Origin of the sequence: Chitinophaga silvisoli, assembly GCF_003412465.1 — a bacterium.
Taxonomy (GTDB): Bacteria; Bacteroidota; Bacteroidia; order Chitinophagales; family Chitinophagaceae; genus Chitinophaga; species Chitinophaga silvisoli.
This window is the reverse complement of record NZ_QTJV01000014.1, coordinates 57,672-115,342: the sequence shown is the minus strand read 5'-3', so window position 1 is coordinate 115,342 and position 57,671 is coordinate 57,672. Positions and strand designations below refer to the sequence as shown.

Below are 57,671 nucleotides of genomic sequence, written 5' to 3'. Positions count from 1 at the left end.
GATATCTTTCTCGGTAAAGATGACGGGCGCAGAATTTGTCGTTCATTAAAAGACAATCCTTCATTTGACCAACTCTCTGTTGTATTATTTTCTGCACAGACCTATACACCTGAATCAGTAGAGGCAAGTGGTGCTGATGCTATATTAGATAAACCCTTTTCTGTAAAAACATTGTATAAAATCATCGATCAGCTGGCTATATCGCCAGGGATGGTGAAATAAAAGGTAGAACCTTTGCCGGGAGTGCTTTCTACCCGGATTTGTCCATGATGTCGATGAATGATTTGAGCAGTTAAATACAAGCCTAAGCCCAAACCAGGATTTTTTTCCGAAGTAGGAGCGTTGCCTCTGAAAAATCTTTCAAATATTTGATCTTGCTTCTCATGTGTAATGCCAAAGCCTTCGTCGCGGATGCTGATCTCAACGCCGTTGGGAGTAGATCTGCCATTGATAGTGATGGCTGAGCCCCCGGGGGAATACCTGATGGCGTTGGTAAACAGGTTCATGAGCACCTGGCTGATGCGCTCACGGTCTATCATAACGTGCGGCAGGGAGCTTGTTTCCAGTAAGAGTTGGTGTGTGGTGGTGACTTGTATTTCATTAATTTTCTCTCGCAGCAGGTCAGTAAGATCAGTTTTTTCCAGGTTCAGTTGCAGTTCTCCGCCTGCAATCCGGTTGGTGTCCAGCAGGTGATTGATGAGGGTAGTGAGCTTGTCGATTTGCTTATTCAGTCTTTGCATCAAAGATGCTTCCTCTTTATAGCCGAGTTCTTCCAGTTGCCCATGTATCATTTCAGCATATACTTTCATACCGGTCACGGGTGTTTTCAATTCATGACTGGCAATGCCGATAAAGATTTCTTTTTGCCGCAGCAGCTCTTTCAGTTGCATTTCATTCCTATGCAATGCCTGTTCTGCGCGGGCACGTTCAACTGCCGCCCAGATTCTTTCCCCGGCTTCCTTTACCAGTGCTGTTTCGGTGCCGGTCCATATGCGGGTAGATTGTTCTGCTACGCAAAAGGCACCCAGCAGTGCACCATTTTTGATGAGGGGCACGGCAATGAGAGCCTTTACCGGCATGGCATGATCTGAGCTGTCGTTCAGGATGAGGGGGGCACCTTTTTCCAGCAGGTGCAGGAGCCAGGCATATTCTGTAGTACTATAATCCCCGATCAGGGAAGGAGCACCTGTTTTGAGATATTCGGTCTCAATGCTAAGTACCCCGTCGTAGGCTATATAAAAAGCATGAGCAGTGTGCAGTATTGCTGCGATTTTCTCAGTGGCTGCCGTCTGAATTGAAAGGGAATCGGAAAGTGGGTGAAGGGAGTCGGAGAGGGCCAGCAGGAAGGCCTGCTGCAATTTTCCAGTGATATTGTGAGCGGTAATGCTCACCCCGTCTTCAAGCTTAACAAAGGACTGGTGATAATAATCAGTTAATTCATAAATTTCCCGTTGAACAGGCTCACCAGTTTCCACAACATGTTTACAGATTTCAAAATCTTTTTGACGGCTTTGTCCCGTCTGGTCTCCATATATTTTTTCTGCTGCCCGGTTATTTAACACATATACGAAGTCTGTAATTGTACCCTCCTCATTTCGTACTACTTTAAGTACCTGGATCAGATCGTTTGCACTGTCCAGCGTAGCCTTCAGCAGATGAAGAAAGTTGAAACTTGTTTTCTCTTGCATTGGTGGAAATTAATAAAATTACTAATTTTGCGGCGCCCTAATAGCCGGGGGACGTACACTTATGTGCAAAGACCAGATTACCATTTTACTGGTAGATGATGATATAGAAGACCAGACACTACTTTCTGAAGCCATTCATAAAATAGCACCAGCTATTTGCGTAAAATTATTCAACACCGGATCAGAAGTTTTACATTACCTGTCATCGAGAGAGGGGGATGAGCCTTGTCTTATCGTATTGGATTACAACATGCCTGGTATTACTGGACTCCAGGTGCTGGAGCGCATTGGCCAGATCCACAGGCTCATCAGCATTCCTAAAATAGTTTGGAGTACTTCCAATTCCCATCACTTCAGGACACAATGTTTAAACGCCGGAGCACTCAAATACATTGTGAAACCGCAAAATTTGCAGGACCTGAACCAAATTGCGGCAGACATCATTGCGGCGTGCAATAAGGCAGCCTAAGTATTGTGGAATTCGATTATATGACTTGGATTATAAAAAAAGAGCGGGGTGTTGTGCCCCGCTCTTTTTTAATTATTTACCTGCTTGTTTCAGCAGCTCGTTGTTAAGATTTACATATTCCTGGATTTTTTCTTTCTTCGCCAGTTCCAGGCTTTCTTTTGCATTGGCAACTGCCCCCGCCTTATCACCTGCTTTCAGCAGGATCTTAGCTTTCCAGTACTTGATATAAAATACATCCGGCTGTGCCTTATCAGCTTCATTGATGTATTCTACTGCTTTTTTAATGTCGATATTATTATCGTAATAGTATTGTGCTGCCTGCATGTAAGGCTTCTTCTCAGTGGCCATAGCAGCATCAATGCTTGCAGTGATTTCAGCTTTCTGGTCTACAGTCAGGTGCAGCTGTACCTGTGTATGATCCCATTCGATGCTCAGCACCGCAGCAGCAGGTGTTACATTGTCAAAAGACATGGTATAGGTTTCCACCGCATAAGGCAATGTAGCCGGCTTAACGGTGAAACGCAAGAGGTCATCTGCTTCGCTGTAGGAGTAAGAACCCCACTGGTTAGCTTTTTTGCTGACGATGATGGTCCATTTATCTTTTTCAGGAATAGCGAACAGGCCATAAGTACCTGCTTCAATTTTGTGGCCTTCAATGCTCACCGCATCTTCAAAGGTAATAGCAGGAATACCGTTTGCACCCAGTCTCCATACGGAACCGAAAGGAACAAGTCCGCCGAAGATCTTACGCCCATTCATATTCGGACGATTGTATTTCAGGGTAACATCGTGAATACCTAGTTTCTGTGTGATACTGGTGCCGCTGCTTGCAGCCGGTACTTTCAAGGTTTGCGCATATATCCCGGTTGATAGGGTAAGGGATATAAGGGTGGTAATTACAGTTTTCATGGCGCAAATGTAGTGCTTTATCATAATAGATGAATCGCAGAAGCGATTCTGCAGGCAGCCATGCTGTTGTTGACATGGAGTTTTTGCAGGATGTTCTGCCGGTGCCGGTTCACCGTATATACACTGATGGAAAACCTGGCTGCTATCTCCTTACTGCTACTACCGCCCCTGATCATACGCAGCACCTCTTTTTCCCGCTCTGATAAAATGGAATTGATCTGCTGCTGGTCCGGCACCAGGAGCTGCCCTGTCCTGGAATTGACAATCCTGCCAAAGTAGGCAGTACCCTCCACCTGCTGTGGGGGAAAATTATACAGGCACAATGCCATCCACACACTCCCATTATCCGCACTCCTGATATAAAACATGCGGTGCTGTACAGGAACATATTCCTCCTGTGCATTCCGCATATGAAGAATACTGTTTACATAGTAATCATACCGTTCCTGGTTGGGCAGGTCTTTGAGCATATGAAAGAACTGGAGTTCCATGGCATGCTTGGCCTGCAGGTCATCCGGCCGGATCCTGTTAAATAATCCCTCTTCCCAGATGGAATCGATCTCTGTTTCTATCTGTAATCCCAATGCCGCTCCCGCAGCCCCGGCGTAGATATAACTTTTGTTCGCCTTGAGGTCACTAAGCACACATACGGCATTTTCTATCCCTGCATAGACTTTGGCCACCAGCTGGCATTGCGCCAATGGCGAATCCTGTTGTGAAAAAGTCTGTGTGAGCAGCGTATCATTCAGTATATTTTGGTTATTATTAACCATTGCACCTTGCATAAGCAGCATTTACATTTGCAAAAGTAATAATTCAATAAGTATGAAAAAGATTCTCTGGACCGTAGTTTCATTCATTGGCATGCACACTGTATCCGCCCAGACCCTTGAGAAAATGCAGTGGTTTAACGAACCTGCCAAATGGGATATCAAGGATAAGACACTGACCATGTTTGTGACCCCTCAGACAGATTACTGGCGTATTTCGCACTATGGCTTTACGGTAGATGATGCTCCCTTTTACTATGCCAATTACGGCGGAGAATTTGAAGTAAAGGTAAAACTTACCGGCAATTACAAGGCCCGCTTTGACCAGATGGGGCTTATGATCAGAACAGACCAGGAAAACTATATCAAGACCGGAGTAGAATTCGTGGATGGCAAGTTCAATGTAAGTACGGTAGTGACCCACAAGCTGAGCGACTGGAGTGTGACCACCCTGGAGAAGGTGCCGCCTTTTATCTGGATCAAGGCGGTGAGAAGACTGGATGCGGTGGAGATCTTCTACTCCTTTGACGATGTGAATTATGTCATGACCCGCAATTGCCCCCTGCAGGATAACCACCCTGTAATGGTAGGCATGATGGCCGCTTCTCCGGATGGCCAGGGCTTTGAGGCGAAGTTCGAAAACTTTACGGTGAAGCACCTGCCTGACGAGCGCCGTGTGCAGTGGCTAAATAAACATTAATCAACGACGCGATATTAATTCAAAAAGCCCCTATAGCATTCTATCAAGGCTATAAATCCTACATGAGTTAATAAAAAATTAAACATTGTTGCATTTTTAAGAAGCGAACGGTTATCTTTGCCAGGTGTCTGACAAGAGAAATATCGTCTTCAAAAGATGTCTTGCCTGGTGCCTGCTGGCCTTACTGACCCTGGTACACAGTGTAAAGATGCTTCACCACCATGCGCTTACGCAGGGGGAGCAGCGACAATGCCAGATCATTCCCTTTCAGCAGCCCGGTCATCATTGCGCCATTTGTGACTTTCATCTCACCAGGGATGTGGAAGTACCCGGGCTGCTCACTTTTTTACCTTCTTTACAGCCTGTATTACAGCAGTACGCATACCATATCCAGGGCTATTTTTATCTTCCTTCCTTTCACTGCCTGCTTCGCGGGCCACCCCTGACAGCCTGATACTTTATTTGTTTTTTACGACGTGAACGCCCGTTCGCGCAGGACTTATTTTTTCAAAATTTTAAGATGAACTTAAATATACCCGGCATCTTATTGCCGTTATTTTGCGTGCTCCATACGCAGGCACAAACCACTGACACTACCAGACTCAATGAAATTACCGTCACTGCCTCCGCCATGCCTGTTGAATTGCGAAAGATCGCATCCAGCGTATCGATCCTGAAGAACAGTGATCCTGAAATGAAGCAGATCCAGACCATAGACGAAGCATTAAGATATATGCCTGGAGTAGCTGTAGACCGCAACCGGGGCCTGACTACTACCGGTTCCCATACCACCGTAACTCTCCGTGGCACAGGGTCTGCGGGCCGTACCCTGATCCTGAAAGATGGTATTCCCCTGAATGATGCCTATACCGGCGGCGTTTCCCTCTGGAACAGCATTGCGGGCAATAGCATTGCCCGCATAGAAGTCGTACGCGGGCCTGGGTCCTCTATCTATGGTTCCAGTTCTATGGGCGGTACCATCAACCTGGTCACGGAGAACCCACGTAAACAAGGCAGCTTCGGTGCCGATGTACGCTATGGGTCTATGAATACCCTCATCGCCAATGTAAAGGGCGGCAGGCTTTTTAACAATGGCTTTGGCATCATGGCATTCGTGGAATATAAGAAGACCAGCGGCTACCAATACATGGCGGATAGTCTCTGGAAGAACTACTACCAGAAACCCTCCATGGAATTGCTGAATGCAAATGTGAAGATCTCTTACCAGCTGAATGACCGATCTAAACTGGAAGGGATCATAGACCTGCATACAGAGAACCCTGCCTCCGGTACATCTGTTTTATACAAGGAGAAAAACAAGGTCGCCAATTTCCTGCTCCGCTACTCCGGTAAAAATAACTGGTTTGACTACAGTGCATCGGCCTACTACAACCATGAAAAAATGAATACGGATGCCCTGAATTATAACACGGAAAAAGGGGCATTCAGCACAGATTATTATACAACCAATGTCCCTATCGACGTAAGTGGTTTTATCGGGAAAATCAGCCGGAAAATAGGCATTAACGACCTGACGATAGGCGGAGATGTCAGATTGAATAAATTGTCATCTGAAAAATATTATTATGGCAAAGGCAACCAGAACTATTCCGGCAACCAGAATTTTTATTCCCTCTTCATCAACGACGAGCTGTCTGTCGGCAATTCCCTGAACTTCAACCTGGGATTAAGATGGGACAACTGGCACAATGACAATGGTAAATTCTTCGATAACCAGAGTGGTACGCCCATCTCCATCCATTACAGCAATGCTTCCTCTTCAGTACTGTCTCCCAAGGCCGGCGTTGTATACCGCATCAATGAGCAGTTCAGACTCCGTTCGGTTTATGCCATGGGCTTCAAGGCACCCAGCATGTACTACATGTACAACTCTTCGCTCTTAGGCACTACTTTCCGCCTGGGCAATCCCGATCTGAAACCTGAGCGAATGGTATATTCTGTAGAAGCCGGGGCTGATTATACCCTGGGACAAAAACTGGAAATATCCGCCACTGCTTACACCTCCCGCTACAAGGACTTCCTGGATGCAGTATTGATAGATGCCTCCCAGGTACCTTCCTATTTCGATCCGGGCAACTGGGCAGTGCGCCAGTACATCAATATCGGTGCGGTCAGGCTCTCCGGTATAGAGACTTCCGTACGCTATAAGGTAGCACCTTATCTTACAACCATCCTCAGTTATTTTTATAACGATTCCAAAATCCTGAAATACGAATCCAACACAGCTTACGAAGGCAATGAAATGGATGGCAACCCGCATCACCGCATAGATGGTGGCATCTCGTTTTCCAAAGCAAAATACTTCGATGCCAGTGTATGGGTAAGGTATGCGACTAAGAGCTATGGCGACCTGGAAAATACGAAAGCAAGAGAACTGGCTGCGACTACCGTATTCGACCTGAGAGTGGCAAAACAGATCCGCCAATTCAATGTCTATGCAAATGTATTGAACCTGTTTGACAAGTTGTATTATGGCTACTATGGTTCTGCTACCAGTTATTATTATGCACCCCGCCGTTCATTCAATGTTGGCTTATCTTATAATTTATGAAAAAAATAGTGATCCTGTTATGGGCTGTGATGATGACTACCATCGTAACTGCCCAGGTAAAAGTAAGCCTGGTCCTGTCTGACAATTTTAGTCAGACAGGGGCCAAAGTAAAGGAGCTGCTCAAAGGCGACTGCGATCTGCATGTATTCTCCACAGCTGCTTACGATAGTACGCAGGCCGCATGGCTGGCGCAATCCGACCTGGTCTTTGTATATATCCATGCCTCCCCGGTATTCGAACAGGTAAGGCCCCAGGTGCTGAAAGCTGTGGCACACGGTGCCAAAGTCTATGTACTCGGCACCACACCTGATGAAGAGCACTACAAAAAAGACGGGGTGATCTTTAATAGGAAAGTCCTCAGTTACTTTGCACAGGCAAGTCTGGAGAACCTGAGGAACATGGTGCTCTTCTGCCTGAACAAGGATTTCAACACTAACTTTGCATACAAAGATGTCATCAGTTATCCTGAAAATGCAATTTATAATCTTACTACCGATTCCGTTTGCAATAGCTTCGAAAGTTACCTGGCAGGCTATAAGCATTATAAGCCCGGCAGGCCATGGATCGGTTTGTATAGCTTTCGCTATGAGTACCTGACAGGTCAGCATACTTATATTGACAAACATGTGGAAGCACTGGAACAGGCGGGTTATAACGTCATGCCATTCTTTGGTTTCCCCTTGGTAAATGCATTGAAACAATTCGGGGCGCAGTTGAATTTATTGATTACAGCATCTTCCTTAACAGGTTCATCTACCGAAGCGCTGCAGGAGCAGTTTACAAAGATGCAGATCCCTGTAATCAATATCATTCAACTGGATGGGAGTTACGAGGAGTGGACAAAATCAAAAACAGGCCTCAGCATCTTTGCCAGGGGCATGTACCTGAGCAGGCCTGAACTCAGCGGCCAGATTCAACCTACTGTCACCAGCAGCCAGGAACTGAATGCAGAAAAGATTGTAGAAAAGACAGTCATCCCCGATCGGGTAAAGCGCCTGGTAGACAGGGTTAACGCCCTGATCAACCTGCAGGAGAAGCCTGATAAAGACAAGCATATTGCTATCATTTATTATTCCAACCCACCGGGAAAGGATAATGTGGGAGCCAGTTACCTGAATGTATTACCTGCCAGTATGCAGACCATCCTGGAGAGAATGCGGCAGGAAGGATATGATCTTGGAAAAGATAGTCTGGCAGTCTTCAACGATGTCATGCGGCAGGGCAGGAACATTGGTACATGGGCACCTGCAGAGGTAGAGCGCCTGGTAAAATATGGTCATCCCATCCTGGTGCCAATGGAAGAATACCAGCAATGGTTCACTACCCTGAGCGTAACCTTTCAGAAGCAGGTAATTGCCAAATGGGGCGCACCTGCATTCTCCAAAATCATGACCTGGCGTGATGCACAGGGGAAGGCTTACTTTGTATTGCCGGCCGTACAATATGGTAATATCATGCTGATGCCGCAACCTGCCCGTGGCTGGGACCAGGATGTAAATACCATGTATCATGATATCACCCTGCCACCTCACCACCAGTACATAGCATTTTACCTGTACCTGAAATATAAATATAAGGCCGATGCTCTTATCCATCTCGGTACCCACGGTACACATGAATGGCTCAGCGGCAAAGAAACCGGTTTGAATGACGACGATGCGCCGGAAGCCCTCATCAATAATATGGTGAATATCTATCCATACATCGTAGATGATGTAGGCGAAGGATTGCAGGCCAAGCGCAGAGGAATGGCCATTGTCATTGACCACATGACTCCTCCGTTTGATTCAGCAGGATTGAACCCACAAATGAAAGAACTGGCTGCCCTGATCAATGAATACATGGCTGCAAAAGAAAAGAGCGAGGTGCTGGCCGATGCAAAGATGCAGGCTATCAAAGCACTTAGCCAACAACTTTCGCTGACGAAGGAGTTCAATAAAGGTATTCAGTCACTCGAGCACTTCGTGCAGGAAACAGGAGAGAAGCAGACACCTTTCGGGCTGCATACATTCGGCGTATCACCCCCTGATACCAACCGCAATGTTATAGCCAGCGGGCCTGCCGAAATGAATGCATTGATGGATGCGCTGAATGGTAAATACATTCCGGCGGGGCAGGGCAATGATCCTATCCGTAACCCGGCCTCTTTGCCTACAGGGAAAAACTTTTATGCATTCGATCCTTCCAAATTACCCTCCAGGGATGTATATAAGGCGGGCAGCGATTTAGCAGCCCAACTCATTGCCCGTTGTGATACATTTCCTGAAAAGGTGACTTTCAATTTATGGTCAACGGAAACCATCCGGCACGAAGGGGTGATTGAATCACAAATTCTCGCCCTTATGGGGGTAGCACCTACTTACGATGGTTTTGGCCGTGTCAGCGGTGTGCAACTGCTGCCACTGAATCGCCCGCGGGTAGATGTGGTGATCATACCCTCCGGTTTATACAGGGACATGTTTCCTAACCTGATGGCGCTCCTGGATCAGGCAGTGTCGCTCGTAAAAGATGCAGATGAACCTGACAACTATGTACGCAAACATATCTTAGCCACGACGCAAAAATTGCGTGCCCAGGGGGTAAATGATTCGCTGGCAGCACGTCTTGCCGCTGTGAGAATGTTCTCTGTACCCAGTGGTGCTTATGGTACCGGTCTTGAGGATGTGATTCAATCTTCCGGCACCTGGAATGATGAAACACAGGTATCAGATGTGTACTTCAACAGGATGAGTCATTTGTATGGGCAACATTTCTGGGGAGACAAAGCAGAAAATACGGACAGCAGTCTGCCGAAAAACCTAAGTATGCAGTTGATGAAAAGCACCCTTTCAGGTACGAAGGTCGTTGTGCACAGTAGATCTTCCAACCTGTATGGTGCACTGGACAATGATGATTTGTTTCAGTACCTGGGTGGTGCAGCTATGGCTATCAGGGCGATTGACGGGAAATCACCTGAGGTAGTGATCACTAATTTATCGCATGGCAAAGGCGTGCAGGAATCACTGGATACGTATATAGGACAGGAATTGCAAAGTCGCTATCTCAATCCGAAATGGATTGATAAAATGCTGCAGGAAGGTTATGCAGGGGGGCGGATGATCAATAAAGTAGTGGCGAATGTGTGGGGCTGGCAGGTCACGGTACCGGAAGCAATCGATGAAAATAACTGGCAGCAGTTATACGATACTTACATCAACGGTGAGCGAAAAAAGCAGTTTGCCGAAGGGCACAATTTATACGCATACCAGGTCATGATTTCCAGAATGCTGGAAACGGTGAGGAAGGACTACTGGCACCCTGATAAGGCGGTGACAAAAAAACTCGTGAAAGAATACATACAGACGATGCGGGAGACAGGTTTATCCTGCAATGAAAATGTATGTGGAAATGAGGCCTTGTCCGAATTTGTAAAAGGACAAATCAGTAACCAGAAAGACCTGAATGATTACAATCGCATTCAACAAAAGAGTGAGCAGAAAGCACCAGGTGCACAGTTACAGTTTCAGTCAGAAAAGCCGGGTTTATAGCCCGGCTTTTTCTATATATACCTGATCACTTTTACAAATCTGCCCATGTAATACTTATCGAGTGTCGTCTCTGTTACACCATAAGCTTTACCGGAGGTAGAATGGATAAACACGATGCTGTCACCTACCTGCGTAATGATGCCCATATGTCCGACAGTACGGATTGTGCTGTCAGTTCCGGTAAATAAGATCAGGTCTCCCGGCTGAGCTGTTGCCAGGGACACAGGCACACCTTCATTGGTAAATCCCGCACTACTTCTGGGTACATCAATTTTAAAATGATTGAACACATAAGTGATAAACCCGGAGCAATCAAAACCCTCGCGGGGATTGGTCGAACCGTATTTATAAGGGGTGCCTTTCAGTGTTTTGGCAAAGCGGAGCAGCTTGTCCGCCAGGGTACTTGTATCTACAGGCGCAACAGTTAGCGTAGAATCAATGCCCCGTTCTTTGGGAGCAGGGCTACAGGATAAAACGAAGGATAGTAATAAGGTATTCAACATAAGTATAATGGCAGGGCGTACAGGAATGAACTCCTGTATGCCACTGCTGTAAATATACTTATTTTTTATCATCCTTTTCATCTTCGTCCTCATCATTATCATTATCAGGCACATCGTTATTTGATGCCATTCCTTCTCCCACCTTGCGGACAAGGGTAGAGATAGGGCCGTCCATATGTTCCTCAGGATGTGCTCCTGTGGTTTCGGGATCCGGCTTTACTAATGGTTCATCCTGTTTGTTTTTGGGATCTTGCTGTATCATATCACATCGTTTTGATTCAATGATACCGGTAACAAAATCATGCCTACATTTGCAGCTATGAAAAACGTACTGATCATTCTCCTGTTCCTGCAGCAGGGCCTAAGCGCACAACCTATAAAGAAAGATAGTCTTCATACCTACAACAAGACCCTTACACCCGGGCAGATGAAATCTGACCTTCAAACTTTTTTTGACATCCGTAAAGCGGTTAATTCTGGCCTTTATCGCTATCGTACACCGAAGCAGATAGACAGCATTTACAAATGGGCATTCAGGGAGATAAAAAAGCCGATGAGCACCCTGGATTTTTTCCATATTATCCTGCAGCTGACGGATTTTGAAGGGAGTTGCCATAACTATACAGAACCTGACGCAGAACTGGTTGGGTATCTAAACCGGCAGAAGGCCTTCTTCCCTTATGCCATCAAGTACATAGAAGGTAAAATGATTTTTAATACTGTTGGCGCTGCCATCCCGGTAGGCTCAGAAATATTGAGTATAAATGGGGTGCCGGAGCAACAACTCATGCAATCTTTCTACAAATATTGCACGGCAGATGGTTTTACTATCACAGAGAAACAATCCAGCAGTGTAGATAAGAGTTATGGCATCCGGTACCTGTATGAATACGGGGTGAATGATAGTTTTAAAATCAGCTATCGCGCACCGGGTACTACGACTACGCAGACCATCACTGCTGCAGCCATCACCAACGACGAGCGGAATGCAGTATTTGCCGCCAGGTACAGCGCGCCTGTAGATAGTATTACTGACTGGCGGGTGCAGCCTTCCTACAGCTTTAAAATGCTGAACCCCAATACGGGATTATTCAATTTCCGCATCTTCAATATGGCGGATGATGACACGGATCCCCGCTTCGCCGGTTATGTAAAATATCTCGACAGCGTCTTTCAGCTGCTGGCAAAAAATAATGTGCCCAATCTCATTATCGACCTGCGTGGAAACCCGGGTGGCAGCGATCCTACCTTCGAACAACCAGTGATGTACCTGACGGATTCCAATTTTAAGGAAAATACTTTGGCTTACAGCATCTTTGGAAAGGAAGTGCCTTTTGAACAATACTTCTATGGGATCTCAACGTCGCATAGAATGGACTCCGCTGAAAAAGAAGAAGGAAAAAAGATGCTCTATGATTATTTTCCTAAATTGGTCAATGGGAAGAATATCCAGAACCCCAGATACAACCCGGTGTATCATCCAAAGAGTCCTGGTTATAAAGGCAAATTGTATATGCTGATCGATGAGCGGGTGGCTTCAGCAGGTTCTCATATGGCATCGCTGGTGAAGGCTTATGCAAGGAATGTAACGGTAGTAGGTGTAGAAACGACGGGTGGTTATTATTACCACAATGGGCATATGCCGATGGTGTATGAACTGCCGAATTCAAAGATCAAATCTAAGTTCTCGTTTGTGCATGTAGAGCAGGATGCGGTGGTGAAACCGGATCAGCCGGAGGGGAGAGGGATAATTCCTGATTATACAGTGTGGCCTTCGTATGCTGATTTTATGCAGAACAGGGATACACAGATGGAGTATGTTTTAAAATTGATCAATAAATGATGTATTTCACGGGGAAAAATTAAATTCATTCTCCGGGCCTTTCTTTTTTTTAACCGGGTTCAGGAAGCATAGTCTTCCTGAATTGCCCTGCCGTCAGCCCTTCCTGTCTTTTAAACAATTTATTTAAATGACTCTCATCCGTAAACCCCAGCTCTTCCGCTATCTGTGCAATTGACAGCCTGCTATACCTAAGCCGGCTCTTAGCCAGTTCCAGTTTATAATCCAGTATAAACTGCCTGATCGTCTTCCCTGTCTTCTTATTGAAATATGCACCGATATAATCTTTAGATAAATTGAAATGCTCCGCAATTCCGCTCAGGCTGATCTTCTCATGGTCATAAATATTATGCTGAATAAACTGGGTCATTTCATATCCGGCAGATTCCACCTGTGCAGGGATCTCCCTGGTTACCGGCTGCTGCGCATAGCGTGCAATGATATTTAACAGTAAAAAAACAAGATTTTGGAGCACGACTTCCCTGAAAATACCATTTCCTTCCCATTCAGTCACCGTCCGTTGGATGAGTGAGCCGGAAAAGACCCTGTCCGCCTCATTCAACCCGATGAACCCTTTAAAATGCCCCGCATGCTGAAAAATATATTCCAGCTGGCGGAAGTAATGACTCAGTTCCGGCTTGTCATGCCCGATAGGTGAATTTCTTCCAAACAGTGCGGCCGTAAAATCAATGATCACGAAGGAAGACTTACTGTGCGCGAGAAAGGCGTGTTTATCCGCAGGAGTGAGGAGGAACAGGTCGCCCTTGCCGTAAGGGAACTGGTTATCATTGATTAAATGAATGCCACGACCCTCCAGAATATAGATGATCTCAAAACAATCATGTCGGTGCATAGGAGTATGATCTGCAGAATACTCCTTTATTGCCAGTGCAAAATCACTTTTAATCATGCTGGAAAATTACGGAAAGTTCTTTGTTTTTTACCTGTTTTTCCAATAGTGCCCTGTCTACTTTTGACTCATGAAAAATCATTTATCCGACCTTATCCGGATAGCGGGTGCCGCCGTGGCGCTAACGCTATCCCTGTTGGGCATTCTGCCTTACATGATTATCCCTGTCGCCGCCACCCTGATCTGCGGCTATCCTATGTTCAAAGAAGCTTTCGACGCCATCAGGGAGCGTCATATGACCATGGAGCTGTCTATGTCGATTGCCGTACTGGCTGCATTGGCAGCAGAACAGTATACTACGGGCCTGGTCATCACCTTGTTCGTATTGGTGGCTGAACTACTGGAGCACCTGATCGTAGACCGGGGCCGCGATGCACTAACCGGCCTCGCCGCCCTGCTGCCGCAAACGGCCAAAGACCTGCAACCTGGCGATACGGTGGTGGTCCGGCCTGGTGCCCATATTCCGGTAGATGGAATTGTGCTGAAAGGCAATAGCTTCGTAAACCAGGCCGCCATCACCGGGGAGTCGCTGCCGGTAGAAAAAGGCCCTAACAGCGAAGTACTGGCAGGTACGATCAACCAGGATGGCGTATTGGAAGTCATCGCAACCAGTATTGGCAAAGACACCATTTTCGGCCGTATTATAGGCGTAATGGAATCTGTGCAGTCAAGTCAGTCACCTATCGAGAAAACCGCCGATAAACTGGCTGCAAGACTCGTTTATTTCGCCCTCGGTGGTGCGCTCATCACCTGGCTGGTCACACACAATATGAATGCAACTATTTCGGCCCTCGTCGTAGCTGGTGCCTGTGGCGTAGCTGCGGGTACACCACTCGCCATCCTGGCAGGTATTGGCCGTGCAGCCCGCGAAGGTGTGGTGATCAAAGGTGGGGTGTACCTGGAACAGCTGGCAAAGGCCGATACGGTACTGCTGGATAAAACAGGGACCCTCACGCTGAATAAAGCGATTGTGACAGATGTCAGCAGCTTCAATGGAATTGACAGCCGCAGATTATTACAACTCCTGTCTACCGGCGAGCAGCATTCCGATCATCCGCTGGCCGGAGCTATTATGGAGGCTGCCAAAAATGAGGATATCCAGCCTGGTGCCTATGACAACTATAATTACCTGCCCGGCAAAGGATTACAGTTTTCACAGGAAAATGAATACTACCTCATAGGTAATACCGGCCTGTTTGAAGAAAAGAAAATTGATGTCGGCATTGCAGCCCCCTGGCTTGAATCAGCCCGTGAGCAGGGTGAGTCAACCGTATTAATCGGTACCCACGAACACATCCTGGGTGGGGTACGTCTCGTAGACCTGATGCGGCCCGAGGCCAGGGAAGCCATTTCTGACCTGCATGATCATCATTTAAAAATCATTTTGTTATCGGGCGATCATACGGCCAGTGTAAGTGTAACCGGCAGAAAACTACGCGTAGACGAAGCTGTTGGTAACCTGTTGCCTACGGATAAACTGGCTTACATTCAACAGCTAAAAGCCGCAGGCAAAAAGGTGATCATGGTTGGCGATGGTATCAACGATGCACCTGCGTTAATGGAGGCACATGTGGGCATTGCCATGGGTACCGCTTCTAACATTGCCTTTGAAAGTGCCGATATGGTGCTGACGAATAATGACCTGCGTAAAGTTGGGGTAGCGATTGGTATTGCGAAGCAATGTATGAACGTCATTCAGTTCAATTTCTGGGGCACGATCATCGTTGATGCGGTGGGCATTGTACTTGCATTCATGGGGTATTTAAGTCCTATGGCGGCTGCTATGATCCACGTTATTTCAGAACTTATATTTATATTAAACTCAGCAAGATTATTCAGAAAGCGGTAAAGATGATGTCTTTATTGCTTATAATTTACATTGAAGTCCTCTTTTTCTATTACATTATTGATCGCCTGTTATTCAGATCTTAAATCCGGTTCCCGGTTAAAGTTTAAATGAAAAAATTCATATCCGGAATTTAACCCCAGGGAGAATGCCGGTATTTTTAAGGCAGATGTGAGTGAGACAAATTTATCCTCCCTTCCATTATTGGAATAGTACATCAGGGGGAATAGGGAGCAAAATTTTGCTCCCACGTGGAAATCATAGGATCCTGTTCAGTACATTCAGTAGCGCCGGAATGCTACGCAATCCTTGGCAGCCTTACAGCCGTCAGCACAATACACCCGGCCTGTTTTCCTCCATCCTTACAGGAAGTGTCCTGCAGGATATCACCTACCAGTGCACTGGTGCCATAGTGTGCTACCACGCCATTCACTACTCCTTCCATCAGTTCCAGGTTGGAATAATTATAGAATAATGGCTCGACTTTGATAATAGACCTGAATTCCTGTTCTAACTGAAACCTGATCTTTGTTTCCATATCAGGCAGCGCCTGTTCATTACATTTTACTGCGTTGATGATGACCTGTGTATCCCATACGATTCGCGGTCTTACCCAGTTGTAATAATTTTTTCCGGAAGTAATGATTTGCTCTTGCTTAAAGTTGTGTTCAGGAATCAGTTTGTTGATCTCTTCAATGATGTGGCTTTTAGAGTAGTCCATTTTAAAATGTATTTTTTCGTAGGTCTATTTCAAACGTGAGATTAATGCATGCTGCATTTATATTTCATGTTCACAATCTCCCCTTTGAGTGATCCTTGTCATTCATAACAACTGTCGTGGCATAGGCGGGTTACCAGCCCGGTAATTTAGACATTTGTAGTTGAATAATCAAAAGCTATTTATACCTTAGTATTGAAACCATGAACCCGGCTGCCCTATGCAATCAACCCGCTTCAAATTCTTTCAGCTCCCCGCACCCTCGTGCAGCCAGTTTGTAATCTCTACACATTAATAACGTTTACGAATAAATCTATGTTATGCGGATCCTCATTTTTATATGCCTCCTTATTCCAGGGGCAGCTGCATTATACGCACAATCGCCTGTTGTAAAAGTCGCTGTTTTAGTCTACCAGGGTATGGAACTCCAGGATTTTGCAGGCCCGGCGGATGTATTTAACAAGGCCAACACTATTACAAGGGGAGCGTACCAGGTCTACACCGTGTCCTGCACAAAGGAAGTCGTGTATACAGATGGCCATATCGGCATACAGCCTGATTACAACATGCAGCAGCTGCCAAAACCGGATATTTTAGTGATTCCGGGTGCCGCGATCAGCATGCCGGACTCCCTCAGCAGGGATAGCACCCTGCTTTCATTGATCAGGCACTACCAGGATAGTGTTTCTGTGATCATGTCTGTATCCTCAGGCGCTTTTTTACTGGCATCGGCCGGTTTACTGGATCAGCAGGCGGCCACTACCCATTTCTTCCTGGCGGATGACTTTGTAACGGCATTTCCTGCTATTACCCTGGTAAAAGATGTACGCTATGTAGATATCGGCAATATCATAACCACCGCCGGGGCGACAGCAGGTATCGATGCTGCCCTGCACCTGGTGGAGCGCTATAGTGGGGAGCGGATTGCAGGTATGGTCGCACGGGCCATGCAGTATTCGCCAAGGCGGGAAGAAACCTGGCCCCAGGCCCCGACAGGTATGGATTATAAAAAGGATGCAGATGTAGTGTGCGGAATGATAGCGATTGATAAGAATACCTATGCATCATACCAGGGCAAACGCTATTATTTCTGCTCCGAAATCTGTAAAAAGACGTTTCTAAGAAATCCCGGTCAATATACAGTTAAACAATAGAGCTGCGAAGGGATGATTACTGATGCGCTTTCTTATAATTGCTGAAGGTGGTAGCAGTTCTTTTTTTGAAATAATTGGAGAGGTGACTCTCATCAGTAAACCCGAATTCGTCCGCAATTTGCCGTAGTGTCAGTCCGGCTGCAACTCTGCTTTCAATAAGCTTAATGCGGTAGTTGTCAATGTATTCCCTGAAGGTAATGCCATAGTTGGCTTTGAAGTATTTACCAAAGTAATTCGGGGAGATATTGAAAGTGTGGGAGAGCTGCCTGACCTGGATCTTTTCTGGTTCGTAGATGTGTTGGTGAATGAAGGAAATGAGTGCCTGCTTGTCGTTGTTCCAGTTGTAATGAGTGTTCATATCGCCCCATTGCTGCTGGAAGAGGGCGAAGAGGGAGAGCACCTGGTAAAAGATGAAGGGGGAGGAGAGGATGGTTTTGTGGTCTTTGGAATGAATAAGGGTTTTGATGGTACGTAAGAGGTTCTGTTGAGACAGTTCATCCATGGTGAGCCGCATCTCTTTGAATGCCTTGTTACGCATCATCATTTCCGGCTGGAATTTGAGCAGTGAATTGGGCATGAGGGGTTTGCGTTCGCTGAAGTAGCTATCGGTGAATTTTATGACTCCAAAATGGGTTTTTCGTTTGATTTCCAGGTAGTGTGTATCCTCGGGGGAGATGAGGAACCAGTCATTGGCCCGGTAATGCACAACGTTATTATTCAGGAAGTGCCTGCCGGTACCGGTGAAAATATAGACGATCTCGTAATAGGTCTGGGAATGAGAAGGTTGGTGGAATTGTTCTTTGACAAACTCCTCAATCACCAAAGCATCAAACTGCCGAAGTTTCTTCATGGCTTAAATTTACAAATTTATGGTGCTTTTTTACAAGTTAATCCAGCGCAGGGTTTTCCAATTTTGCATTACAACTTTTGTTAAAGTACAATGGACAATTTTATATTAATCGCTGTCTGCATCCTGGCAGGCATGCTGATGCAGCGGGCAAAGTTACTGCCTGCGGATGCGCATAAAGGCATCAATACCTGGTTACTGTACCTGGCACTTCCGGCTGTTTCACTGAAATATATACCAACGATAAACTGGTCGCTGACCATGCTGTTTCCATTGGCCTCGACGGTGATCGTGTGGGCGGGGAGTGCTTTGCTGACTGCATTGTATGTGAAAAAGAAGCGGTATGGACAGCGATCCAGGAGTACGCTGGAACTGGCGAGTGGGTATAGCAATACTTCGTTTATCGGCTTTCCTCTTATCATCGCATATTTTGGAGAAAAGTACCTGAGCATTGCGATCATTTGTGACCAGGTCTTATTTATTTTGTTGTCAACAGCCGGGATCATTACGGCGATAAAAGGAGATCGTAAGTCAGGTGCCGAGGTAGAGGTAAAGATGATCCTGAAGAAGTTATTTACGTTCCCGCCTTTTCTCGGTTGTATCACCGCCCTGACTTTGCCTCATTTTATCAACCTTTCTCCGATAGAGCCGCTTTTCGGAAAACTGGCAGCTACGGTAGCTCCCCTGGCATTGTTTTCAATTGGGATGCAGTTGAAGTTCAATGGATGGGAGAAACAACGGGGGCAGTTATCTATGGTGTTATTGTATAAGTTGATACTAGCCCCAATGCTGGTGTTAGGAGCCGCAATCATAACAGGGGTATGGGGTGATGTAGCGAAGATCAGCATCTTTGAGGCGGCGATGCCTACGTTTATTACGGCGAGTGTGGTGGCGGAACAGTTTAACCTGAATTTTCGTTTGGTCAACCTGATCATTGGAATCGGGATTATCTTGAGTTTGATGTCTACGTTTTTGTGGGCGAATATATTGCAGTATTTATATGGGTGATGGCGGCTTTGCCCCATCTTCTAACCTGGAGATGCCCAGGCATGGAATCAGGAGATTTTTTGAAATAGAATGGTCCCCTGATTCTCCCTGCATCATTATTCACTTGATAATGAACTGCTTTGCATAGATCCTACCTTACCATCCCCTCGAAATCCGCTGCTATCCATCAACTCCAAACAGCCAAATCCAAGCCCGGTACATTAAATCAGCATTAGAAAATTCCCGGATTCTAATTACGTATAGATGAATTAGTTATTAGCTTTTACCCTATGGATGGGTAAAATATAACATATAAAAATTATTAAATACAACCTTTTCCTGTTAAATTTGGACGGATTATCCAGCATTCCCTGCCTATGATTAAAAAATACACCATTCCTTTTTTAGGAAGGAACAAGGACATTTTCATCTTCCCGGACCATACTATCCAGGACCTATCCCAGAGTTAACTAATGCGGCTGGCATTGTTGTGTTTTACTTAATTAATTGAAGATGAAACGGTTTTTGTTTTTATTTGCTTGTCTGTGTGTGTTCTCTGAGATTGTCAGCGCACAAACTATTTACATGAACGTTCCTGATACTGTCTGCATGTCTACAAACAATGCTACATCCGATCAGGTTAAGTTCACGAGTATAAATGCTTATCTCGCTTCCGGACAAACCGGTGCTACTGTCTGGACCATTCAAACACCAGGGGGTACTGATGTGGATTATTCCATCCTGTATTCTGCCAGTGCTTCGACGGACAAAACAGCTAAGCTGACATCAAACGCGCTCACACTCCAGTTCCTCGCAGCAGGTACCTATACCTTAACGGCTGCCATGACGTACAGCAACGGCACTGTATACCGAAAAACGATGACCCTCGTGGCTATCGATTGTACCATGCCTACCTGTAATGGTGGTAATGCCGTAATGCCTGGCTTCTCTGAAGACTTTGGCACACTCGCCAGCAATGCCAGTAAAAAGGAGTATTCTCCCTCTTCTGCTGTTGCTTACAATTATGATGGTTCAGGCACCATTGGGATGGCGACGAACAACTATGCAATTTCTTACACCACGCATTGGGCCAATGACTGGATCACAGCATCAGATCATACAGGTAGTAACAGGGGAGGTATGCTGGTGGCAAATGCGGATGCTGATTCCCGGATCTTCTACGCTAAAACTATCAGTGGTCTTTGTAAAAATTCTGTATATAATTTCAGTGCATGGCTCCTCAACGTAGATAGTTCTCTCGCATTTACCCAAAACTGCCCTGATTACGAATATGCCGGTGTCACCTTCCAGATCCTGAATGCGGCAGATACCTCCCAGGTATTAGGTCAATATAAAACCTACGCCCTCTCTATGAACCTGGCTGGCAGACAATGGCAACGATATGGAGGTACCTTTACGGTGCCTTCTTCTGTTTCTGATGTGGTCGTGCGTATTAAAAATGATGGCAAAGGTGGTTGTGGCAATAACATCGCTATCGATGATATTGAATTTACCTATTGTAGCCCGGTCATTGCTACTACGATCGAAGGGAATTCTGAAAACCTGAGAGAAGTGTTGTGCCAGGGGGCCCCGACTATTCTCACTTCATCTTATTCCCCTGCATCTTATTATACAAATGCTGAGTACCAATGGGAAATGTCTGACGATGGTGGTGTCACCTGGTTCAATGTACCCTATGGTACCGCAAACGACGATACGCTTGTCATCACCGCAGGTGAACTGGTAGGTACCAGGAATGCGGCTGCTGATTACTACTTCCGTGTTCGCTTATTCGAAAGCGGCTCCTCTTCCGAGACCTGTGCCGCACCTTCTGCTTCCGTGAAACTTACCATTCTGCCTATGCCACAGCTGACGCTTACCAAGAGCCAGGTGTGTGCGGGTGCTGTAGTTGACCTGCAGGCATCAGGCGGCTTTGATGTATTTGAATGGAGTGATACGAGTTACCAGGGGCCGGACCGATCTATTAAACTGATCAGTGATACGACCGTCACCGTTTATGGCATTGTCAAATATGGCCAGGATGGTATCAAGGAATGTGTGGATTCCAACAGTGCGACCATCAAGGTAGACGACGAGCCGGTGGTGGAGGTGGGCGCTTCGCCTACTTCATTGTGTGTCGGCAACAGGGTCAACTTATTTGTAAATGATATCCTGGGTACTACAGCAGATTCTATCCTTTGGTATAGAGGTACCCCTGGCGCTGGTCAGTTACTCACCGATTTTACAGGCCAAACATCCATCACCTATAACCCGGAAAGTGCTACTGACAACCAGTTTTATGTAAGGGTGATCCAGAATAGTTGTGAGGTGACCTCGGCGGCGATTACGCTCACGCTCACGGATATACCTTTGCCTGATCCGGGCACCAATATGTTCTCATGTACGAGCGACAATCCGACGGGACGATTCGTGATGACCCGTTCTGTGGCTGCCGGCACTAAAGGTTCCTGGCAGACGATCGGTCTCGAAGGTCCGGGCATAGCAGGAGTGACAGGTGATATTAATTTTGATGACTATGTAGTTTATAATAAGAACAACCCGAAAGCTCCTCTTACCATGACCACAGCAGGTACTACAGCTTACCTGCAATGGAAAGTTCAGGGTACTACAAATTCATCCTGTGTGGCTTATGCATACGATACCATTACTTATATGGGAGAAGCTACCCGCGCTTATGTAGACAGTGCGATGACCCAGTGTGGTGCTTCCAATGTATTCACGATGGCAGCAAATGAGCCGAACATTGACCTGACAGGAGAATTCGTGGAGACGGGAAAATGGACTTTGATTTCAGGAACGGCCACGATTGCTGATTCAAGTGCTTACAATACCAAAGTGACAGTACCGCTGGGTAGTTACCAGGATGTGAAACTGCAATGGAGCATTTCCAACAAGGCAGCATGTGGTACTACTTACGATACCGTCACCTTACATTATAAAGATCTGCCATCGGCTACCATAACGCCGGTTACGGTATGTGCAGCTGCCGGAAGCTTTGATTTAAATCCAACAGCTATCACTGGTAGTCCTGTATATTATGCTATCACCGGTACCATGACCGGGTTTACGGCAGTACCAACCACACCTGTTACAACATGGCCGGTGGCTGTCAGTTTCCCGGCTACCACCGCTGCCGGTAGCTATACCTTCCAGCTCACAATCAGTAATGATAGCCTGGGTTGTACGAATACCATTCCATTCACCGTAAATGTGCAGTCAGGTTCCGTAGATCCTACAGGCGTAACCGTTGGTTCACCAGTCATTTGCCAGAGCGGTACCACTACCCTGACAGTAGAAGGTGGTAGTCTGGCAAAAAATGCAGACGGCACCGATGCGGCCAACTGGGTATGGTATGAAGGAGCCTGTGGTCCAGGTACTTCCATTGGCACAGGTGCAACCATCACTGTACCGGTTTCTGCTACTACCACTTACTATGTAAGGGCAGAAGGTGCAGCTGCCTGCGCAGGTTCCAATTGCGCCAGCAGTATTGTAACGGTTTATGATAAGCCGGCAGATGCTGCAGCAGGTGCTGATGCCAGCCATTGTAGCGATTCAGTGTTTGTAATGACTGCCAATGCGCCATCCATTGCTGCCGCAACCGGCGCATGGACGGTGAGCAGCGGTACGGCAAGAATTGCCGATACCACCAGCCCGACCACTACTGTATATATCAAACCAGGTAATACCGCTATCCTGACATGGACCATTACTAATGGTGCATGTATCACATCAGACAATGTAACGCTGGCCAACTACGCCCTTTCAGGAATCGCCGATGCAGGTGTAGATACAATAAGCCAGTGTAATAATAATACCTTCGTGATGTCAGCAACAGGCACCGGTACCTGGAGTTTCCTGCCTGGTACTGCGGCCACGATCGACAATCCAAACAGCGCCACCGCTACTATTACACTCCCTGCCGGTGATACTGCAACGGCGATCTGGAATGCGACGAATGGCTTGTGTACAAGTACTGACAGCATCTTCCTGCGTAACTATGCAATGCCTGAAGATGCCGATGCAGGTGCTGCCCAGACTCATTGTAACGATTCGCTCTTCCATATGGCTGCTGCGACTTCCGCTTACCAGGGTACCTGGACGGTGATCAGCGGAGCGGCTACCATTGCCGATGCTGATAAGCATAATCCAACTGCCGATGTTTTTGTTTTAGTCAATACAACCGCTACCTTACAATGGGTCCTGAACAATGGATCCTGTACAGGTAATCCTGCAACTGTTACCTTAAGCAATATCGGTGGAGTACTGGGTAACTCCATCTCCGCCGATCAGGTGCTGTGTGCTTCCGAAACACCAGCTACCCTGAATGGTACCGCTACCGTAAGCGGTGGCGATGGTACCTATGCTTACCAGTGGCAGATGAGTACAACCAATGCAATTACCGGTTTCTATAATGTAACTACCGGTACCGGTGGTACGACGGCTACCTACACGCCTGCTGCACTCACCGCTGATACTGTTTGGATCAGAAGGGTAGTGAGCTCCGGTTGTAGCGGCAGCTCCATCAGTAATGTTGTAAAACTGCAACGCATCAGTACACCCCCGGTAGTTGTATCAGTGCCTGCTTCTAAGAATGCAAGTTGTCAGCCAGGTGCCGACTTCACGACCCTCTTTGGTTCACCGGTGTTCAGTCATGCACCCTATAACAACGAGAGCCTGACAGTTACCTATGTTGACAATACGACGAATACAGATGCCTGTACGACCATCATCATGCGTACCTGGACAGCCAGAGACCGTTGTGGTCTTACGGCTACCGCACAGCAGACCATCACCGTCAAGGATACCACCGGGCCTGTGTTCACTACTGCTGCACCAGCGAACATTACAGTTGCCTGTGATAACATCCCGGCAGCTGTAAGTCTTACTGCCAATGACCTTTGCTCCGGTAGTGTCACCGTAGCGCCCACTGAAGAAAGAGTGGATATGGCGGGTGTATGTACCAATAATTATTACCTGGTCCGTAAATGGGTAGCAGTAGATAATTGTGGTAATGCCAGCGATACCCTGAAACAAATTATTACAGTAAAAGATACCACAGGACCTGTGTTCAATATGACCCAGCCTGCGAATATCACCGTGGATTGTGATAAGGTACCTGCTGCCGTCACCCTGACTGCTACAGACAATTGTACGGCGGGAACCATCACGGTGACACCTGTAGATACCAGGCAGAATGTGTCTGGCAGCTCATGTGTGAATACATACCAGATCACTCGTACCTGGACCGCGGCTGACAATTGTGGCAATGTCTCTGTACTGAAACAGATCATTACTGTAGTGGATACCACCAGACCAGTGTTCTCTGTGACGGTGAGAGATACCACTATCAACTGTGATCAGTTGATTTCATTAGACCAGGTGACTGCAACAGATAATTGTACTGCGAATGTGAAAGTGACATTAAACCAAACGAAAGTATTCCTGAGCACGACCTGCTCTAATAATTATAAACTGACACGTACCTGGACTGCTACAGATGCCTGTGGTAACACGGCTACCATGAAGCAGGTCATCACGGTACAGGATACCACCAAACCGGTGTTTACCGTATCCCCTCCAGGTGATACGACTGTAGACTGTAATGCGATACCAGCTACCCCATCCAACATCACTGCTACTGATAATTGCAGTACTGCGAAGATCAGTTACACCCAATCGCGACAGACGATCGCCGGTGCCTGCGCCAGCAATTACCAGCTGATCAGAACATGGGTGGCGAAAGATGAATGTGGCAATACTAATACATGGAAACAAACCATCACAGTACAGGATACGACCCGGCCGGTAATCGGAACGGCACCTGCAGATGCAACCGTGGCTTGTGGAGGTACGATACCTGCGGAAGCTACCCTGTATGCTACAGACAATTGTGATCCGAACTTCCCTAAACGGGCTGTTATGACCACAGATCCATATACTGTAGATATCTGTAACGGCTATACCATTACCAGGAGATGGAACGTAACGGATGCATGTGGTAATGCGGCTATTGAGAAGGTACAGGTGATCACCGTGACGGCTTGTCCGAAACCACAACTGGATACAGCATTGCCGGTAAATTGTTCTGATAATCCGAAGTTTGCATTGCGGTTGCTGAATAAAGTCAATAAACCTAAATTCACTTTACAAAGCGTATATCCGGCCAGTGCAGTCACTGCGCCACTTACACAAAGCAGCAATGTGTTCGACCTGAATGGGGCTATGCAGGCTACCTTTGTGGTAACGGATGGTGTGACGGGGTGTGTTTCCGATCCGGTGACTTACAACCTGCGTTATGTAGATAAGCCAGTACTGAACCTGGGTAATGATACGGCGATCTGTACCGGCAATTCACTGACACTGGATATTGGTGCGGACAATGCAGGTGCAGGTTATGGCATTAAATGGAGTACCGGTGCTACAACACAACAGATTACAGTCAATGCTGCCGGTACCTACGCAGCGACAGTGACCAATAACGGTTGTTCCGCTACAGATTCTATCAGGGTAACAGTGCATGAACCGCCTGCCATGCAGATCCGGGATACTACGATCTGTGAGGGCAGCACGGTAAAACTGAATGCTTACATCCAGGGTGCTACTTATGCATGGAGTACCGGTGATACCGGGCCTTCAATCATAGTAAGTACTACCGGTACTTATAATGTGGAGGTTTCCCTGAATGGTTGTACAGTAAGTGATGATGCTACCGTGAATGTAGCGACACCACCGGATGTAACGCTGACTCCTGACGTGGCGGTATGTCCTGATCAGGCGGTACAGCTGGAAGTAGAACCTGATGGCGGTACGGTGCTATGGTCTGATGGTTCAGTAGCCAAAACGATCAGCGTAAGCAAAGCCGGTGATTATTGGGTGACTGTAAACAAGAATGGTTGTGTGGTGACAGATACTGTGTCTGTAACTAACAAGGGAGATATCGGTCTTGACCTGGGTATAGATAAGGATATTTGTGCTGGAGGTTCAGTGATGCTGAATGCGACCAATGATGGTGCGATCTCTTACCTCTGGAATGACGGTACAACTGATCCGGTCAGGGAAGTAAACACTCCGGGTAAATATATTGTAACGGTACTTGACAAATATTGTAACCTGACGATTTCAGATAGTATCAATGTTACAGTGGCGGGTATCCAGGCATTCTCCCTTGGCAAGGATACGACGGTGTGTGAAGGGCAGGTACTGACGCTGAACGTAAGCGCGGGTACAGGTAATAGTGTGAAATGGCAGGATGGTGCGACAACTTCCTGGTATGTAGTGACGAAGGCGGGTTATTATACGGCGACTATCTATAATGATTGTGGTGCTATGACGAGTGGGATTACGGTTAATTACAAAACGTGTAATGAGAAGGCGGCGATGGTGAATGCGTTTACGCCGAATGGAGATGGTAATAATGATTACTTCAAACCAGGTGTGAATGGAACGATGATCGATTACGACCTGAGTATCTTTAATAGATGGGGTGTGCTTGTTTATAGTTCTAAAGATGTGAGCCTGGGATGGGATGGCCGGTATAAGGGGGTATTGGTGGAAGAAGGGACTTATTTGTGGATCGTGAATTATAGAAAGGCAAGGGGAGGAGAAAAATTGACGATGAAGGGTAGTGTGACAGTAATTAAGTAAACGGGAAATCTTTCTTAGGACATAAGGGGTTGTATCATTTATTTGATACGGCCCCTTTTAATTATATCGGAAAAAAACAAAAGAATTTGAATCAGGGTTTTGATTCAAAGAAGTATATAATTGGATGGTTCGGAATAATAATTGATATGAAAACAGTATGAAAACGAATATCATTTTAGCCATGTTTTTGCTGGCGGCATGCCAGTCTAATCAGAGGGGTACAGTTGCTGATAAGGACTCCTCTATTGCAGCCCCTGCTGTGCCTGCGCCGGTAGCGGTGCCATCGCCATCAACAGAACCGGTTGCAGAAAATGAAGCATACCTGGTGGTACCAGGCAAGGCAATCGGGAATACCCATATTGATGAAAATATGGATGATGTAATCAAATTGCTGGGTAAACCGGATGATGGGGATGCGGCGATGCAGAAGTCTGTAGCCATCTATTACAAGGGTGGGCATTCAACGTCTATATTATCTGCCCGTGATACGGAAGGGGAGCATCCGGCGGCGAAGGTAAAGCAGATCAGGGTGACATCCCCGGCATTTAAAACGAAAGATAGTCTGCATGTCGGGTCTGCGTTGGAGGAGCTGAATGCGAAATATGAGCTGAAGAAAGTAAGCACATATAAGGCGGATGGTGGGGAGTGTACGGTGTGGGATGCAGGGCATGGGATTGCATTTGAAACGAATGCTAAGAAAGAGGTGATAGCAGTAATTGTATATTCTCCCGGGGAGGATTATAAGGAGGCATACCTGAATATCAGGCCGGGTAAGAAATAGCGATGCCAGCCCGGTAAAAAGATACTGTCAGGAGTCATATCAGCCTTAAATGCTGATGTAGGTAGTAGTAAAGTAAACTACCTGCTAAGTAAGCGATGCCATCGAATGGGTCAGCGGTTGTTTTATGTGTTAAAAGCGTGGATACTATGTTTTATCCTTACCGGGCAGGTACGCTGCCAAAGCCCTGATCCCTTCTTCCAGCTGTGCTTCGGATAGTGCTCCGTACCCGAACCTAAACCCGTTCAGCCGGGGATCATCGCTATAATTATCCGGCGTATTTATTTTAATACCTTTCGCCAAAAGCTCATCTGCTACCCTGGGCCAGTTTATTTTAGCGACAGGTTCAATCCAGAATGCCAGTCCGCCTTCAGGTACTTCATAATCCGCTTTCCCTTTCAGGTATTTTTCCAGCAGTTGCAGGGTTTTATCCCGCTTGTTTTTATAAAAGAGTGTAGCCTTGCGAATATGTTTCTTGATAGTACCATCATTGATCAGTTCAAGTACAGCCTGTTCCATCATTGCATCTCCCTGCACATCAATAATCTTGCGCAGGCCTGCTACTTTTTGCATAAAAGCAGGGTCATTCGACACCAGGTAACCAATGCGCAATGCGGGCGCAACCACCTTGCTCATGGTACCGATGTACACATAGTTTCTTAACTCCGGAAAGCTGGCCAATGGGAGTACCGGCCGGTATCCAAAGTGAAATTCATTGTCATAATCATCTTCCACGATGGTAAACCCATATTCATTGGAGAGCCGGATGATTGCCTGTCTGCGTTGCAGACTCAAAGTTACGGTAGTCGGATATTGGTGATGTGGAGTGATAAACATGGCCTTTATTTGCCCCTGCGATTGCAGGCAGGCAATGACCTCTTCGATAACGATCCCTTCTTCATCAACAGCGATGGGAATCAGTTGTGCTCCTGCATTCTCAAGTGCTTTCCAGGCAGGTCGGTAGCCCGGACTTTCTACAATCACTTTATCTCCAGCTTCCAGTAAACAATGTGCAGCCAGGTAAGTGGCCATCTGGCTGCCTCTCGTGATGCAGATATCATTGGCAGTGACCTGCATCCCGCGTTGATGGTTCAGCATCTGGGCTACTACTTTCCTGAATGCTTCATCGCCCAGTTCACTGTTATAGCCCATTAGCTGCCAACGGGCTTTCTGATTAAAGATCTTTCTGTAGGCGCGGGCCAGTTCTGTCATGGGCGCTATCTTGCTATCAGGAAAACCATCGTCGAAATACAGGTGAATGTGATTTTTGAATGCTGGTTGGCTGATGGTTTGTTTGCCACCATGGGTATGCGCTTGTGTGGTGGGAAGTACGTCTGCCACAAAAGCGCCTTTGCGGGGCTTCGCTTCGATCCAGCCTTCATTGATCAGTACATTCAGGGCATCTACCACGGTGTTCCTGTTTACGCTGAGGTCCGCTGCCAGCTGACGGCTACCGGGCAGCGCATCGCCGGCTTTTAAGCGGCCGGTCTGAATATCCTGAATGATCACATCGGCGATTTGCAGGTAAATCGCTTTTTCCGATTGCGGATCCAGTTGTATTTCTATTCTCCAGGGACGTAGCATTGGGTGATGATAAATTTAAAGATGCCCTACATTACAGGAAGTAGTCTCAAGGTTGCGATGAGATGATAATAAATACCCAGGGCTTTGCTTTAAAGGCTACATATTTAATTACCGGCAACATAGCTCTTCGCCTCCAGTTCAGCAATAATCCGCTTCTTCATAGTCGTATGGATATAATCCTTTACCTCTGCATAAGAAATCCCATACTTTCTGTCCAGGTCCTGCAAATGCGCCGGAAACGGCGACAGCATCCTGTCATAATACCCGTCCAGGTCCGCCTCAGAAGGTAAATCATACTTAATCTTTAACTGGAATCGCCGCAAGATGGCCGGATCGATCATTTCATAATGATTGGTTGCACAGATCAGCAAGCACTCTCCCGGCAGATAGTCTATTTCCTGGATAAGAGAATTGACAAGCCTGCGCATTTCGCCCACATCATTGTCCTCATTATTATCCCTTGTCTTACCCATCAGGTCAAACTCATCGAGGAAGAGTACAGACTTTTGCCTGGCTGACAGATCAAATAGGGACTTCAGGTTCTTAGACGTTTCACCGATACGGGCAGATACGAGATTACTCAGGTTGACGATAGTAATCCTTTTATTCAGGGCAGTGGCAATTGCCTTGGCAGTAGTCGTTTTGCCACAGCCGGACTGCCCATGTAAAAGGATCTTGTTGTCGATCTGTAAGCCATATTTCTTTAGCTCATCGAGGTATTTGTACTCTTTGATCACCTGGCTGAGGGCAGCTTTGTTTTCAGGTGTAAAGAAGATTTCTTCAAAATCAACATTTACCGTTTCCTGTATGGTAAGGTCGTATACACTCATGATATATTTTCGTTTTCATTCCAGATTTCTTTGCCTAAGAAGCGATTGCCGAAGATGGAGGTACCTACACGTACAATGTTGGATCCTTCAGCAATGGCGGGTTCCAGGTCCTGTGACATGCCCATGGAAAGTTGTAGCTGCGGCATTCCCAAACGTTCTCTGATCTCTCTGAGTAACCTTAAAGAAGGTCGCATTTTCTCCACTTCTACATCCAGCAAGCCAATCGTCATTAAGCCTTTAATATGCATTGTGCCGTAAGACTGAACATTTTTGATCAGCGTTTCGACGGCTTCGGGTGCTACGCCGAATTTGCTTTCTTCATAAGAGGTATTGACCTGTATGAAGACATCGAGACTTCTGCCTTCGCTTTGCAGGCGCTTGTCCAGTTCCTGCGCAAGGACTATGCGGTCCAGCGATTGGATGCAACTTACATATTTTAGAACATCTTTGACCTTATTGGTTTGCAAATGTCCGATAAAATGACGTTCAATGTGCAGGTCCTGCAGGGCCTCCTGCTTGTCGCGGAACTCCTGGACTTTGTTTTCTCCGATCAGGGTTTCGCCGGCTTCGATGGCGATTCGTATTTTCTCAGGAGGCACTGTTTTAGTGGCCAGCAGGAGCTGTACGTCCTGTACGTCGCGGCCTGCAAGGTTGCAGGCGGCTTTGATCCGTTGGCGAACGGCTTGAATATTACTGATAATCGTTGCTTTCATAAGCGGCTATGAGTTTATCGCAAAAAGTAAAGAGCTTCACCTTCATCTCAGTAAAAGAAGCATCCGGGTTGCTGATCTCTTCTTCATGGCTGTTGGCAATGACCAAGGTCAGTACCACCGGTGTAAATCTATCCATCAAACTCACTTTGTAATTCCTGGCCCTGGCCAAAGAAGCTATGCACGAGGCGCTTCGTAGGCCTCATGAACAATAAAGTGTATGAGCATAGTATTTATCTTAAGAGGTGCAGGTGTTTCATGAGGGCGGCTGCGCTCAATTCTTTTTCATTGACAGACTGCACGTAAGAAAGTGTATGGTTAATGAAATCCATAGCTATCCGGATGGCGTCGTCGAGGCTTTTCTTCAGTGTGAGCTGAGATGTGATGATCGCCGTGAAGAGGTCGCCGGTGCCGGTGGTTTCCAAGGGGATTTTAGGCCCGTGGAAGCGCGCAATATGTTCGCCCTGGATCAATACTACTTCCATGACATCAGGTGGTGTATCGGCCAGATTTGCGCTGGTGAGAATGATTGTCTTGTCTTTCAGGAGGGCATGCCCCGCTAAAGCCGTTTTTAATTCATCCAGTGTTTTAAATTGCTTCTTCAGGATAAATTCAAGTTCCCAGTGATTGGGGGTAAGAATGTGAGCGTATGGTAAGAGTTTATTGACGGAATAATTGGCTATTTCTTCTTCGAAATAGAGACCACCGCAGTGAAAGTCGCCAAATACCGGATCGTATACGAATTTCAGGTGAGGGTACTGGATGACAGCATTAGCAATAATGTCTATATTTTCGGGCAGGTTGCAGAAACCGCTGATGAGGTAATCTGCATCTGCAGGGATATTGATAGCGCCGATACCCTTCACCAGGTCGGATAATAAAGAAGGGGAGGTGGCTTCTCCGAAGATAACCGGGTGCCCGGTATGGGCGGACAGGAAAACGGTAGGCAGTAAGGTAAGGTCGATGCCATGCAGCTGGATGGCAAACCCTGCAATGTTATTGCCTACGTAGCCACTGGCTACCTGGCTTTGGATACTGATAATGTTTTTTGGCATACGCAAATGTAAGGAGATGCTGGATTAGTATGGTAGGCCAAAAGTGATAAAATCAGGTAGTCCAGTGCTGCTCCAGGTCGCTAAGGGATTACAGGCTCAAAATGACAAGGTTAATAAGTGGTCGTATGTAGGCCTGTACTTCGATTGTAAGGCTTCTATCCCCGGATCCCCTGCAGCAATACGGTCATTTCTTCCTGCAGGTCTTTCCCTTTATTTGCGTTATACCATTTCTGAATCTCCGTCTTCACGAGATCAAAATCCGCCTTCTCAGCAGTCAGCCTGGTATAGAGGGCCTGGCAATCCTTTGGTCTGGGACCCCAGGTGGCCAGGTCGTAATTATCCGCATTCCGGATAATCAGTTTTGGAATAGACTTTCCTTTGTTTGTCAGATATTGTTCAATCCTGAATGGCTCGCTGTCCCGCAGTTCATAAGTCACTTTTATGAGGGGGTTCAGTCGACCCGCCATTTCCAGGAATGGAATGCTATGTGCTGCATCTCCACACCATGGTTCTGTAATAATGATCCAGTGTTGGAAAGTATCGATTTGCTGAATAGCAGCGGTAAATTCAGGCGTAAGATTACCGGTTTTGAACCAACGGTTCATCCTGGTCGAGTTCAGTTTAGTGTAGTCCAGGTAGTGAGGATTGTCGTATGGTGCTGGTTGCTCCTCATCTTTCCTGCTGAGAATAAGCTCAAAGTAATCACTATAATCCTTGAATGTCATATTGCAAAGGTAGCGATTAATTCATCGTCCTAAATGCATAGGTGCATTTTGGGAACTGCTGGAATAGAAAAAATAAAGAGGTTGTATCAAAGGTAAAATCCGGAATTTTATCCGGGTACCTGAGGGAGAGAATTTTTATTTATGAAATTCTCAATGCCTTCAAATTACTTTTGATACAACCTCTTTAAAAATTACCAGGGTCTTGTAGTCACAACATAAGCATGAGGTCTTACTTCCCTATAGCACACATCCCCTCTGTAATAATATCTAACGCCTTTGTGCATACGTATTTTATAACCATTTGGTACAAAATTTACAGTAATGCCTGCAGGTGGTGCAGATAATCTTTCATATCCGCCATTTACAGGGCGGTAATACCTGCCATCTGCATAATGATAAGTCACTCCCTGGTAAGCCACTACTCTATGATGTCCGGGAACTTCCTTAACTACCACAACCCTCTCTCTGTCTCTGCCCCTGTCCCTGTGTCCATATTGTGCAGATACCTGCATTGTAACACCAGTAAAAAGAACCATCACGATTAAAACTATTTTTGCTTTCATAACTTTAATTTTTATTGTTGAATAACGATAGCTATAAGGCCAGTATCGTGCCAATTGGCCAGGGTGGATAGTTAAATAATGTTAAGCTATCGGATAACACTAATAATGACACATAAGTAGTATGTAGGAATGAAGCGCTGATTCTACCTTTATTCTTATTAAAATCCGGTTAAGTAATGCTCTCATTAATAATGTTGCTATTAGCTGATTTCTGTTTTATGATGTTCCTGTTACAGGCATTAAACAGGGCCAGGTACCTTTATTCAATACATTCAAATGGAGAACGTTGCGAAGGAGTGATCATTGCTATGGTCGAATCAGAAAACCAGGATAATGATTTAATGTATGACCCGGTCATTGAATTCCAGGCACATAATGGGCGGCATATTTTTCCGGCTGACAGACCTGGAATAAGTAAACCTGAGATAGGGAAGATTGTGAATGTCCGCTACCTGAAAGATGATCCAACTACTGCAATGGTGGAACCAGGCGATAAATTAGCCAGGCTGATTATGTTGAGTGCAGTTTTTTGTGTGGTATTCTTAGTGATAAACTGGATGTGGATTACTTCTGTCTTGAATAATTAAGAATACCCTCATAAATAAAATTTATACCTCCCTCCCCAAAAATCTGCTAATTTTGCGCCCTCATCGTCGTACATCGTAGCCAACCATATGAAAAAGAGTTTAATGCCCCTGCTTTTGGGCGGATTAGGAATAGGAACAACTGAATTTGTAATGATGGGCCTTTTGCAGGATATTGCCGGTAACCTGCACATTACTATCCCTGAGGCTGGCCACCTTATTTCTGCCTATGCACTCGGCGTAGTAGTAGGTGCTCCCCTGCTCGTCATGATGAGTGTAAAGCATCCTCCTAAGAAGATCTTACTTTTTTTAATGCTGATTTTCACTGTGTTCAATGCCTTATCTGCATTTTCACCCGGGCCTGTCACCCTGCTCATGGCAAGGTTCTTCGCAGGTCTGCCGCACGGTGCATTTTTCGGCGTAGGTTCTGTTGTCGCCAGCAGACTGGCAGACAAAGGGAAACAAGCCCAGGCTATTGCCGTGATGTTTTCCGGACTTACTATTGCCAACCTTGTGATGGTACCCATCGGTACCTGGATAGGCCACCATTTGTTGTGGAGGTATACTTTTGGACTGGTGGCTGTAATCGGTTTAATCACCCTGCTCGCACTTGAATTATGGTTGCCTGCATTGCCTGCCAATGAAAATGCGGATGTGAAGAAAGAACTGGAAGTCTTAAAGAACCCACAGGCCTGGCTGGTGATCGCAATTACCGCCGTTGGTACGGGTGGTATGTTCGCCTGGATCAGTTACATCTCCCCATTGATGACAGATGTATCGCATTTCTCACAGGATAGCGTGTCCTGGATCATGGTCCTGGCCGGTTTGGGTATGATCGTAGGTAACCTGGTCGGCGGTAGGCTTGCTGATCGTTTTCAGCCTGTATATACCTGTGCCTGTCTCCTTCTTTGTATGGCGCTAACCCTGCTGTCAATTCATTATTTCTCCGGTATTCAATTTATTTCCTTATTCCTGACTTTCCTGACAGGCGCATTGTCTATGATGATTGCTGCACCTATACAGATCCTGATGATCAATACTTCCGGCGATTCAGAGATGCTGGGAGCAGCACTGATACAGGCTGCATTTAATATCGGGAACTCTCTCGGGGCTTTCCTGGGTGGTTTACCAATAGTAATGGGATATGGATTTACTTATCCCGTGGTAGTAGGAGCTTGCATGGCTGTGGTAGGCGTTGGTTTTGCGATCCGTTTGATCAGAATGCAAAATCCGCCGGTGAATATGAATGCCAGTGGGAGAGGATTGGCGGCGTAATTGCTTGCCTGTATCAATATTTACCCTCTCAATCAGAAAATAAAAGAAGAGGTTGTATCAAAAGTAATCTGAAGGCATTGAGAATTTCTAAACAAAAAATTCTCTCCCTCAGGTACCCGAATTAAATGCCGGGGATTTTACTTTTGATACAAGCTCTTTTTATTCATACCGTAAGGCTTCGATCGGGTCCAGGCGCGATGCTTTTTGAGCGGGGTAGTAACCAAAGAAAACACCGATAAAAGAACAGACCGTAAATGATAATAATATTGATGTTTGATTGATCACCGGCGGCCATCCTAAAAGATGTACGGCGAGTAAGGAGATGCCTTCGCCTAAGAGAATTCCGATCATGCCACCAGCCAGGCTAATCAAAATAGCCTCAGTCAGAAATTGCTGGAGAATATCAATACCCCTGGCACCAATACTCATGCGGAGACCGATTTCCCTGGTGCGTTCTGTTACTGACACGTACATGATATTCATGATCCCGATACCGCCTATCAGCAGTGAAATACCTGCAATTGCGGTTAGGAGGATAGTCAGTAGACCGGTCACATTGCCAACTGTTTGAATCAGTTCAGCCTGTGTCCTGATCACAAAGTCATTCTCTGCATGCTTGCCCAGGCGGTGTGCTGTTCTGAGTATATCAGACAACTCCGCTGCTGCGGGAAAGGAGAGGGCTTCTGACTTTGCAGAGGTGAAGATGCTACCGAAATAGTTGGTAGCTGTAATTCTTTTTTGGACTGTGGTATACGGTGCAATGATCACATCATCCTGGTCCTGCCCAAAGGTATTCTGTCCTTTTTTTGCAAGGATGCCGATTACTTTAAAAGGTATTTTATTAAAACGAATGGTTTTGCCTACAGGGTTCGTTCCTTTGGGAAAGACATTATCTACAACCGTCTGGCCCAGCAGGCACACCTTTGCATAAGTACGCACCTCCCTCTCTGAAAAAGGAATGCCTTCCCTGATGTTCATATTTTTGATAGTGAGAAATTGTTCATTGACACCCTCTATACTGGTAGGCCAGTTGAGTGAGCCATTAATGGCCTGGCCGCGCGATTGTACATCCGGCGAGATGCCTGTGATGAGGGTAGATGATTGCTGGATGGCATCTATATCTTTGATCGTAAGTGTCGCTATATTGGCTCCCTGTAATCGCGCACCGCCGGCATCAGCACTATTGGGAAGAATGATGATCAGGTGAGATCCAAGAGAGGAAAGCGATTGATGGATGTTGATTTTAGAGGCTTCGCCAAGAGCACCAATGGTGATCACAGCTGCTACCCCAATGATCACACCCAACATGGTAAGGAGGGAGCGGAGTTTATTTCTTTTTAAGGCTTTGAGAGCGAGTCTGAGCATATCAGTGAATTTAATAGTCTTCGGCTAGCGGCAATGCTGCCAGTACTTCCTTTGCATTTTGAATACGGTTATTGCTTGTATCCTTCATCACTTTTCCATCCCGCAACACGATCGTTCTGCTACTGAATCCTGCTATATCTGGTTCATGTGTCACAAATACAATTGTCTTTTTTTGCAGCTGGTTCAATTCCTGCATCAGGGACATGATCTCGTAAGAAGTTCTCGAATCCAGGTTGCCTGTTGCTTCGTCCGCCAGGATCATCACCGGTTCATTGACCAGTGCACGGGCTATTGCTACTCTTTGCTGTTGCCCGCCGGACAATTCACTGGGCATATGATGTAACCTGTTGCCCAGCTTTACCGCTTCTAATGCTGCTACTGCTCTTTCCCTTCTTTCAGCAGCAGAGATCTTTTTATTATAAAACAAGGGTAGTTCCACATTCTCCAATGCTGAAGTACGGGGGAGTAAATTATATGCCTGAAACACAAAGCCTATTTTTTCATTTCTAAGCCTGGCAAGTTCATTCCTGTTCAATGAAGCAATCGTTACTTCATCCAGCAGGTAATTTCCTGAACTGGGTTTATCCAGGCACCCTAAAGTATTCAACAGGGTTGTCTTTCCCGAACCACTACTGCCCATGATGGTAACGAACTCTCCTTCCTGTACCCTGAATGAAACACCTTTCAATGCCCTGACTGTTTCTGTTCCCATTTGAAACTCACGCCTGATTTCCTGTAGGTCTAAGATTGTTTTCATGGCTTGGTTATAATTGAATCTTTTGTACTGATACCCGAAATCACCTGCACATGCGTATTGTCATCCAGGCCTGTTCTGACAGCCGTTTCAATCAGGGAATCGCCCCGCTGAACCCATACATAGCGGGATTTGTCTTTATGTACCTGTGACCTTAGTTTATATTGTGTGGCAGTCAGTGAGTCAGGATAGTAGTTCAATGCTTTGGAACTGATCAGGAGTGTCTTATTCACTTCCTTTGTATAAATGGTAATATTCGCGGTCATCCCTGGTTTCAGTTTCAGGTCATCATTGGGAGCATAAATGATCGTAGTATAGGTCACCACATTTGCACTCACCCTGGGTTGTAATCTTACATCCGAAATGGTGCCTTTGAACTCTTCATCTACATGAGCATCGACTGTGAATGATACCCGTTCCCCTTTCTGAATGTTTCCTATATCCGCTTCATCCACGTCCGCCTGCACCTGCATCTGCTTAATGTCCTTTGCTAATACAAACAAGGTAGGCGTTGTAAATGAGGATGCTACAGTTTGCCCGATGCTCACGTTCCTGCTCAACACCACACCATCTATTGGGGCGAGAATATCACCATAAGAGAGGTTCTTCCGGGCAGATCTTAATTGCGCCTCTGCATTGGCCACACCAGCTACTGCCGCATTGTAGTTGTTTAATGCAAGATCATAATCAGCTTTACTGATTGAACCTGTGTTGTACAAGATCTCCTGCCTGTGAAAGTTACTTTTATTATAGGCCAGTGTACTTTGCTGTGTGGCCAGCGCTGCCATATTCTGGTCTACAGTCGCCTGCAACAAGGATTTATCCAGCTGTGCTAATAACTGGCCTTTATGAACCCTTGAATTGAAATCAGCATTGATCATGCTGATAATTCCGGATACCTGGGTGCCTACTGAAACCGTATCCATTGGAGCGATCGTGCCTGTAGCTGTAACGGATTGCGAGATACTGCCATAGGTAGCTTTTTCTATTGATAGGACCACCCTTGCAGGTTTATGATTGATAAGCAGTGCCGTACAGGCAATCGCTACTGTCAAAATAGTTGTTATGATAAGTGGCTTTTTCATTGTTGGTTATAATAGAATTCATAAATTTTTATCGTCAGTGCTGCATTGTATTTTGCCTGGATGAACTGTTGCAGTGCCTGTACATACAATTCTTTTTGCTGCAGGTATTCAACCATATTGGATACACCTAATGCCAGTTCCTGGTTGGCAATATTGTAGACCTCTTCGTTGTATTTAAAGGCCTCCCGGGCGGCAGTAAACTGGCTCTGGGCATTGATGGTATTGAGATAGTATTTTTCAATATTCGCCGCCAGGGTCGTCTTTGTATCCTTCAGGTTGATCATTGCCTGCCCGATATTAATCCTGGCAGTTTCTACACTGGTTTTGTTTTGTCTTTTAGAGTAGATGGGAATTGATAATGTAATGCCTGCCTGCTGATAAAAGCCGCTCCCCAATCCCGAGAGATCATTAATATAACTACTGCCTACAGTTCCACTCAGACTTAGGGTAGGATAATATGCAGATTTTGCCTTGGCGAGACCTAATTGTGCTACCTGGATCTGGAGCTGATTTTCCTTTATTTCCGGGCGATTGTTGAATGCATATTCCTGCACGGTGGCCAGCGAAGGAACTTCCCTTTGCGAGATGACCGTATCAGGTGTTGCAATATCAAATTGTACTTCGGAAGAGAGTTGCAATAATTGTTTCAAAGACAGCAGGTCCTGTTTGATGGTGTTTTCAGCGGAGATGAGTGTGTATTCATCATTTGCTAACTGAGACCTGAGCTGGGTGACATCCTTCCTGGCCACACTGCCTACAGCCAGTTTTTGTTCTCCCTGTTCCAGTTGCGCTTTGGATGTATTTACTACATTTTGCTGGTAGACGGCCGCCTCTTTATCCAATAGGATATTTAAATAATATTGAATGATATTCAGCGTGATATCATTCTCAGTGACCAATACACTTTGATTCGCGGCTTCCAGTGCCAGTTGTTTTTGTCTCTTGTCTTTCCGGAGGTAGCCTCCCTGGTAGAGGGTAAACCCCGCATTGAAGATATAGGAACCTATTCTAAGATCCTTTTGAAAATACTGTGAAGCTGAGCCGGATACACTGGGTAATTGTGCCGATCTGGAGAGGGAATAATTCTGCATGGCAGTTTGTTGATTATAGCGCTGGGTATTGACCTGGATATTATTCTTTTTGGCAAATGCGATACAGGTAGCCAGGTCCCATCTGACCTGTGCCGTCGTCGCTAAATCAATCAGTAAACAAAATATAAGGATAGCATATCTGATCATGCTCCAAAGAAAGTAAGGAGCAATCGTCTAAAAAAGCAGCTTCGATACGACGAGGTCAGGAACCGATGGCAGGGGCTTAAAAATCGACAGCAGCTAGACCCACTTACTCAGGAAATCCTGGAATACCCCCTTATACTGATCCGTAATAGGTATGGTCAGTTGATTAATTTGTATGGAGGTTTTGGTGGTGGCCTTTACTTTGTTCAGGTTGATGATGTAGGAGCGGTGCAGGCGCAGGAAGCGGGCAGGAGGGAGTTTGTCTTCCAATGCTTTCAGGCTGGTCAGCGTCATCAGCTGCTTGTCTTCATTATCCAGGTACACCTTTACGTAGTCTTTCAGGCCTTCGATGTAAAGGATATCCTCCAGTAATACTTTCACCAGCTGGTATTCTACTTTAAAATAAATATGTTGTTTTTCGGGGCTGGTTTCCGGGGAGGCAGCAGGTACACTCATCCCAAAATACTCCAGGGCCTTTGTCACTGCAACAGAGAAGTCTGTAAAGTTAAATGGCTTCACCAGGTACTCCAGTGCGGCTACTTTATAGCTTTCTAATGCATACTGATCAAAGGCGGTGGTAAAGATGACCCGGGTACTCTGCCTTTGTGCTGATTGGGCAATGATCTTCGCCATCTCCATCCCACTCAGATCTGCCATGCGGATATCCAGGAAGATCAGTTGAATATCAGGTTGTGCATGCAGGATCCGCAAGGCTTCCACCGCACTTCGACAACTGGCTATGAGTTGCAGTGAAGGTGTCATACTGATATATTGTGTAATCATTTCCAGTGCTACCGGTTCATCATCTACAGCGATGCATTTCAGGATCATGCGATGGACAGTTTTAGGTGTATGCTGAATTCTTTATTGGTCTTATTGTCGTCTACAATCAAGGTATGCCTCCCCGGATATAACAGATTCAGCCGGCGGCGCGTATTGGCAAGCCCTATTCCATTGCTATCTTCCAGTTCCCCGGGCTTATCTCCAAAGGAGGAATTCCGGACTTCTATTTCAATTACATCGGCTGCCTGGGTTACATTCATGTAGATAAAGCTGGGGTACAGGCTACTGATGCCATGTTTATAGGCATTTTCAATAAATGGAAGAATAATCATTGGTGCTATAGGCACATCGTCAATGAAGGTGGGTTTTTCAAAGATAATCTGCACATCGGCAGGCACCCGCAAGCGCATCAGTTTATTATAGCTCTCTACAAACTGCAATTCCTGCGATAGCGTGGTTTTCTCACCATGATATAATACATAGCGCATCATATGCGAGAGGGTGTAGATGGAATCCTTTGCTTTAGCGGTATCCTGGTCCGTCAATCCATAAATTGTATGTAAGACATTAAAAAAGAAGTGCGGGTTAATCTGGGTTTTCAGGTAGGCCAGTTCAGTACCGATTTTTTGCAACTGATCCTGCTGGATCTTTTGTGTAATCACGATGATCACACCGATGCCGCAGACCAGGATCGTCATCAACACAGCCCCCATATCGCCGGTAGGAGAGGTATTGCCGGCATGACTGGCAGGGAGGTTTTTTTCTACTACTTCTGTAAAACGGATCGCATTGTCAATACGATTGTTCAATACGGAAGCCCCGAATAATACAAGGAGTAGTGATAAAGCAAACAAGGTACCTTTATTCCGGTACAATAATTTAGGTAGCAAAACCTTTATTACCAGGAAATAGGCACCTGTCCAATAGAGGAACAAAGAGAGCTGTTTCAGCCAGACCTCGATGGGAAATGTATGTGAAAGGGTATAGAAGGGCAGGAAGGTAAATACAACCAGCCCTAGCAGCACCATAAAATGGGCGGATAGGCGTATTTTTGAAATGGTCACTTTGAGCGTTCTATCTCTCTAAGTGACAAAAAAAAAACCAGAAGTCCAAATCCTACTTTTGAGCCGCCAACCAGCTATTCAAATCCGCTAATACCTGCTGATTGATCTGGTGCCCCATATTATATTCGTGGTAGCTGAGCTGCACCTGCATGCCTTCCAGGAAACTCTTCGCCTCTTTTGCATAATGTATGCCCAGGGTTCCATCCTGCTTACCATGCGACACAAAGACCTGTAATTCCGGGGCCTGTTTCACCATCAGGGGTTTCACTTCTTCCAGGATCCTGCTACTCAAAATAATAATCCCCTTCACCAGTTTCGGGTCACTTAATCCCACAGTATAACTCATGATTCCTCCCTGGCTGAATCCACCCAGATACACTTCATCCAAATGGTACTTAGCTTTCATTTCTCCTACAAACTGCCTGATCAGTTCCCTGCTCTCTTTTTCCTGCTGTACGTTGTAGACTGGTTTGCCGGTAGAGAAATCTACATTATACCAGGCATACCTGCCGCCACCCAGGGGAAAATGTCCCTGCGGACAAATAATATAATATTCCTTCGGCAGGTAATCTACCAGGCTAAAGAGGTCCTGCTCATTACTGCCTACACCATGCAAAAGAATTAAGGCTTTTTTCTTTTCCGTCTTTATGCCCGGCTCATGAATCAAATATTCCATACTGTTCACTTGTTTTAAAAATGGTAAAAGGGCAATCAGCAAGTAATGCAAAGGCATATTAACCGAATTTTACGGAGGTCATAGTCAGGGACCCACCTACCGCCTTATCGTTAAAGAATGAAATGTTGTCCTTGTTGGATTGCAGTCCCAATGTATACATCAAGGGGAGGTAGTGATCCGGAGTCGGAATCGCCAGCAGGGCACCCTTACCCAGCTGCGTATAGTTGATCAGCGGCTTATGTTCGCGGCTGCTGATGAGGTGTTTGAACTGGTTGTTGATGTCCAGGGCCCAGTCATATCCATATTCCTTGTCATCCAGGCGATCCCATGCCACCATTCTCAGGTTGTGCACCAGGTTACCGCTACCGATGATCAATACTCCTTTTCTGCGCAGTGCATACAGCTCCTTTGCCAGGTCATAGTGATACTGTGGTCCTTTTGAATAGTCAATACTTAATTGCAGCACGGGGATGTTTGCCTTTGGATACATATGTCTTACCACTGTCCAGGTGCCGTGATCCAGTCCCCAGTCGTGGTCGAGGGAAGCGTGGATCAGGGAAGCTGTTTCCCTGGCCAGATCCGGACTACCGGGTGCTGGATACTGTACGGCAAATAGCTCCTTCGGGAACCCGCCGAAGTCATGGATGGTTTTAGGATGCTCCATGGCTGTGATCTTAGTGCCCTGGGTATACCAGTGTGCGGAGATCACCAATACAGCTTTGGGAGTCGGGATTTCCTGGCCCATCTGTGTCCATCGTCTGCTAAATTCAGTGTCTTCAATTCCGTTCATGGGTGAACCATGCCCGATGAATAATACGGGCATCAGGTGATCGTCTTCCTGTAAGGAATCTGTGAAGTTTCTGAATGCTGATAGCGTTGTCATACCAAATACTCCTGTTATTATCGATTTAATGAATTGATTGCGTTTCATGTGATACAAAATTACCACATGTTACAGGTAGGTCCCAATGATTTGAATCAAGAAATTGAGCGGGGGGGAGAAGGCGGGTTATTTATGCTGTGAGATCCTGCTTTTGATCCGGCTAAGGGTTTCGGGACTCAGGCCCATATAGGAAGCGATCATATGCTGTGGCACCCGTAAGACGATATTCGGGTAAACATTCACAAATGCCTTGTATTGTTCATCCGGCGATAGGCTGATCATATCCCGTGTTCTCTTTTGCAAGGCAATATAAGCCTCGGTGATGAGTATACGGTTGTATGTTTCATACTTGGGTATTTTCTGTAGCAGGGTTTCATAAGCGGGTTTGCTGATCAGGCATAGTTCACAATCTTCCAGGGCTTCAATATTCTGCGTAGCAGGTTCTTCTCTGAGAAAGCTGCACAGGTCTCCCAGCGACCATCCTTCCAGTGCAAAGGCGGTAATGTGCTCATGACCTTCCATATCAGTTACATAGGTCCTGAGCGCACCTTTCTCAACCAGGGCAATGTAGCGGCAAATGTCTCCTTCCTGCAGGAAAAACTGGCGTTTACGCAGGGTTTTATGGGTCAGATGTGCTACTATTTCTGCTTCTTCCTGCCTGGTGAGGGACACTTTTTCATTGATTTTGCTGAGAAAAACTTCGTACATGAGCGCAAATTATATATTTTCCGGGTCTAAATGAATTTACAATGTTTAGGTCTTTAGTAATTCCACTCGTGTTTGTAGCCTGCTTTTCAAATGCCTATGCTACCTTAAAACCCGTTAGCCTGTTTAGTGATCACATGGTATTGCAGAAAGGAGTGGCCGTTCCTGTATGGGGCACGGCAGATGAGGGTGCGCTCGTGACGGTACAATACCAGGGGCAGTCAGTATCCGCAAAGACGGTACAGGGCAAATGGATGTTGAGTTTACAACCTATGCCTTATGTTTCGAAAGGCACAGAAATGAAGATTTTCTCCGGCACCGATACTGTGCGTATCCAGGATGTGCTGGTGGGCGAAGTATGGCTCTGCAGTGGTCAGTCGAATATGGAGCGCCAGCTGGGGCCGCGGCCTCCACAGCAGCCCATTTACAACTGGGAGCAGGAGCGGGATGCCGCGAATTATCCCCTGATCAGGGAGTATTATGTGCCCCTGAAATATTCAAAAGAAACGATTGCCGATGTCAATAATCACTGGACGGTTTGTAGTCCGCAGACGGTGAGTGATTTCACCGCGGTGGGTTACTTCTTTGCCAGGAACCTCTATGCAAAGCTGCAGGTGCCGGTAGGCATTATCTTTTCTGCTTTTGGGGGTACTCCAGCCGAAGACTGGACCAGCCTCGCAGCGCTGGAACGCAATCCAAAGCTGAAAGACATGATTCAGAATTATACCAAAACTATGTCCGGGCCGGGTTGGAAGCCCCAGGGGCAGTGTATCAGTGGCTTGTATAATGGTATGATCGCCCCCTTGCTGCCCTATGCCATCAAAGGTGTGGCCTGGTACCAGGGAGAGTCTAATAATAGCCGGGCTACAGAATACCAGGAAGTGCTGCCTACCCTGATTGCTAACTGGCGGGAAGATTTTAAACGGCCGGAAATGCCCTTTTTAATCGTTCAGATAGCCCCGCACAAGGATATGAGTCCTGAGATCAGGGAAGCGCAGTTTTTGGTGGTTAAAAAGGTCAAAAAAACGGCTTTGATTGTGACCACTGATTGCGGTGATTCTGCGGACATTCATCCGACGCATAAACAACCGGTGGGAGAAAGGTTGGCAATTGCAGCGGCAGGACTGGCTTATGGTGTGAAAGGTGAATATAGTGGCCCGATGTTCCAGTATGCCAGCCCGGGAAAAGATCAGATCACCGTCACTTTTTCTCATACTGGCAAAGGATTGCTGGCAAAAGGAGGGAAGCTGACAGGGTTTGAAATAAGTAACGGGGAGGGCTTTTATCCCGCTGAGGGTGTGATCAGGGGGAATAAAATAACGCTGAGCAGTGTGCATGTGCCGCATCCTGCCAAGGTACGATATGGCTGGAGCAATGTACCTGTGGTGAATTTGTATAACCAGGAAGGATTACCCGCATCTCCCTTCAGAAATTAACTACTCATAAATAAAGCTTTGGCCCCCAGGTCAAAGCTTTATTTCGAAATGATCTTCATGAGTCACCAGGCCATCATCTGCCACTGAATAATAATCCCCCGTCATCACTAATTGCGCCCCATTCTTTTCAATACTGAAGCGCAGGAACCCATGCTGATAATAACAGTAATTCTCCAGTGAAACACCCTCAAAGAGGGGCAGTTCATTAGTAAATCGCGGATCAGACAAGTCTGCTATGGGGTGTAACTCATCATATCCTCCGCCACCAGCTACCACGTAGCATACTGAACGCCCGCTATCATATTTTTTCACCAGTCGCTGGTAATTGTGTACATGCCCGCTGAAGACGATATCCGGTCTTACACCTGTTTCCGCAAAAATGCTTTCCAGCAGGGTAATCATCGGGATACTGGCACCATGATTTATATCAGCGGAATAGGGTGCATGATGAATACAAAGGATGAGGGCTTTATCCGGTCGCTCCGCATTTGCCCTGCGTAATTCGCTTTTCAGCCATTCCTGTTGATCGGGGGTAACAATACCAAATTTTGGTACGTTACTATGCATCCCGATTATATTCGCCAGCGGTGTTTTGAGTGTCCAGTAGACATTGGGCTGGATCATACTTTTCCTGGACGCTCCATTGCTAAAAGAAACTGTTTGCGGTGTAGTATCACAAAATACTTTCACAAATGGTTCCAGGCTGTGATAAGGTGCCGCTGCCGGGTTCACATCACTGTCATGATTACCTGCTATAGCAAATATTGGTGCGGGATAGTGTTGGAAAGGTCCAAAGAACTGTCTGTAGTATTGGCTGGCTTCACCATGGTTGTACACCACATCGCCCAAGTGAAAAAGAAATTGTGGAGGATTGTCCTGTGCAAATTGCGCCTCCATGGCAGTTATCACTTTCCGCTGAAAATCAATGCTCCTGAGGCTTCCTGTGTCACCAACGAGATGGAAAGTCATTTTCTGAGAACCGATCCCGGGGATCACCTGCGCAATGTCCAGGTGGTAAGGGAAGGGCCCTGTTGGGGCTGGCAATGGCTGAAATTTATAAGAATCGTCTGGCTGATCTCTCTTCTGAACCGGTGTACTATATTTCATGTCACAAAGATAATTAATAATCAACGGGGCCGGTTTAAGGAAATATTATAAATTTATGTCCGAAAAATTCAGGACACAATTGATCGCTGTATATGAATGCTGAATTCGTAAAACCAGACATACTCCTATGAAATTAAATAAACTTTATCCATTATTATTCCTGCTGGCAGCCTGCCACCAGCAAGGACAGCAGTCTACAGCTACCATCCCTGCTGATACAGCGCCAGCACAAATTGTTACGAACCACAAACCAAACATAGAAAAGCCTTTGGTACTTTCCAATTTCAGAGACAGTGTTGCTGCAAATATGGAACTTACCAACAGCCAGCAATTCCATTGGCTCAAACAGGATACCACTGGTGTACATAAGAGACAGGCAGGACATGAGCTCAGGCGCCTGGGCAATATGTATGTAATGATCATAGATTTTGACTATGGCTCTTACAAAATGTATACATTGGACAGCGCAACCTACACGCTGCTGGACAACGATATCCTTGGGTTCAATACAGATGCGGATGGCGATTATGGTGGTAATAGCTGTGAGTATGAATTTGTCAATGATTCCACTATTGAAGTCGTAGAAAAAAACCTTGTGGCAGAAGGAAGTAATAAGCCTGAACAACAAACCCGCACCACCTTTACCATCTCATACACAGGAAAAATTACCAGTACGGGAGATAGACAATAAAATGAAAAGCCGCCCTGGATGTATGTTGGTTTTGCATTTATTCCCAACCAGCATTCCCGGGTCCTTCTAACTGGTCTTCCGATAGTTCAGCACAGCCCAGGTATTCAATACCAAAGCGAAGAGTAATATCACGCCCAGCCTGGGCAGCACATCTCTTATGCCACTTCCTTTCAGTACAATCATGCGCATGACATCTATCAGGTAACTGACAGGGTTGAACCTGGTCACTACCTGCGCCCAGTCGGGCATACTATCGATTGGGGTAAATAAGCCCCCCATCAATATGAAGATCATAATGAAGAAGAACATGATGAACATGGCCTGCTGTTGTGTATCGCAATAAGTAGACACCAGCAAACCAAAACCCAATACAGCCAGCAGGTATACCCATACAAAACCATAGAGCAACAGGATGCTGCCTGCCGGCATTATACCATAGGCAAGCCTGGCTACCACCAATCCAAGGGTAAATACCACATTGCCCAATACCCAGAATGGAATCAGCTTGCCCAGGATAAAGTGATGTTTCTTAATCGGCGTAACATTGATCTGCTCAATGGTACCCACTTCCTTTTCTTTTACAATATTCAGCGCAGTCAGGAAACCACCAATCATTGTTACAAGTACAGCAAGGATGCCCGGTACCATAAATAAATGGTAATCGAGGTAAGGATTGAACCAGTTGGAAGTCGTAATCTCTACGCCCGGCTGCGCTTGAAAACGCGCCGGTTCCACCAGCTGTAAGCGGATCTCGTTATTTTCGTCCCGGATCACACTGCTCAGGTATACCCCGCCCAGGTTGGCTTTGGTACCATTGATGGCATTGACCGCAACAAATAGCTGTTCATGATTGTCTTTCACGAGATTCTTTTCGAACCCATGTGGAATTTCCAGGAGCAAATCCGCCTTGTCCTCCTCAATCAAATGCAGGGCTTCTTTATAAGAAAATACATAGCCGGTAAGCCTGAAGTAGCCTGAAGCCGTGATCTTACTGATCAGTTTCTGCGAATAAGAAGAATGGTCATTATCAATAATCGCCAGGTTGATATTCTTTACTTCATAATTTGCGGCCAATGGCAGGATGAATAACTGCATCACAGGCATCACCAGGACCATTACCAGGATGGAACGATTTCGGAAAATCTGCCTGAATTCCTTTTGTAATAAAAACCGGATCGTTCTCATGATAGCCTGATTTTAAAACTTTTAAAGCTCACGAATAATAATATTACTGTAATCCCCACCAGGATCAGTGTCTCTTTCCAGATGGCAGAAAATCCCAGTCCCTTGATCATAATCGCCTTTACGATATTGTAATACCATTTAGACGGTACGATATTGCTGATCAGCTGCAAGGGGAGGGGCATGTTCTCCACCGGGAACATAAAGCCGCTAAAGAGGATGGTAGGCAGCATCATCCCCATCAGGGAAATGAGCATGGCTACCTGCTGGGAATTTGTCTTCACAGAGATAAATATACCCAGCGTGAGACAGGTGATAATGAATAAAGTACTTTCTGCAAAGAGTAAAGGAATACTCCCGTTGATGGGCAATTTTAGTACAAAAGTGCTGAGTAATAAAATAGTCGTTACATTGATCAGGGATAATAAGAGGTAAGGAATTGCCTTGGAGATAATCACCATCAGCGGACTGAAAGGAGATACCAGCAACACTTCCATCGTACCAGTCTCTTTTTCGCGCACGATAGACACGGCTGTCATCATTACACACACCAGCATCAGTACCAGCGACATCACACCAGGTACAAAGTTTGGCGCACCCTTCAACTGCGGATTGTACAGGAACCTGATCTGCGGTGTTATCTGGTAAGGCTCCTGCGCAGCTGTATAGTCCTGTATAATTGAGGTAATATAACTCGTCAGTGTGGTGGCAGTATTTGGATCCGCCGCATCTGCAACTACCTGGATCTGCGCATGATGCGTATGCAGCAGGTCATTATTAAACCCCTGTGGGAAGATCACCGCCAGCCTGATATCGCCTTTTTTGAACGCGGCCTCAATGCCTGCCCGGTCCATGACCGCATAGGCAATATCAAAATACCTGCTCGCCTCAATCTTGCTGATCAGCTGTTGCGAAGCCACATCCTGTGCCTGATCATAAATCACAATCTTTGCATTCCGGACCTCGTTTGTCAGGGCAAAGCCAAAGATGAGAATCTGTACGACAGGCAAACCAAAAAGGATCAGGAGCGTCTTCCGGTCTCTCAGTACATGGGCAAATTCTTTCCTGATAAAAATATAAAGTTGTTTCATATCATTCACTACGTTTTGCACCGCGGGCCAGTGCGTAAAAGACTTCATCCATGCTGGCAGCATGAAAACTGTTCTTCAGATTACGTGGTGTATCCAGGGCCTTGATACGACCATCCACCATGATAGAAATGCGGTTACAGTATTCCGCTTCATCCATGTAGTGGGTAGTCACGAATACGGTCACACCCCTGTCTGCCGCATCATAAATCAGGTTCCAGAACTGTCTGCGGGTAATGGGGTCTACACCACCAGTAGGTTCATCCAGGAACACAATCTTCGGCTCATGCAGTACCGCGATCGAAAAAGAAAGCTTCTGTTTCCAGCCTAAGGGGAGGGCACCGACCAGTTTCTTTGCCTCTTTTTCAAGACCCAGGTCATGAATGAGTTGCTGACTCTTGGTTTTGAGCTGTTGATTGCTCAGGCCATAAATGCCGCCGAAAAAGCGGATGTTCTCAGTCACGGTCAGGTCTTCGTAGAGAGAAAATTTCTGACTCATGTAACCGATGTTTTTCTTTATCTGCTCGGTTTGTTTGTAGATATCAAAACCGGCAATGGTCGCAGTGCCTGAACTTGGCGTAGAGAGTCCGCAGAGCATGCGCATAGCAGTTGTTTTACCGGCTCCGTTTGCACCGAGAAACCCGAAGATCTCACCTTTGTCTACTTCAAACGTAATTTCATTGGTCGCAATGAAATCGCCGAATCGTTTACTTAGTTTATTAGTTTCGATCACTGTTTTTCTTTTAAGAGTTTAATAAAACAGTCCTCAATAGTGACAGGTGTCGTTTGTAGTTCTATGCCTGTAAGCCCCTGTTTGGCTAGCTCCTGCTCCAGGTCTCCTTCGAAAGTTACATGTGCATATTCACCAAAAGCATAGCTGTCCTTTACAAGCGGAGAGGCCTGCAGGGCTTTCAATAACCGGTGCATCTGGTCTGCTTTTACCGCATATAATTTATCGGGGAAAGCAGCAACAACTGCGTTGGGCGTATCGATAGACAATATTTTCCCATCCTGGATTAAGGCTATCCTGTCACACAGATCCGCTTCATCCATATAGGGGGTGGATACAATAATGGTGATCTCCTGTTCTTTCAGTTTACGCAGCATCTCCCAGAATTCCTTCCTGGATACAGGGTCCACACCAGTTGTAGGCTCATCCAGGAACAGTACTGATGGCCGGTGAATCAAGGCACAGCACAAGGCAAGCTTTTGCTTCATGCCACCGGAAAGTTTACCGGCTCTTCTTTTTTTGAAAGGCGCTATTTGTATATAGATATCCTTAATCAGGTCGTAATTCTTTGCAACGGTTGTCTTGAATACTGTTGCAAAGAAATTGATATTCTCTTCCACTGTCAGATCCTGGTACAGGGAAAACTTACCAGGCATATATCCCGCCAGGTTACGGATAGCTTTGTAGTCTTTTACCACATCATATCCGTCTACAGTAGCGCTTCCGGCATCGGGCAGGAGCAGGGTGGTCAGCATTCTGAAGATACTGGTCTTACCTGCGCCATCCGGGCCTATCAGTCCAAAGAGTTCTCCTTTTTTTACAGCAAAGGATACATCATCCACCGCTGTTTTATCCTGGTACACCTTCCGCAGGTGATTGACAATTACAGCATCCATGTTTATAATTTTACCTCTCCGTACATGCCGATTTTCAGATAACCGTCATTGTTAATGCGTACTTTGATAGCATAAACAAGATTGGCTCTTTCATCTTTGGTTTGAATCGTTTTGGGGGTGAATTCCGCTTTATTGCTGATCCATTCGATGGTACCGGTATAGGTTTTATAGGCATCCCTCGTATCATCGACCAGCACTTTTACGGTTTGACCTGTTTTCACCTGTGGCAATTGGTCACCTGTGAGATAAGCCCTTAAGATGATGGTATTCAGGGCGGCAATCTTATACACGGCTTTGCCCGGACTGGTTACCTCGCCTGCTTCGGCATACTTGGTCAGTACCGTACCATCAACCGGGTTGGTAAGCCTGCACTTATCCAGCTGGTCATCTATTTGCTGGATCTGTGCCTGCAGGGGTGCTGCCTGGTCTTTCAGGTTTGTGGTGGTGATGCCGAGCGAAGATTGAGTCGCAGCGATTTGTTTTTTAACAATAGCTACCTGGGATACAGCATCATCCAGTTGCTTACGGGTAGCTGCATCTGCTTTGAGCAGGTTCTCCGTACGGTCTCTTTCTCTTTCAGCCTGTCTCAGTTGTTCCTGCAAAGCAGCTGTCTGCGCAGCAATATCAGGGCGGCCGCTGAGTACTGCACTAATTTGTGCCTGTAATTGTTTTTTCTTCAGGATGAGTTGAATGCTGTCAATGTATCCTACTACCTGCCCGGCTTTCAATACCTGTCCTTCTTCCAGCTCCAGGGATCTGATATTGCCGGAAGCCTCTGCGGACACGATGGTCTCAACGGCTTCGAAGGTACCGGATGCGTCGTATGCTGCTTCTTTTTTATTGCAGGCAGTGATAGTAGCGGCAGCAAGCAGCAGTATAGTTAATTGTGTTTTCATAAATTACCTGTAGTCGTTTGTTGATTATATTGTGAAAGCAACCATTGCATTTCATGCAGGGACTTATTTTGTCTGGCCAGATTCTCGTCATTCACTTCTTTCAGGAAATCGTTGCCGGTGATTACACCATTTTCCAGTTGGGCAATAGCGGCGGTTTTCACCTGGGTGCGTAGTTTGATAATCGCATCGTCTGATGCCATCAGTTGCTGATATTTATTTACGGCAGCAGATGCCTGTTGTACGGACATGGCGGTATTAAACAGGAAGGTTTCTTTTTGTACCGCTATTTCCTGTTGGTTTACCACAAGTAATGCCCGCTTTTTTTTGAGGGTATAAAAACTGGAAGGCGACCAGCTCAGGCGAATGCCTCCCATATAATAAGCCTGGAAACTGTTGTCCAGCATATTCAAACCCGGGCGACCATAGCCCCCCTGTATAAAGAAGCCTAGTTTAGGCCGGGTGCCGATAGTCAGCAACTGATCCTGTAACAACAGCGATTTTGCCTGCGCATCGAAGGAGAGGAGTTCAGGACGATGAATGCTGTCACTGAGCGTAAGCGCGGCAGGTTTCTCTACATTGCTGACCGGGATACCGATAAATAATGACAGCATTTTTGCATAGGCCTCCCGGCTATTGGCAAGCTCGATATTATGCTGTTCGGTGGCCAGGATTTCTGCATTAATCAGATCCGCATTACTCCGGAATGCCGTTCCATTATCCAGTGCCGCCTGCGTCTTTTTGAGGCCTAGTTTCAGGTCCTCCAGCAGCAGGTCATTTTGTTTCAGTTGTTCATCGGCCAGCAGGATGCCAAAATAGAGCTGGTTAATGCGGTCTTTCAGCGCATAGAGGTCTGCCTGTAGCTGCTGACGGGAAACTGCTTCATTGCTCTTCTGGAGCGCTTGTTGCTTCGCAATTTCGCCGCCGTCATAGATGACCTGGTCCAGCTGCACAGTGGCCTTATACTGGTCCTTATTCATCGTGGGGATGTTCACACCGGGGATACTGATGGGGACCTGTGTCACGGCAGACTGATAAGTTGCCTGGGCATTGACAGAGAACTGCGGCAGGTATCCTTTCTGCAGGTTGTCGATAGTATAAGCCGCCGCTTTGCTGATCAGGTCATACCTTTTGGTGAGCGGGTAATGTTGCTCCGCCAGCCGGTAGCACTCAGGCAGCGTGAGTTGTCCCCTTGCAGGCAGCGAAAACAAAAGAAGCAGGAGGTAGTATCTCATATTTAAACACATTATTTAATCAAATGATTAATACAAGGGCAAAAAAAATGCAGCTTATTCAAGCATGCATTTCATCCACATGGGAATCAGCTTCTTACGTTCTTCCATCAGCTGATTGTACTGATCATCGTTGATCGCTGCGGTTCCCTGTAGTATGGGTCTGGCGGCAAAGGGAAAGATCAGCATCCCCAGGAATGAGATCAGGAATTGTATCGGGTTGATATCTTTCTTTTTCTCCTGTAACTGGACCATGAGGTGAGAACCGAGCACATAATTATCCACGTTCAGGGTCTCGCGCAGCCAGCCGGGGTTTTGCCTCAGTTCACTCAACACAAATAAGGGCAGGTCCGGATTCTGGAATAGCATATCAATATAGCCCCTGGCCACGGAGGAAAGCTTCTCATCAAGTGTCTTGCTCTGATCGTTCAGGATCGGAGCCAGTATGCCAAATAACTTTTTCAGGTTTTCGGCCATGATGATCTCAAACAGCTTTTCCTTGCTGCGGAAGTAATAATTCAACAAGGCCAGGTTCATCCCGGCTTCTTCTGCAATGTCACGGGTCTTGGTCGCAGCATACCCTTTTCTGGTGAAAATAGTCCTGGCGGCTGCTTTTATCTTTTCTTCCGTTGAAATGCTCTTATCGTCCATGATACTACAAAGGTAAAGTTAAAATATTGATTTAAACAAATGATTAAACTTGTTTAGGCGGGCTGATTATTTGATTTTCTCCAGCCAACAAGGGAAATCGCTCCAAAATAGTTCCAAATTATTTGATTTCCTTAATGATCTGTTTGAATCAGGACACTTCCTTTTCAGGCGCTGCCATAACTTTGTACCCGAATTAACTGTTTGCATAACATGGAAATAATAAGAACTGGCAGTCAGCCATCAGGAAAAGGCCCGGAAGATTACTTTACCGGGTCAGTAAGAATCGATCCGTTAAACAATCCTCCTGATCCTGCCCGCGTAGCAATGGCCCTGGTTACTTTTGAACCCGGTGCCCGTACAGCATGGCATACTCACCCATTGGGGCAGACACTGATCGTGACTGCCGGTAGCGGCTGGGTACAAAAAGAGGGCGGTGCCCGGGAAGATATTCATCCTGGTGATGTAGTCTGGTTTGCCCCCGGCGAAAAACACTGGCATGGTGCTACTGCTACCACAGGTATGAGCCACATTGCCATACAGGAAAAATTAAACGGTTCCCCGGTTGACTGGATGGAGCAGGTAACAGATGAACAGTATAACCAATAAATGTCAGGAAGAATGAGGTAAGGGTCATCCGGTTTCATTTCACGCCCTCTCTTTGCGCACTTCACTCCCCAATATGCGCATTTGAAACGATAAATCCCCTATAACCTCATTTTGTATGTACATTTGCGGATGTCACACGCTTATCAGTTAAAGTGGTGTTTCATCATGATCATGATCCTTTCCGGCGGAACAATCCTGATGAGACTAAACGATTTTAACATCCACAATTTCAGGGCCTTCCTGGAATATTTTTCCATGGTATCCGCCACTATATTCTGTTCCTGGATGACACATGGTTATCTCAGGTTACACGAGCCCCAGGGAGTGAGCAAACAACTCCGACCTATTGTCAGGATAGCGGCAGCAATGTTGGCCGCATTTGGTCTCAATTATCTGTCGGTGATCATGACACCACACCAGTACATGTTCCCGGATCTGGTATTTCGCCATACCTATGCTGATTTTTTGCGCCTTCTTATCGGTGCATTTTTTGTCAGTATGATTTGCCACATCGTATGGAGTTCGCTCACTGTCAGCATCATGCTGCAAAAAGCACAGCTGGAAAATGAACATCTCAAGCAGGCACATCTCCGTGCACAGCTGCTCTCTTTACAACAGCAGATCAGCCCTCATTTCCTGTTCAATTCACTCAGTACGCTCAAGCACATCGCCCACGATAAGGGGACCAAAGACTTTGTAGTGCAGCTCTCTCACGTATATCGTTACCTGCTCAGCATCAACGAACACCAGGTGACCAAACTCGCGGATGAACTGAACTTTATCGACTCCTATTTATACATTCTTTACCAGCGCTTCGAAGGCGATCTGAAAGTACAGATCAATATTCCCGAGCGGTATTACAATTACCTGATCCCACCTTTAGCCATCCAGCTCCTGATCGAAAATGCGATCAAGCACAATGCGCTCTCCCCGGAATTGCCCCTGCTGATAGACATTTTTATTGAAAATGAAACCCTCACAGTTAGGAATACCCTGCAGCCCAAAAAGTTCCCCGTAGAGAGTACCAGGTTAGGGCTACAGAATATCAATGAACGTTTTTTATTATTGTTTGACAAACAGATCACGATAGAAAATACGACAGAAAGTTTTACTGTACATTTACCTGTTATTAGTCACGACCGCTATTATCACTGAAGAGACTACCCATGAACGTTATTATCATTGAAGACGAGCGTAAAACAGCCAGAGAACTACAAGACATTCTCACCAGCATTGACAGCGAAATCCGCATCCTGGGAGTATTGCCTTCTGTAGCCTCCGCCATTCGCTGGTTCAGGGAAAACCCCGCACCAGATCTTATATTCTCTGATATCCAGTTAGGCGATGGCCTCTGCTTTGAAATCTATCGTGAAGTAGCTGTCAATGCCCCCATTATCTTCTGCACCGCCTTTGACCAATACGCTATCCAATCGTTTGAATCCAATAGTATCGACTACATCCTCAAACCACTGGAAGAAGCAGTCGTAGAACGTAGTCTGAAGAAATACCACCGCATCAAAGACCATTTCAATACCTACCAGCAAAGCCTGAATAAAGCGATGACCCAGGTGGAAAGCGCATATCGCCAAACCATCCTCGTGCACTACCGGGAAAAGATGGTCCCCGTCAAAGTCGCCGATCTGGCCTTCATTCATGCTGCGAATGGTGTGGTCACCCTCCATACGCGCAACGGTCAGGACTATACCATTCAATATACCATCGACCAACTGGAGAACATGTTGAACCGCAATGACTTCTTCCGGGCCAACCGACAATTCATCCTCCACCGTGAAAGCATCACCGATATCGAGCACTACTTCAATCGCAGGTTGATAATCAAGACAAACTGTAAAACCCCGGAGAAAATCATCGTCAGCCGCCTGAAAGCACAGGACTTCCTGCGCTGGATAGAGCTATGACACTTCATTTCCCATTTTGCACATTTCATTTACTTATTTGTTCCATTCATTCATATTTAAATTAATGGCGGGAATGTAGTAGGTAGTTTTGTCTCATTGCATAGTTATATGAAGAAGAAAAAACTACTTATTGCAGTACTGATCCTGATCACTGGTACTTCTTATGCCCAGAACAACTGGACACTGAAGAGCTGCATTGAATACGGCTTAAAAAACCACCGTAGCAATGTTGTTTATGCCAATGAAAAGAAAGCTGCAGATGCCAAAGCCCGCGAAGCACTGGCCGCTTACCTGCCCAGTGTCAACATCCAGGGCTCTATAGACGATAACCTGAAAGTACAGGAAACTGTGATCCCTGCCGGGATCTTCGGAGACCATGATATTCGTGTCGCCTTTACCAAGAAGTTCAATACCAATCCTATGGCGCAGCTGGACCAGACGATCTTCGACCAGTCCCTGCTCACAGGCCTGAAGGCAAACAAATACAATAAGGAATCCGCCGAACTGAACGTACAGCAAAACAACGAGACGATCATTTATAATATCAGCAACGCCTTTGCCCAGATCTTCGTGTACAGGGAACAGTTATCACTGCTGCATACCAACCTGGACAACTACCATGAACAGATGGACATCACCCGTCTGCAGGTAACCAAAGGAACCGTTCTGCAGAAAGAACTGGATAAGGTAACAGTTGACTTCAACAATACGGTTTCTAAAATACACGTAGCCGAAAGCAACCTGACCCTCTCATACAACCAGCTCAAATATGAAATGGGTTACCCGCTTACAGATACCATCATGGTTGACAGTCTGGAAGCAGCAAAAGCCTTCAATAGCCTGGCTATTGCAACACCCGATGCCAGCACCTTTTCTGCTGCTAACCGGCTGGACTTCCGCATCTCCCAGGTCAATGAGAAACTGCTGGCAATTGATGAGCTCCGCCTGCGCAATGGGATCTATCCAAGACTCACTGCTTATGCCCGCTATGGTGCCATTGGCTATGGAGACAACCTGAATGAATCCTTCAAATCACTGGCCACTTATTCTGCCATTGGTATCAAACTCAGTATTCCCATTCTTGACTTCTATAAGCGCAATGCGCAATCCGCACAGGCAAAATACAAACACCTGAATGCGATCGAACAACTAAAAATAGATGAAGGTAAATACGCATTGGAGTACCAGAACGCCCGGACCAAAGTGATACAGGAACAGGGAAATATGGACAACAACCGGCGTAATATAGAACTGGCGCAATCTGTGTTCAATACGACTAACCTGCAATACCAGAAAGGTACAACGGACATGACCGACTGGCTCAATGCCCAGAACTCTCTCAGGGAAGCACAGAACAATTACCTAAGCTCCATATATAATTTCTTTCTCGCCCGCATCGATCTCGAAAAAGCGGGTGGTTCACTCAAGACCTTTTACCTGGCTCTATAAATAGCAATATGAAAACGAAGTACATCGTAAGT

Annotated in this window: 53 protein-coding genes (2 of these 53 cut by a window edge); 21 read left to right on the top strand and 32 right to left on the bottom strand. The window is 46.2% G+C overall.

What is annotated here, in order from left to right; genetic code table 11:
* Positions 1-222 carry the 3' portion of a response regulator gene (locus tag DXN04_RS29025; RefSeq protein WP_116856928.1) on the top strand. It extends 153 nt beyond the left edge of the window, so 222 of the gene's 375 nt are visible here — the last part of the coding sequence; its start codon lies off the left edge, out of view; its stop codon occupies positions 220-222.
* On the opposite strand, the gene DXN04_RS29020 is transcribed toward DXN04_RS29025, so the two are convergent.
* On the bottom strand, positions 189-1,688 hold the full coding sequence (locus tag DXN04_RS29020) for a sensor histidine kinase (protein WP_116856927.1): 1,500 nt from the start codon (positions 1,686-1,688) through the stop codon (positions 189-191). The genes DXN04_RS29025 and DXN04_RS29020 overlap by 34 nt on opposite strands.
* Positions 1,689-1,749: 61 nt before the next feature.
* On the opposite strand from DXN04_RS29020, the gene DXN04_RS29015 reads away from it, so the two are divergent.
* On the top strand, positions 1,750-2,157 hold the full coding sequence (locus DXN04_RS29015; protein WP_116856926.1) for a response regulator: 408 nt from the start codon (positions 1,750-1,752) through the stop codon (positions 2,155-2,157).
* Between the two features lie 72 nt (positions 2,158-2,229).
* On the opposite strand, the gene DXN04_RS29010 is transcribed toward DXN04_RS29015, so the two are convergent.
* Together DXN04_RS29010 and DXN04_RS29005 are read right to left on the bottom strand one after the other, a co-directional pair.
* Positions 2,230-3,066 carry a DUF2911 domain-containing protein gene (locus DXN04_RS29010; protein WP_116856925.1) on the bottom strand — a complete coding sequence of 279 codons (837 nt, stop codon included), beginning with the start codon at positions 3,064-3,066 and terminating at the stop codon, positions 2,230-2,232.
* Positions 3,067-3,086: 20 nt separating this feature from the next.
* Positions 3,087-3,851, bottom strand: coding sequence for a response regulator transcription factor (locus DXN04_RS29005; RefSeq protein WP_199415160.1), 765 nt, complete (start codon positions 3,849-3,851; stop codon positions 3,087-3,089).
* Positions 3,852-3,891: 40 nt separating this feature from the next.
* Here DXN04_RS29005 and DXN04_RS29000 point away from each other — a divergent pair, with 40 nt between their 5' ends.
* The 4 genes from DXN04_RS29000 to DXN04_RS28985 all read left to right on the top strand — a co-directional run bounded on the left by DXN04_RS29000 (position 3,892) and on the right by DXN04_RS28985 (position 10,635).
* Entirely contained in the window at positions 3,892-4,536 is a 645-nt protein-coding gene (locus DXN04_RS29000) for a DUF1349 domain-containing protein (protein WP_116856924.1), read from the top strand.
* A 124-nt stretch (positions 4,537-4,660) separates the two neighbouring features.
* Positions 4,661-4,990 (top strand): hypothetical protein, encoded by a 330-nt coding sequence (locus tag DXN04_RS28995; protein WP_116856923.1) that lies wholly within the window; start codon positions 4,661-4,663, stop codon positions 4,988-4,990.
* A 66-nt stretch (positions 4,991-5,056) separates the two neighbouring features.
* Positions 5,057-7,108: a TonB-dependent receptor plug domain-containing protein gene (locus tag DXN04_RS28990; RefSeq protein WP_116856922.1), complete on the top strand. Its 2,052-nt coding sequence runs from the start codon at positions 5,057-5,059 to the stop codon at positions 7,106-7,108.
* On the top strand, positions 7,105-10,635 hold the full coding sequence (locus DXN04_RS28985) for a cobaltochelatase subunit CobN (RefSeq protein ID WP_116856921.1): 3,531 nt from the start codon (positions 7,105-7,107) through the stop codon (positions 10,633-10,635). Before DXN04_RS28990 ends, DXN04_RS28985 begins: the two co-directional genes overlap by 4 nt.
* Before the next feature lie 11 nt (positions 10,636-10,646).
* Here DXN04_RS28985 and DXN04_RS28980 read toward each other — a convergent pair whose 3' ends face one another.
* Together DXN04_RS28980 and DXN04_RS28975 are read right to left on the bottom strand one after the other, a co-directional pair.
* A complete protein-coding gene (locus DXN04_RS28980; RefSeq protein ID WP_158569220.1) occupies positions 10,647-11,210 on the bottom strand; it encodes a C40 family peptidase in 564 nt (187 codons plus the stop codon).
* Positions 11,197-11,400 carry a hypothetical protein gene (locus DXN04_RS28975; protein ID WP_116856919.1) on the bottom strand — a complete coding sequence of 68 codons (204 nt, stop codon included), beginning with the start codon at positions 11,398-11,400 and terminating at the stop codon, positions 11,197-11,199. Before DXN04_RS28975 ends, DXN04_RS28980 begins: the two co-directional genes overlap by 14 nt.
* Before the next feature lie 39 nt (positions 11,401-11,439).
* Between DXN04_RS28975 and DXN04_RS28970 the strand changes: the two genes are divergently transcribed.
* A complete protein-coding gene (locus DXN04_RS28970; protein ID WP_116856918.1) occupies positions 11,440-12,981 on the top strand; it encodes a S41 family peptidase in 1,542 nt (513 codons plus the stop codon).
* Positions 12,982-13,030: 49 nt separating this feature from the next.
* Here the strand turns inward: DXN04_RS28970 and DXN04_RS28965 are convergent, their stop codons facing one another.
* On the bottom strand, positions 13,031-13,888 hold the full coding sequence (locus DXN04_RS28965; RefSeq protein WP_116856917.1) for a helix-turn-helix domain-containing protein: 858 nt from the start codon (positions 13,886-13,888) through the stop codon (positions 13,031-13,033).
* A gap of 70 nt (positions 13,889-13,958) precedes the next feature.
* Between DXN04_RS28965 and DXN04_RS28960 the strand changes: the two genes are divergently transcribed.
* Positions 13,959-15,737, top strand: a complete 1,779-nt coding sequence (locus tag DXN04_RS28960) for a heavy metal translocating P-type ATPase (protein ID WP_116856916.1) — start codon at positions 13,959-13,961, stop codon at positions 15,735-15,737.
* Positions 15,738-16,032: 295 nt separating this feature from the next.
* Here the strand turns inward: DXN04_RS28960 and DXN04_RS28955 are convergent, their stop codons facing one another.
* Positions 16,033-16,455 carry a hypothetical protein gene (locus tag DXN04_RS28955; protein ID WP_116856915.1) on the bottom strand — a complete coding sequence of 141 codons (423 nt, stop codon included), beginning with the start codon at positions 16,453-16,455 and terminating at the stop codon, positions 16,033-16,035.
* A gap of 317 nt (positions 16,456-16,772) precedes the next feature.
* Here DXN04_RS28955 and DXN04_RS28950 point away from each other — a divergent pair, with 317 nt between their 5' ends.
* A complete protein-coding gene (locus tag DXN04_RS28950; RefSeq protein ID WP_116856914.1) occupies positions 16,773-17,606 on the top strand; it encodes a DJ-1/PfpI family protein in 834 nt (277 codons plus the stop codon).
* A 16-nt stretch (positions 17,607-17,622) separates the two neighbouring features.
* On the opposite strand, the gene DXN04_RS28945 is transcribed toward DXN04_RS28950, so the two are convergent.
* On the bottom strand, positions 17,623-18,456 hold the full coding sequence (locus DXN04_RS28945) for an AraC family transcriptional regulator (RefSeq protein WP_116856913.1): 834 nt from the start codon (positions 18,454-18,456) through the stop codon (positions 17,623-17,625).
* Between the two features lie 90 nt (positions 18,457-18,546).
* Between DXN04_RS28945 and DXN04_RS28940 the strand changes: the two genes are divergently transcribed.
* The 3 genes from DXN04_RS28940 to DXN04_RS28930 all read left to right on the top strand — a co-directional run bounded on the left by DXN04_RS28940 (position 18,547) and on the right by DXN04_RS28930 (position 27,886).
* Entirely contained in the window at positions 18,547-19,461 is a 915-nt protein-coding gene (locus DXN04_RS28940) for an AEC family transporter (RefSeq protein ID WP_116856912.1), read from the top strand.
* Positions 19,462-19,953: 492 nt separating this feature from the next.
* Positions 19,954-27,105 carry a gliding motility-associated C-terminal domain-containing protein gene (locus DXN04_RS28935; protein ID WP_116856911.1) on the top strand — a complete coding sequence of 2,384 codons (7,152 nt, stop codon included), beginning with the start codon at positions 19,954-19,956 and terminating at the stop codon, positions 27,103-27,105.
* Positions 27,106-27,262: 157 nt separating this feature from the next.
* On the top strand, positions 27,263-27,886 hold the full coding sequence (locus DXN04_RS28930) for a hypothetical protein (RefSeq protein ID WP_116856910.1): 624 nt from the start codon (positions 27,263-27,265) through the stop codon (positions 27,884-27,886).
* A gap of 144 nt (positions 27,887-28,030) precedes the next feature.
* On the opposite strand, the gene pdxR is transcribed toward DXN04_RS28930, so the two are convergent.
* The 7 genes from pdxR to DXN04_RS28900 form a co-directional block, all read right to left on the bottom strand.
* On the bottom strand, positions 28,031-29,467 hold the full coding sequence (gene pdxR / locus DXN04_RS28925) for a MocR-like pyridoxine biosynthesis transcription factor PdxR (RefSeq protein WP_116856909.1): 1,437 nt from the start codon (positions 29,465-29,467) through the stop codon (positions 28,031-28,033).
* A 104-nt stretch (positions 29,468-29,571) separates the two neighbouring features.
* Entirely contained in the window at positions 29,572-30,297 is a 726-nt protein-coding gene (locus tag DXN04_RS28920) for an AAA family ATPase (protein WP_116856908.1), read from the bottom strand.
* Positions 30,294-31,010, bottom strand: a complete 717-nt coding sequence (locus tag DXN04_RS28915) for a YggS family pyridoxal phosphate-dependent enzyme (protein WP_116856907.1) — start codon at positions 31,008-31,010, stop codon at positions 30,294-30,296. Before DXN04_RS28915 ends, DXN04_RS28920 begins: the two co-directional genes overlap by 4 nt.
* Complete coding sequence (locus tag DXN04_RS34955; protein WP_158569219.1) at positions 30,988-31,146, bottom strand: hypothetical protein; 159 nt, start codon at positions 31,144-31,146, stop codon at positions 30,988-30,990. The genes DXN04_RS28915 and DXN04_RS34955 overlap by 23 nt, the downstream gene beginning before the upstream one ends.
* 94 nt (positions 31,147-31,240) lie before the next feature.
* Positions 31,241-32,062 (bottom strand): PfkB family carbohydrate kinase, encoded by an 822-nt coding sequence (locus DXN04_RS28910; RefSeq protein ID WP_116856906.1) that lies wholly within the window; start codon positions 32,060-32,062, stop codon positions 31,241-31,243.
* Positions 32,063-32,217: 155 nt separating this feature from the next.
* Positions 32,218-32,787, bottom strand: a complete 570-nt coding sequence (locus DXN04_RS28905; protein ID WP_116856905.1) for a thioredoxin family protein — start codon at positions 32,785-32,787, stop codon at positions 32,218-32,220.
* Positions 32,788-32,978: 191 nt separating this feature from the next.
* Positions 32,979-33,350, bottom strand: a complete 372-nt coding sequence (locus tag DXN04_RS28900) for a DUF6515 family protein (RefSeq protein WP_147320093.1) — start codon at positions 33,348-33,350, stop codon at positions 32,979-32,981.
* Between the two features lie 218 nt (positions 33,351-33,568).
* Between DXN04_RS28900 and DXN04_RS28895 the strand changes: the two genes are divergently transcribed.
* Together DXN04_RS28895 and DXN04_RS28890 are read left to right on the top strand one after the other, a co-directional pair.
* Positions 33,569-33,937 carry a DUF3592 domain-containing protein gene (locus tag DXN04_RS28895; RefSeq protein WP_158569217.1) on the top strand — a complete coding sequence of 123 codons (369 nt, stop codon included), beginning with the start codon at positions 33,569-33,571 and terminating at the stop codon, positions 33,935-33,937.
* An 87-nt stretch (positions 33,938-34,024) separates the two neighbouring features.
* A complete protein-coding gene (locus DXN04_RS28890; protein WP_116856902.1) occupies positions 34,025-35,209 on the top strand; it encodes an MFS transporter in 1,185 nt (394 codons plus the stop codon).
* A gap of 159 nt (positions 35,210-35,368) precedes the next feature.
* Here the strand turns inward: DXN04_RS28890 and DXN04_RS28885 are convergent, their stop codons facing one another.
* The 9 genes from DXN04_RS28885 to DXN04_RS28845 all read right to left on the bottom strand — a co-directional run bounded on the left by DXN04_RS28885 (position 35,369) and on the right by DXN04_RS28845 (position 43,762).
* A complete protein-coding gene (locus DXN04_RS28885) occupies positions 35,369-36,574 on the bottom strand; it encodes an ABC transporter permease (RefSeq protein ID WP_233525711.1) in 1,206 nt (401 codons plus the stop codon).
* Positions 36,575-36,584: 10 nt separating this feature from the next.
* Entirely contained in the window at positions 36,585-37,331 is a 747-nt protein-coding gene (locus DXN04_RS28880) for an ABC transporter ATP-binding protein (RefSeq protein ID WP_116856900.1), read from the bottom strand.
* Positions 37,328-38,413, bottom strand: coding sequence for an efflux RND transporter periplasmic adaptor subunit (locus tag DXN04_RS28875; protein WP_116856899.1), 1,086 nt, complete (start codon positions 38,411-38,413; stop codon positions 37,328-37,330). The genes DXN04_RS28880 and DXN04_RS28875 overlap by 4 nt, the downstream gene beginning before the upstream one ends.
* Positions 38,410-39,651, bottom strand: a complete 1,242-nt coding sequence (locus tag DXN04_RS28870; RefSeq protein WP_116856898.1) for a TolC family protein — start codon at positions 39,649-39,651, stop codon at positions 38,410-38,412. The genes DXN04_RS28875 and DXN04_RS28870 overlap by 4 nt, the downstream gene beginning before the upstream one ends.
* A 93-nt stretch (positions 39,652-39,744) precedes the next feature.
* Positions 39,745-40,479: a LytR/AlgR family response regulator transcription factor gene (locus DXN04_RS28865; protein WP_116856897.1), complete on the bottom strand. Its 735-nt coding sequence runs from the start codon at positions 40,477-40,479 to the stop codon at positions 39,745-39,747.
* Positions 40,476-41,459: a sensor histidine kinase gene (locus tag DXN04_RS28860; RefSeq protein ID WP_116856896.1), complete on the bottom strand. Its 984-nt coding sequence runs from the start codon at positions 41,457-41,459 to the stop codon at positions 40,476-40,478. Before DXN04_RS28860 ends, DXN04_RS28865 begins: the two co-directional genes overlap by 4 nt.
* Positions 41,460-41,547: 88 nt before the next feature.
* On the bottom strand, positions 41,548-42,171 hold the full coding sequence (locus DXN04_RS28855) for an alpha/beta hydrolase (protein WP_158569215.1): 624 nt from the start codon (positions 42,169-42,171) through the stop codon (positions 41,548-41,550).
* Between the two features lie 58 nt (positions 42,172-42,229).
* On the bottom strand, positions 42,230-43,102 hold the full coding sequence (gene ygiD / locus DXN04_RS28850; RefSeq protein WP_233525710.1) for a 4,5-DOPA-extradiol-dioxygenase: 873 nt from the start codon (positions 43,100-43,102) through the stop codon (positions 42,230-42,232).
* A 78-nt stretch (positions 43,103-43,180) separates the two neighbouring features.
* Positions 43,181-43,762, bottom strand: coding sequence for a Crp/Fnr family transcriptional regulator (locus DXN04_RS28845; RefSeq protein WP_116856894.1), 582 nt, complete (start codon positions 43,760-43,762; stop codon positions 43,181-43,183).
* A gap of 41 nt (positions 43,763-43,803) precedes the next feature.
* Here DXN04_RS28845 and DXN04_RS28840 point away from each other — a divergent pair, with 41 nt between their 5' ends.
* Positions 43,804-45,195 (top strand): sialate O-acetylesterase, encoded by a 1,392-nt coding sequence (locus DXN04_RS28840; RefSeq protein ID WP_116856893.1) that lies wholly within the window; start codon positions 43,804-43,806, stop codon positions 45,193-45,195.
* A 30-nt stretch (positions 45,196-45,225) separates the two neighbouring features.
* Here the strand turns inward: DXN04_RS28840 and DXN04_RS28835 are convergent, their stop codons facing one another.
* A complete protein-coding gene (locus DXN04_RS28835) occupies positions 45,226-46,302 on the bottom strand; it encodes a metallophosphoesterase family protein (RefSeq protein WP_116856892.1) in 1,077 nt (358 codons plus the stop codon).
* A gap of 127 nt (positions 46,303-46,429) precedes the next feature.
* On the opposite strand from DXN04_RS28835, the gene DXN04_RS28830 reads away from it, so the two are divergent.
* Positions 46,430-46,993 (top strand): hypothetical protein, encoded by a 564-nt coding sequence (locus DXN04_RS28830; RefSeq protein WP_116856891.1) that lies wholly within the window; start codon positions 46,430-46,432, stop codon positions 46,991-46,993.
* A 66-nt stretch (positions 46,994-47,059) separates the two neighbouring features.
* On the opposite strand, the gene DXN04_RS28825 is transcribed toward DXN04_RS28830, so the two are convergent.
* The 7 genes from DXN04_RS28825 to DXN04_RS28795 are packed head-to-tail and all read right to left on the bottom strand — an operon-like array spanning position 47,060 to position 53,665.
* The gene (locus tag DXN04_RS28825) at positions 47,060-48,178 is read right to left on the bottom strand and encodes an ABC transporter permease (protein WP_116856890.1); all 1,119 of its coding nucleotides are present in this window, start codon (positions 48,176-48,178) and stop codon (positions 47,060-47,062) included.
* Entirely contained in the window at positions 48,175-49,266 is a 1,092-nt protein-coding gene (locus tag DXN04_RS28820) for an ABC transporter permease (RefSeq protein ID WP_116856889.1), read from the bottom strand. Before DXN04_RS28820 ends, DXN04_RS28825 begins: the two co-directional genes overlap by 4 nt.
* A 1-nt stretch (position 49,267) precedes the next feature.
* A complete protein-coding gene (locus DXN04_RS28815; RefSeq protein ID WP_116856888.1) occupies positions 49,268-49,996 on the bottom strand; it encodes an ABC transporter ATP-binding protein in 729 nt (242 codons plus the stop codon).
* Positions 49,993-50,889 carry an ABC transporter ATP-binding protein gene (locus DXN04_RS28810; RefSeq protein ID WP_116856887.1) on the bottom strand — a complete coding sequence of 299 codons (897 nt, stop codon included), beginning with the start codon at positions 50,887-50,889 and terminating at the stop codon, positions 49,993-49,995. The genes DXN04_RS28815 and DXN04_RS28810 overlap by 4 nt, the downstream gene beginning before the upstream one ends.
* A 2-nt stretch (positions 50,890-50,891) precedes the next feature.
* Positions 50,892-51,785 carry an HlyD family secretion protein gene (locus DXN04_RS28805; RefSeq protein WP_116856886.1) on the bottom strand — a complete coding sequence of 298 codons (894 nt, stop codon included), beginning with the start codon at positions 51,783-51,785 and terminating at the stop codon, positions 50,892-50,894.
* Positions 51,782-53,017: a TolC family protein gene (locus tag DXN04_RS28800; RefSeq protein ID WP_116856885.1), complete on the bottom strand. Its 1,236-nt coding sequence runs from the start codon at positions 53,015-53,017 to the stop codon at positions 51,782-51,784. Before DXN04_RS28800 ends, DXN04_RS28805 begins: the two co-directional genes overlap by 4 nt.
* 54 nt (positions 53,018-53,071) lie before the next feature.
* The gene (locus DXN04_RS28795; RefSeq protein ID WP_116856884.1) at positions 53,072-53,665 is read right to left on the bottom strand and encodes a TetR/AcrR family transcriptional regulator; all 594 of its coding nucleotides are present in this window, start codon (positions 53,663-53,665) and stop codon (positions 53,072-53,074) included.
* A gap of 210 nt (positions 53,666-53,875) precedes the next feature.
* Between DXN04_RS28795 and DXN04_RS28790 the strand changes: the two genes are divergently transcribed.
* The 5 genes from DXN04_RS28790 to DXN04_RS28770 all read left to right on the top strand — a co-directional run.
* Positions 53,876-54,271 (top strand): (R)-mandelonitrile lyase, encoded by a 396-nt coding sequence (locus tag DXN04_RS28790; RefSeq protein ID WP_116856883.1) that lies wholly within the window; start codon positions 53,876-53,878, stop codon positions 54,269-54,271.
* Between the two features lie 165 nt (positions 54,272-54,436).
* Positions 54,437-55,426: a sensor histidine kinase gene (locus DXN04_RS28785; protein ID WP_158569214.1), complete on the top strand. Its 990-nt coding sequence runs from the start codon at positions 54,437-54,439 to the stop codon at positions 55,424-55,426.
* A gap of 11 nt (positions 55,427-55,437) precedes the next feature.
* Positions 55,438-56,190, top strand: a complete 753-nt coding sequence (locus DXN04_RS28780) for a LytR/AlgR family response regulator transcription factor (RefSeq protein ID WP_116856881.1) — start codon at positions 55,438-55,440, stop codon at positions 56,188-56,190.
* 108 nt (positions 56,191-56,298) lie between these two features.
* Positions 56,299-57,639, top strand: coding sequence for a TolC family protein (locus DXN04_RS28775; RefSeq protein ID WP_116856880.1), 1,341 nt, complete (start codon positions 56,299-56,301; stop codon positions 57,637-57,639).
* An 8-nt stretch (positions 57,640-57,647) separates the two neighbouring features.
* Positions 57,648-57,671: the beginning of an efflux RND transporter periplasmic adaptor subunit gene (locus tag DXN04_RS28770; RefSeq protein WP_116856879.1), read on the top strand. The gene runs 1,035 nt beyond the window's last position; only the first 24 of its 1,059 coding nucleotides appear in the window; the start codon lies at positions 57,648-57,650; its stop codon lies beyond the right edge, outside the window.

Coding starts and splice junctions, on each gene's coding strand:
- DXN04_RS29020 (WP_116856927.1), bottom strand. CDS start 1,688: ATGCAAGAGAAAACAAGTTTCAACTTTCTTCATCTGCTGAAGGCTACG.
- DXN04_RS29015 (WP_116856926.1), top strand. CDS start 1,750: ATGTGCAAAGACCAGATTACCATTTTACTGGTAGATGATGATATAGAA.
- DXN04_RS29010 (WP_116856925.1), bottom strand. CDS start 3,066: ATGAAAACTGTAATTACCACCCTTATATCCCTTACCCTATCAACCGGG.
- DXN04_RS29005 (WP_199415160.1), bottom strand. CDS start 3,851: ATGCAAGGTGCAATGGTTAATAATAACCAAAATATACTGAATGATACG.
- DXN04_RS29000 (WP_116856924.1), top strand. CDS start 3,892: ATGAAAAAGATTCTCTGGACCGTAGTTTCATTCATTGGCATGCACACT.
- DXN04_RS28990 (WP_116856922.1), top strand. CDS start 5,057: ATGAACTTAAATATACCCGGCATCTTATTGCCGTTATTTTGCGTGCTC.
- DXN04_RS28985 (WP_116856921.1), top strand. CDS start 7,105: ATGAAAAAAATAGTGATCCTGTTATGGGCTGTGATGATGACTACCATC.
- DXN04_RS28980 (WP_158569220.1), bottom strand. CDS start 11,210: ATGATAAAAAATAAGTATATTTACAGCAGTGGCATACAGGAGTTCATT.
- DXN04_RS28975 (WP_116856919.1), bottom strand. CDS start 11,400: ATGATACAGCAAGATCCCAAAAACAAACAGGATGAACCATTAGTAAAG.
- DXN04_RS28970 (WP_116856918.1), top strand. CDS start 11,440: ATGCCTACATTTGCAGCTATGAAAAACGTACTGATCATTCTCCTGTTC.
- DXN04_RS28965 (WP_116856917.1), bottom strand. CDS start 13,888: ATGATTAAAAGTGATTTTGCACTGGCAATAAAGGAGTATTCTGCAGAT.
- DXN04_RS28960 (WP_116856916.1), top strand. CDS start 13,959: ATGAAAAATCATTTATCCGACCTTATCCGGATAGCGGGTGCCGCCGTG.
- DXN04_RS28955 (WP_116856915.1), bottom strand. CDS start 16,455: ATGGACTACTCTAAAAGCCACATCATTGAAGAGATCAACAAACTGATT.
- DXN04_RS28950 (WP_116856914.1), top strand. CDS start 16,773: ATGCGGATCCTCATTTTTATATGCCTCCTTATTCCAGGGGCAGCTGCA.
- DXN04_RS28945 (WP_116856913.1), bottom strand. CDS start 18,456: ATGAAGAAACTTCGGCAGTTTGATGCTTTGGTGATTGAGGAGTTTGTC.
- DXN04_RS28940 (WP_116856912.1), top strand. CDS start 18,547: ATGGACAATTTTATATTAATCGCTGTCTGCATCCTGGCAGGCATGCTG.
- DXN04_RS28935 (WP_116856911.1), top strand. CDS start 19,954: ATGAAACGGTTTTTGTTTTTATTTGCTTGTCTGTGTGTGTTCTCTGAG.
- DXN04_RS28930 (WP_116856910.1), top strand. CDS start 27,263: ATGAAAACGAATATCATTTTAGCCATGTTTTTGCTGGCGGCATGCCAG.
- pdxR (WP_116856909.1), bottom strand. CDS start 29,467: ATGCTACGTCCCTGGAGAATAGAAATACAACTGGATCCGCAATCGGAA.
- DXN04_RS28920 (WP_116856908.1), bottom strand. CDS start 30,297: ATGAGTGTATACGACCTTACCATACAGGAAACGGTAAATGTTGATTTT.
- DXN04_RS28915 (WP_116856907.1), bottom strand. CDS start 31,010: ATGAAAGCAACGATTATCAGTAATATTCAAGCCGTTCGCCAACGGATC.
- DXN04_RS34955 (WP_158569219.1), bottom strand. CDS start 31,146: ATGGATAGATTTACACCGGTGGTACTGACCTTGGTCATTGCCAACAGC.
- DXN04_RS28910 (WP_116856906.1), bottom strand. CDS start 32,062: ATGCCAAAAAACATTATCAGTATCCAAAGCCAGGTAGCCAGTGGCTAC.
- DXN04_RS28905 (WP_116856905.1), bottom strand. CDS start 32,787: ATGACATTCAAGGATTATAGTGATTACTTTGAGCTTATTCTCAGCAGG.
- DXN04_RS28900 (WP_147320093.1), bottom strand. CDS start 33,350: ATGAAAGCAAAAATAGTTTTAATCGTGATGGTTCTTTTTACTGGTGTT.
- DXN04_RS28895 (WP_158569217.1), top strand. CDS start 33,569: ATGATGTTCCTGTTACAGGCATTAAACAGGGCCAGGTACCTTTATTCA.
- DXN04_RS28890 (WP_116856902.1), top strand. CDS start 34,025: ATGAAAAAGAGTTTAATGCCCCTGCTTTTGGGCGGATTAGGAATAGGA.
- DXN04_RS28885 (WP_233525711.1), bottom strand. CDS start 36,574: ATGCTCAGACTCGCTCTCAAAGCCTTAAAAAGAAATAAACTCCGCTCC.
- DXN04_RS28880 (WP_116856900.1), bottom strand. CDS start 37,331: ATGAAAACAATCTTAGACCTACAGGAAATCAGGCGTGAGTTTCAAATG.
- DXN04_RS28875 (WP_116856899.1), bottom strand. CDS start 38,413: ATGAAAAAGCCACTTATCATAACAACTATTTTGACAGTAGCGATTGCC.
- DXN04_RS28870 (WP_116856898.1), bottom strand. CDS start 39,651: ATGATCAGATATGCTATCCTTATATTTTGTTTACTGATTGATTTAGCG.
- DXN04_RS28865 (WP_116856897.1), bottom strand. CDS start 40,479: ATGATCCTGAAATGCATCGCTGTAGATGATGAACCGGTAGCACTGGAA.
- DXN04_RS28860 (WP_116856896.1), bottom strand. CDS start 41,459: ATGGTGCTGCTAGGGCTGGTTGTATTTACCTTCCTGCCCTTCTATACC.
- DXN04_RS28855 (WP_158569215.1), bottom strand. CDS start 42,171: ATGGAATATTTGATTCATGAGCCGGGCATAAAGACGGAAAAGAAAAAA.
- ygiD (WP_233525710.1), bottom strand. CDS start 43,102: ATGAAACGCAATCAATTCATTAAATCGATAATAACAGGAGTATTTGGT.
- DXN04_RS28845 (WP_116856894.1), bottom strand. CDS start 43,762: ATGTACGAAGTTTTTCTCAGCAAAATCAATGAAAAAGTGTCCCTCACC.
- DXN04_RS28840 (WP_116856893.1), top strand. CDS start 43,804: ATGTTTAGGTCTTTAGTAATTCCACTCGTGTTTGTAGCCTGCTTTTCA.
- DXN04_RS28835 (WP_116856892.1), bottom strand. CDS start 46,302: ATGAAATATAGTACACCGGTTCAGAAGAGAGATCAGCCAGACGATTCT.
- DXN04_RS28830 (WP_116856891.1), top strand. CDS start 46,430: ATGAAATTAAATAAACTTTATCCATTATTATTCCTGCTGGCAGCCTGC.
- DXN04_RS28825 (WP_116856890.1), bottom strand. CDS start 48,178: ATGAGAACGATCCGGTTTTTATTACAAAAGGAATTCAGGCAGATTTTC.
- DXN04_RS28820 (WP_116856889.1), bottom strand. CDS start 49,266: ATGAAACAACTTTATATTTTTATCAGGAAAGAATTTGCCCATGTACTG.
- DXN04_RS28810 (WP_116856887.1), bottom strand. CDS start 50,889: ATGGATGCTGTAATTGTCAATCACCTGCGGAAGGTGTACCAGGATAAA.
- DXN04_RS28805 (WP_116856886.1), bottom strand. CDS start 51,785: ATGAAAACACAATTAACTATACTGCTGCTTGCTGCCGCTACTATCACT.
- DXN04_RS28800 (WP_116856885.1), bottom strand. CDS start 53,017: ATGAGATACTACCTCCTGCTTCTTTTGTTTTCGCTGCCTGCAAGGGGA.
- DXN04_RS28795 (WP_116856884.1), bottom strand. CDS start 53,665: ATGGACGATAAGAGCATTTCAACGGAAGAAAAGATAAAAGCAGCCGCC.
- DXN04_RS28790 (WP_116856883.1), top strand. CDS start 53,876: ATGGAAATAATAAGAACTGGCAGTCAGCCATCAGGAAAAGGCCCGGAA.
- DXN04_RS28785 (WP_158569214.1), top strand. CDS start 54,437: ATGATCATGATCCTTTCCGGCGGAACAATCCTGATGAGACTAAACGAT.
- DXN04_RS28780 (WP_116856881.1), top strand. CDS start 55,438: ATGAACGTTATTATCATTGAAGACGAGCGTAAAACAGCCAGAGAACTA.
- DXN04_RS28775 (WP_116856880.1), top strand. CDS start 56,299: ATGAAGAAGAAAAAACTACTTATTGCAGTACTGATCCTGATCACTGGT.